General features: G+C 72.6%; 47 protein-coding genes and 1 pseudogene (2 of these 48 only partly in view). 19 read left to right on the forward strand and 29 right to left on the reverse strand.

Annotation, left to right across the window (positions count from 1 at the left end):
• A protein-coding gene (locus ABT026_RS15625) for a DUF6401 family natural product biosynthesis protein (RefSeq protein WP_351114941.1) crosses the window boundary here: on the forward strand, positions 1-243 show its 3' portion. The gene continues 72 nt to the left of window position 1, outside the view; the window shows 243 of its 315 coding nt (coding positions 73-315); its start codon lies beyond the left edge, outside the window; its stop codon occupies positions 241-243.
• A 315-nt stretch (positions 244-558) separates the two neighbouring features.
• On the opposite strand, the gene ABT026_RS15630 is transcribed toward ABT026_RS15625, so the two are convergent.
• Positions 559-1320 carry a mechanosensitive ion channel family protein gene (locus tag ABT026_RS15630; protein WP_351114943.1) on the reverse strand — a complete coding sequence of 254 codons (762 nt, stop codon included), beginning with the start codon at positions 1318-1320 and terminating at the stop codon, positions 559-561.
• Between the two features lie 77 nt (positions 1321-1397).
• A complete protein-coding gene (locus ABT026_RS15635) occupies positions 1398-2735 on the reverse strand; it encodes a PP2C family protein-serine/threonine phosphatase (protein WP_351114946.1) in 1338 nt (445 codons plus the stop codon).
• Between the two features lie 276 nt (positions 2736-3011).
• On the opposite strand from ABT026_RS15635, the gene ABT026_RS15640 reads away from it, so the two are divergent.
• From ABT026_RS15640 to ABT026_RS15655, 4 genes are all read left to right on the forward strand, one after another.
• A complete protein-coding gene (locus tag ABT026_RS15640; protein ID WP_351114947.1) occupies positions 3012-3758 on the forward strand; it encodes a hypothetical protein in 747 nt (248 codons plus the stop codon).
• A gap of 108 nt (positions 3759-3866) precedes the next feature.
• Positions 3867-4907, forward strand: coding sequence for a hypothetical protein (locus ABT026_RS15645; RefSeq protein WP_351114949.1), 1041 nt, complete (start codon positions 3867-3869; stop codon positions 4905-4907).
• A 10-nt stretch (positions 4908-4917) separates the two neighbouring features.
• Positions 4918-5418 (forward strand): SseB family protein, encoded by a 501-nt coding sequence (locus ABT026_RS15650; RefSeq protein WP_351115047.1) that lies wholly within the window; start codon positions 4918-4920, stop codon positions 5416-5418.
• 177 nt (positions 5419-5595) lie between these two features.
• Positions 5596-6573 (forward strand): pirin family protein, encoded by a 978-nt coding sequence (locus tag ABT026_RS15655; RefSeq protein WP_351114950.1) that lies wholly within the window; start codon positions 5596-5598, stop codon positions 6571-6573.
• An 8-nt stretch (positions 6574-6581) separates the two neighbouring features.
• Here the strand turns inward: ABT026_RS15655 and ABT026_RS15660 are convergent, their stop codons facing one another.
• Complete coding sequence (locus ABT026_RS15660; protein ID WP_351114951.1) at positions 6582-8759, reverse strand: SpoIIE family protein phosphatase; 2178 nt, start codon at positions 8757-8759, stop codon at positions 6582-6584.
• Positions 8760-8953: 194 nt separating this feature from the next.
• Here ABT026_RS15660 and aspS point away from each other — a divergent pair, with 194 nt between their 5' ends.
• A complete protein-coding gene (aspS, locus tag ABT026_RS15665; RefSeq protein ID WP_351114952.1) occupies positions 8954-10717 on the forward strand; it encodes an aspartate--tRNA ligase in 1764 nt (587 codons plus the stop codon).
• Between the two features lie 157 nt (positions 10718-10874).
• Here the strand turns inward: aspS and ABT026_RS15670 are convergent, their stop codons facing one another.
• The 5 genes from ABT026_RS15670 to ABT026_RS15690 form a co-directional block, all read right to left on the reverse strand.
• Entirely contained in the window at positions 10875-11759 is an 885-nt protein-coding gene (locus tag ABT026_RS15670) for a helix-turn-helix domain-containing protein (protein WP_351114954.1), read from the reverse strand.
• A gap of 444 nt (positions 11760-12203) precedes the next feature.
• On the reverse strand, positions 12204-12671 hold the full coding sequence (locus ABT026_RS15675; RefSeq protein ID WP_351114955.1) for a hypothetical protein: 468 nt from the start codon (positions 12669-12671) through the stop codon (positions 12204-12206).
• Between the two features lie 118 nt (positions 12672-12789).
• A complete protein-coding gene (locus tag ABT026_RS15680) occupies positions 12790-13155 on the reverse strand; it encodes a PH domain-containing protein (protein WP_108956571.1) in 366 nt (121 codons plus the stop codon).
• Positions 13156-13310: 155 nt separating this feature from the next.
• Complete coding sequence (metG, locus tag ABT026_RS15685; RefSeq protein WP_351114956.1) at positions 13311-15020, reverse strand: methionine--tRNA ligase; 1710 nt, start codon at positions 15018-15020, stop codon at positions 13311-13313.
• A 147-nt stretch (positions 15021-15167) separates the two neighbouring features.
• On the reverse strand, positions 15168-17081 hold the full coding sequence (locus tag ABT026_RS15690) for a VWA domain-containing protein (protein ID WP_351114957.1): 1914 nt from the start codon (positions 17079-17081) through the stop codon (positions 15168-15170).
• Positions 17082-17609: 528 nt separating this feature from the next.
• Between ABT026_RS15690 and ABT026_RS15695 the strand changes: the two genes are divergently transcribed.
• Positions 17610-19697 carry a PhoX family protein gene (locus ABT026_RS15695; protein WP_351114958.1) on the forward strand — a complete coding sequence of 696 codons (2088 nt, stop codon included), beginning with the start codon at positions 17610-17612 and terminating at the stop codon, positions 19695-19697.
• 15 nt (positions 19698-19712) lie between these two features.
• Here ABT026_RS15695 and ABT026_RS15700 read toward each other — a convergent pair whose 3' ends face one another.
• Complete coding sequence (locus ABT026_RS15700; RefSeq protein WP_351114960.1) at positions 19713-20762, reverse strand: endonuclease/exonuclease/phosphatase family protein; 1050 nt, start codon at positions 20760-20762, stop codon at positions 19713-19715.
• Positions 20763-20785: 23 nt separating this feature from the next.
• On the reverse strand, positions 20786-21154 hold the full coding sequence (locus tag ABT026_RS15705; protein ID WP_351114961.1) for an ADP-ribosylation/crystallin J1: 369 nt from the start codon (positions 21152-21154) through the stop codon (positions 20786-20788).
• 254 nt (positions 21155-21408) lie between these two features.
• Here ABT026_RS15705 and ABT026_RS15710 point away from each other — a divergent pair, with 254 nt between their 5' ends.
• The 4 genes from ABT026_RS15710 to ABT026_RS15725 all read left to right on the forward strand — a co-directional run bounded on the left by ABT026_RS15710 (position 21409) and on the right by ABT026_RS15725 (position 26107).
• Positions 21409-23229: an acyl-CoA dehydrogenase gene (locus tag ABT026_RS15710; RefSeq protein ID WP_351114962.1), complete on the forward strand. Its 1821-nt coding sequence runs from the start codon at positions 21409-21411 to the stop codon at positions 23227-23229.
• A 227-nt stretch (positions 23230-23456) separates the two neighbouring features.
• Positions 23457-24446: a hypothetical protein gene (locus ABT026_RS15715; RefSeq protein WP_351114963.1), complete on the forward strand. Its 990-nt coding sequence runs from the start codon at positions 23457-23459 to the stop codon at positions 24444-24446.
• 60 nt (positions 24447-24506) lie between these two features.
• The gene (locus ABT026_RS15720) at positions 24507-25802 is read left to right on the forward strand and encodes a M18 family aminopeptidase (RefSeq protein ID WP_351114964.1); all 1296 of its coding nucleotides are present in this window, start codon (positions 24507-24509) and stop codon (positions 25800-25802) included.
• A gap of 80 nt (positions 25803-25882) precedes the next feature.
• The gene (locus ABT026_RS15725) at positions 25883-26107 is read left to right on the forward strand and encodes a DUF6458 family protein (RefSeq protein WP_351114965.1); all 225 of its coding nucleotides are present in this window, start codon (positions 25883-25885) and stop codon (positions 26105-26107) included.
• A gap of 39 nt (positions 26108-26146) precedes the next feature.
• Here the strand turns inward: ABT026_RS15725 and ABT026_RS15730 are convergent, their stop codons facing one another.
• Both ABT026_RS15730 and ABT026_RS15735 read right to left on the reverse strand, forming a co-directional pair.
• The gene (locus ABT026_RS15730) at positions 26147-27970 is read right to left on the reverse strand and encodes an NHL domain-containing thioredoxin family protein (protein WP_351114967.1); all 1824 of its coding nucleotides are present in this window, start codon (positions 27968-27970) and stop codon (positions 26147-26149) included.
• A 48-nt stretch (positions 27971-28018) separates the two neighbouring features.
• Positions 28019-28219, reverse strand: a complete 201-nt coding sequence (locus ABT026_RS15735; RefSeq protein WP_351114969.1) for a GntR family transcriptional regulator — start codon at positions 28217-28219, stop codon at positions 28019-28021.
• 134 nt (positions 28220-28353) lie between these two features.
• Here ABT026_RS15735 and ABT026_RS15740 point away from each other — a divergent pair, with 134 nt between their 5' ends.
• The 3 genes from ABT026_RS15740 (at position 28354) to ABT026_RS15750 (ending at position 31580) form a co-directional block, all read left to right on the forward strand.
• Positions 28354-28629, forward strand: coding sequence for a hypothetical protein (locus ABT026_RS15740; protein WP_351114970.1), 276 nt, complete (start codon positions 28354-28356; stop codon positions 28627-28629).
• A 57-nt stretch (positions 28630-28686) separates the two neighbouring features.
• Positions 28687-29190, forward strand: coding sequence for an LURP-one-related/scramblase family protein (locus ABT026_RS15745; protein WP_351114971.1), 504 nt, complete (start codon positions 28687-28689; stop codon positions 29188-29190).
• A gap of 221 nt (positions 29191-29411) precedes the next feature.
• On the forward strand, positions 29412-31580 hold the full coding sequence (locus ABT026_RS15750) for a YncE family protein (RefSeq protein WP_351114972.1): 2169 nt from the start codon (positions 29412-29414) through the stop codon (positions 31578-31580).
• Positions 31581-31677: 97 nt separating this feature from the next.
• On the opposite strand, the gene ABT026_RS15755 is transcribed toward ABT026_RS15750, so the two are convergent.
• On the reverse strand, positions 31678-32481 hold the full coding sequence (locus ABT026_RS15755) for a carbon-nitrogen family hydrolase (protein WP_351114974.1): 804 nt from the start codon (positions 32479-32481) through the stop codon (positions 31678-31680).
• Positions 32482-32627: 146 nt separating this feature from the next.
• Between ABT026_RS15755 and ABT026_RS15760 the strand changes: the two genes are divergently transcribed.
• A complete protein-coding gene (locus tag ABT026_RS15760; RefSeq protein WP_351114975.1) occupies positions 32628-33452 on the forward strand; it encodes a maleylpyruvate isomerase family mycothiol-dependent enzyme in 825 nt (274 codons plus the stop codon).
• A 110-nt stretch (positions 33453-33562) separates the two neighbouring features.
• Here the strand turns inward: ABT026_RS15760 and ABT026_RS15765 are convergent, their stop codons facing one another.
• Entirely contained in the window at positions 33563-34897 is a 1335-nt protein-coding gene (locus ABT026_RS15765; RefSeq protein ID WP_351114976.1) for an MFS transporter, read from the reverse strand.
• Positions 34894-35544, reverse strand: coding sequence for a GntR family transcriptional regulator (locus tag ABT026_RS15770; RefSeq protein WP_351114977.1), 651 nt, complete (start codon positions 35542-35544; stop codon positions 34894-34896). The genes ABT026_RS15765 and ABT026_RS15770 overlap by 4 nt, the downstream gene beginning before the upstream one ends.
• Before the next feature lie 221 nt (positions 35545-35765).
• Between ABT026_RS15770 and ABT026_RS15775 the strand changes: the two genes are divergently transcribed.
• Complete coding sequence (locus tag ABT026_RS15775) at positions 35766-36692, forward strand: D-alanyl-D-alanine carboxypeptidase family protein (RefSeq protein ID WP_351114978.1); 927 nt, start codon at positions 35766-35768, stop codon at positions 36690-36692.
• 70 nt (positions 36693-36762) lie between these two features.
• Here ABT026_RS15775 and ABT026_RS15780 read toward each other — a convergent pair whose 3' ends face one another.
• The 4 genes from ABT026_RS15780 to ABT026_RS15795 all read right to left on the reverse strand — a co-directional run bounded on the left by ABT026_RS15780 (position 36763) and on the right by ABT026_RS15795 (position 42616).
• Positions 36763-38229: a dihydrolipoamide acetyltransferase family protein gene (locus tag ABT026_RS15780; protein ID WP_351114979.1), complete on the reverse strand. Its 1467-nt coding sequence runs from the start codon at positions 38227-38229 to the stop codon at positions 36763-36765.
• Between the two features lie 14 nt (positions 38230-38243).
• Positions 38244-39251, reverse strand: coding sequence for an alpha-ketoacid dehydrogenase subunit beta (locus tag ABT026_RS15785; protein WP_351114980.1), 1008 nt, complete (start codon positions 39249-39251; stop codon positions 38244-38246).
• A 2-nt stretch (positions 39252-39253) separates the two neighbouring features.
• A complete protein-coding gene (pdhA, locus tag ABT026_RS15790; protein ID WP_351114982.1) occupies positions 39254-40456 on the reverse strand; it encodes a pyruvate dehydrogenase (acetyl-transferring) E1 component subunit alpha in 1203 nt (400 codons plus the stop codon).
• A 489-nt stretch (positions 40457-40945) separates the two neighbouring features.
• Complete coding sequence (locus ABT026_RS15795) at positions 40946-42616, reverse strand: protein kinase domain-containing protein (protein WP_351114983.1); 1671 nt, start codon at positions 42614-42616, stop codon at positions 40946-40948.
• 387 nt (positions 42617-43003) lie between these two features.
• On the opposite strand from ABT026_RS15795, the gene ABT026_RS15800 reads away from it, so the two are divergent.
• Positions 43004-44626: a protein kinase domain-containing protein gene (locus tag ABT026_RS15800; RefSeq protein ID WP_351114984.1), complete on the forward strand. Its 1623-nt coding sequence runs from the start codon at positions 43004-43006 to the stop codon at positions 44624-44626.
• Positions 44627-44735: 109 nt separating this feature from the next.
• Here ABT026_RS15800 and ABT026_RS15805 read toward each other — a convergent pair whose 3' ends face one another.
• Positions 44736-45263: a bacterial proteasome activator family protein gene (locus ABT026_RS15805; protein ID WP_351114985.1), complete on the reverse strand. Its 528-nt coding sequence runs from the start codon at positions 45261-45263 to the stop codon at positions 44736-44738.
• Between the two features lie 234 nt (positions 45264-45497).
• Between ABT026_RS15805 and ABT026_RS15810 the strand changes: the two genes are divergently transcribed.
• A complete protein-coding gene (locus tag ABT026_RS15810; RefSeq protein WP_351114986.1) occupies positions 45498-46160 on the forward strand; it encodes a hypothetical protein in 663 nt (220 codons plus the stop codon).
• 95 nt (positions 46161-46255) lie between these two features.
• Here ABT026_RS15810 and ABT026_RS15815 read toward each other — a convergent pair whose 3' ends face one another.
• The 7 genes from ABT026_RS15815 to pdhA (ABT026_RS15845) form a co-directional block, all read right to left on the reverse strand.
• Positions 46256-47248 (reverse strand): NAD(P)H-quinone oxidoreductase, encoded by a 993-nt coding sequence (locus ABT026_RS15815; protein WP_351114987.1) that lies wholly within the window; start codon positions 47246-47248, stop codon positions 46256-46258.
• Between the two features lie 147 nt (positions 47249-47395).
• Positions 47396-48523 carry a potassium channel family protein gene (locus ABT026_RS15820; protein WP_351114989.1) on the reverse strand — a complete coding sequence of 376 codons (1128 nt, stop codon included), beginning with the start codon at positions 48521-48523 and terminating at the stop codon, positions 47396-47398.
• Positions 48520-49950: a molybdopterin molybdotransferase MoeA gene (locus ABT026_RS15825; protein ID WP_351114990.1), complete on the reverse strand. Its 1431-nt coding sequence runs from the start codon at positions 49948-49950 to the stop codon at positions 48520-48522. Before ABT026_RS15825 ends, ABT026_RS15820 begins: the two co-directional genes overlap by 4 nt.
• Positions 49947-51104 (reverse strand): DUF6457 domain-containing protein, encoded by a 1158-nt coding sequence (locus ABT026_RS15830; protein WP_502967988.1) that lies wholly within the window; start codon positions 51102-51104, stop codon positions 49947-49949. The genes ABT026_RS15825 and ABT026_RS15830 overlap by 4 nt, the downstream gene beginning before the upstream one ends.
• Before the next feature lie 25 nt (positions 51105-51129).
• Positions 51130-52641: a dihydrolipoamide acetyltransferase family protein gene (locus ABT026_RS15835; RefSeq protein WP_351114991.1), complete on the reverse strand. Its 1512-nt coding sequence runs from the start codon at positions 52639-52641 to the stop codon at positions 51130-51132.
• Positions 52641-53678, reverse strand: coding sequence for an alpha-ketoacid dehydrogenase subunit beta (locus ABT026_RS15840; protein WP_351114992.1), 1038 nt, complete (start codon positions 53676-53678; stop codon positions 52641-52643). The genes ABT026_RS15835 and ABT026_RS15840 overlap by 1 nt, the downstream gene beginning before the upstream one ends.
• Positions 53675-54832, reverse strand: a complete 1158-nt coding sequence (pdhA, locus tag ABT026_RS15845) for a pyruvate dehydrogenase (acetyl-transferring) E1 component subunit alpha (protein ID WP_351114993.1) — start codon at positions 54830-54832, stop codon at positions 53675-53677. The genes ABT026_RS15840 and pdhA (ABT026_RS15845) overlap by 4 nt, the downstream gene beginning before the upstream one ends.
• Before the next feature lie 172 nt (positions 54833-55004).
• Between pdhA (ABT026_RS15845) and ABT026_RS15850 the strand changes: the two are divergent.
• Positions 55005-55517: pseudogene (locus ABT026_RS15850) on the forward strand (Lrp/AsnC family transcriptional regulator); the annotation flags it as partial.
• A gap of 246 nt (positions 55518-55763) precedes the next feature.
• Here ABT026_RS15850 and ABT026_RS15855 read toward each other — a convergent pair.
• Together ABT026_RS15855 and ABT026_RS15860 are read right to left on the reverse strand one after the other, a co-directional pair.
• Positions 55764-56348, reverse strand: coding sequence for a TetR/AcrR family transcriptional regulator (locus tag ABT026_RS15855; protein WP_351114995.1), 585 nt, complete (start codon positions 56346-56348; stop codon positions 55764-55766).
• Positions 56349-56365: 17 nt separating this feature from the next.
• Positions 56366-57671 carry the 3' portion of a 3-hydroxyacyl-CoA dehydrogenase gene (locus ABT026_RS15860; RefSeq protein ID WP_351114996.1) on the reverse strand. The gene runs 221 nt beyond the window's last position, so 1306 of the gene's 1527 nt are visible here — the last part of the coding sequence; its start codon lies beyond the right edge, outside the window; its stop codon occupies positions 56366-56368.

Here is a 57671-nt window from a genome sequence, read left to right on the forward strand (position 1 = left end):
ACCGCAGCCGTGGACCAGCACGTGGCGGAGCTGCGCGACCGGCTCTCCGCCGCCGGCCCCGCCGCGACCCTCACCCCGGCCGCACCGGACCCCGCCGACCTCACGGACTACGCGCTCGGCTTCCTCGACGCGCTCGACGACCTCCACTGGCGTGAGCCCCCGGGCCACGACTACGCCGTCTGCCGCCTCACCGCCATCACCTGGCTCATCCACCACCACAACCTCCTCCCACCCCGCCCCTGAGCGACAGGGCTCCGGAGCACCGCGCCACGCCCCCACCCCCTGCGGGCGGCTGGGCCGCCCAGGGGGCGATGGGGGTACCCGCTCCGCTGCGGACGGCAGGGCCGCGCAAGGGGCGATGGGGTACCCGCTGCGGGCGGCTGGGCCGCCCAGAGGGCGGCACGGGCGGGCGCAGGGCGGCGCCTCCGCGGCGAGCGGCTCGCACAACCTCGCCCGAGCCGCGGCTCGCACACCCACCGAGCCCCAGCCTTCACGTACGCCCCCGCACCAGGTGCGGCACCCCGGCCCCACAGGGGCGGGCCCCCCGGCGGGAGGACGTCACCCGTCCCGAGGGCGGCGCCCACCCCCGCGGCCCGCCTCCCCCTCACGTTCCGCCCGATACGCCGCCACCCCACCCCGCGCCGCTGCGACCTCCTGCTCCGTCCGCGTCAGCCACCGCTCCCACCGCGACCGCATCGGCCCGATCAGTCCGCCCCCGACCCCCACCACCGCGATGCCGCCCGCGGTCGCGAGCCCCGTGTAGAGCACCGGAAGCACCACCCCCGTCGCGATCCCCGCCTGGCTCAGCGCCGCGACGGACCCGAGGACCAGGACGACCGCCCACAGCACGCGCGCCACCGCACCGCCGTACGCGGCGGACGCGAGCACCGAGCCCACCACCTTGCGCACCGCGTCCGCGACCGCCAGCGTGACCACCACCAGCACCACCGCCACGATGCCGCGCGGCAGCCACGCCACCACCCCGTCGATCATCGCGCCCAGCGGGTTCGGCCCGAACGCGCCCAGCGCCAGCCGCAGCACCGCCAGCATCAGCAGGTAGAACACCAGCCGGCTGACGATCCCGGTCAGGTCGTGCGGCGCCTCCCGCAGCAGGCGCCGCACCCCCGACCGCTCCGCCAGCCTCTCCGAGCCGGCCGTGCGGAGGACCCGGTCCAGCACCTTGGCAGCCGTCCTGGCGACGGCCCATCCGAGGACCAGCACCACCAGGAACGCCGCCAGCCGCGGCACGAACCCGACGACCCCCGACCAGGCGTCGTCCAGCCCTTCGGTGAGGTCCACGGCCACGCGTCGCGGAACCATCGGCGGAACCCCTTCCTCACGCACCCTCCGGTGCCCTCACCACGTCCTCCACGCCCGCCCGTCCGGCGCCCCCGCTCTCACCCTTCCTCGGTCACCCGCCTCCGGCGCCACGTCCGGACCCGCTGCGGCCCGGGACGGAACCGCCCGGGCGACCGCGCCTCCCCGACAGCGCCGACGCGCGCCGGGCCCACGCCTCCCGCGACCTCCGCCCCGCCCACGTCCTCTTCGTCGTCGTCGTCGTCGTCGGGATCGTCCAGCGACCTCGCCGACCGCCGCCACGGCGGGGGCTCGTCCGGCCCGGGGCGCCGGACGCAGAAGATCGTCGTGTCGTCCCCCAGGTGGTCGTCGGAGTGCAGCAGCACCCCGTCCCGCACGAACCGGGCCATCCCCCGCGGCCTGCGCAGCGTGGGGCTTCGCGCGGCCGCACGAGCGACCTCCTCACGGAGCGGGTAGAACTCCCCCGCCTCGTTCCGCGCCTCGGTCACCCCGTCGGTGGTGAGCAGGAGCGTGGATCCCACCGGCACGGTGGCGCGCACCACGGGCGGCCTGAGGTCGGCGACATCGCTCATCCCCAGCGGCAAACCGTGCGCGCCGCCCAGCGGACCGCACTCCCCCGAGGGGCTGATGAGCAGCGGTGGCTCGTGACCGAAGTTGACGATCTCCACGACGCCCGGCTCGTCGGCCGGGAAAGACAGCATCACCGCCGTGGCGAACCGGTCGCGGTCCTGCTCGGCCCCCAGGTCGAGGCGGTAGGCGACCTGCCGTTTCAGCCGGATCTCCAGCCGGCCGGCGACCACCGACAAGGACCGCTCGTGGAACCCGGCCTCGCGGAAGGTGCCGAGCAGGGCGGCCGCCGTCTCGACCACCTCCAGCCCCTTGCCCTGGACGTCTCCGATGAGCACCCGCGTGCCCCACGGGCTGGGCTGGATGTCGTAGAAGTCGCCTCCGACCCGCGCCTCGCTGTTGGCGGGCATGTAGAGCGCCGCGTGCTCGAGGCCGCCCAGCCCTGGCGGAAAGGGCCGCAGGACCGCGCGGCGCGTGGTGTCGGCGACCACCGACATCTGCATGAGTCTGCTCGCGTGGGTGACACGCACCACGCACGCGAAGACCGAGAGGATCCCTCCGACGATCAGCAGTACGAGAACCGGCCACACACTGACCATCGGCCGGGAGACCACGGTGACCACCCCGTAGGCGACCAGCGCAAGCACCGCAAGGGTCGCCGTCACCCGGACGCTGCACAGCGCCGAGGCCACGCCGGGGACCAGCACCAGCCAGGAGGCGGCCCGGAACCAGTCCGGCGTCGCCAACTCCGCCACGATGCCGACCACCCCGATCAGCACCGGGAGCACCCAGCTGACCGCGTGGCCGCGCCAGTAGAGGAAGCGTGTCGTCCGGACCCCCCGCACGAACACGGCACGCGGCGCAGCCGGATCGTAGACCGGACCTCCGGCGTCGCTTCTCCCTGCAGGGGGCGTGGACTGCATGTTTTCAGCGAAACACGGGCGTGGAGGGCCTGCATCCGGTCGTGGACAAGGGCGGGTTCCCGAGTTGCCCGTTCACTCGTACGGGTGTCCGCTGGATATCGGAGCCGGACTTTGTCCACAGGCCGCCGCACGTCCGCGGCATCCGTCCCATGCTCGGGGTCCGGTTCGACGACCGCCCGGTTTCCGGCGGAGAGGAGCGTTTCCATGACGTACGCGCCACACGCCCCCCGAGGCTCCCTGTCCCGGCCTCCCGGCACCTGGCACCCGGGGGCCGACTCGCGCCCGCAGGCCGACCTGCGGCTGCTGGGCGACCGCGGGACGAAGACCATGAAGATGGTCGCGACCGTGGGGTCCGGGCTGATCTACGGCTACTGGGCCGCGGCGAACACCCGGGACGGCGGACCGATCACCGGCTGGAACACGTTCTACGGCTTCATGGCGGCGCTGGCCTTCGTGCTGGCGCTGACGGCGATGCTGGCGCTCACCCCGCGGCTGTCCCGCGGCATACGCGCCGTGGCCTGGGCCGCCTTCGCCGGCATCGCGCTGGGCTTCCTGGTGAGCACCACCGACACCAGTGTCATCCGTTCCGTCGTCCTGGGGGCGGCCCTGGCGGTGGGCGTCTTCGTCTCCGCCCTCTACCGGATACAGACCCACCCGAGGCCGGGAAACGTCCGGACGGGCGACCTCGGGTATCCGCTCACCGAACGGCAGGACGCACGACGCGTCGAGGAGTACGGACAGGAGTCCTTCACGGGACGGACGGCGCCGGAAGCCGTCGGGCCCGCGGCGTCCACGTCACCCACCGCGCCGGAGTCCCCCGCCACCACCCCTGCCTCCTCCGTGCGGCCCGCGGGCTACGGCACGATCCGGCACCGCCGGCGGCGTCGCGGCGGAAAGGTGCGCCTGCTGATGCGGACGCTCAAGATGGCCCGCTCGATACGCCGTCACTGATCCGGACCCCGTGCGGCCGGGCCCTCGGCCCGGTCCCGGGGGCCGCCGCCTCACCCGGTCGGACGCGCGTCGCTCGCCCCGGCCGGGCGGGCGGCGTCTGCTGGGAGGGTGAGTCCCCGCACGCGCCGTCTCCGTGACGTGCTGTCGGCGGCCCTGACCGTCGCGGCGTGCCTCGTGCTGCCGTTCGGCGCGCTCGCCGCCTGGGCGGTGCACCAGGTCGCCGACACGAACCGGTACGTCGAGAGCATGGCACCCCTGTCCTCGGACCCCGCGGTGCGCGGGGTGATCGCGGACACGGTGGGCGCCGGGATCGTGCACGAGCTGACCGACCGGCGCGAGCTGCCCCCCTCGGCGGCGCCCTTCGTCCACAGCGCTGTGGACTCCTTCACCCGGACCGCGGCGTTCCGTGCCATCTGGGACGCCGGCAACCGGGCTTCCCACGAGGCGGTGCTGAAGGCCCTGCGTGAGCGGGGCGACGGCCCGGTCACGGTGGACCTGGCGCCGATCACCGAGCGGATCCGGCACGAGCTGGCCGACGAGAACGTGCCGCTGGCCGGCAGCATCCCGGTTCGGCACGCGCGGGTGGCGGTGCTGGAACCGCAGGAGCTGCGGCGGCTGCGGGAGGGGCTGCGCACCCTGGAGGTCGCCGGGGTGTGGCTGCCGGTGTCGGCGGGGGTGCTGGCGGTGGCCGGCATCGGGGTCGCGGTGCGGCGCCGCCGCGCCGTCACCGCCACGGCCCTCGGCACGGCGGTCGGCGGCGCGGTACTGGTGGTCGCGCTGCTGGTGGGGAGGGCCGCGATCCTCGCCGACCTGCCGCCCGGCGTCTCCCGCGCGGCGGCGGCCTCGGTGTACGACGCGCTGACGGCCACCCTGCGGCAGGTCGCCTGGTCGCTCCTCGCCCTCGGTCTCCTGGTGGCCGCCGGCACATGGCTGACCCGCCGCCGGTTCCTCCCCCGCCTGCCGCGCCGCTCGGCCGAGCGGGCCTCCGCCTCCGCCACCTCGGCCTCTTCTGCCACACCCACCACCTCTCCCACCTCCGCGACACCCACCACCTCGGCCACCGCTGTCACCCCCGTCACACCCGCCGCCCCGGGGACCGGAGAGGCCCGCTCCGCCAACCCGTCGCTTCAAGGACGCGTCGTTGACTAGTCTTTGCGGCATGTACGGCTACGACCCGAACGCCGGCGCCCAGCAGCAGTACGCCCCGCCGCCGCAGCAGCACCAGCAGCAGCCGATGGGCGGCATGAGCGGCGGTTACGGTCAGCCGCAGCAGCCGCTCTATCCCGAGCCCTCCACCGCCGCGCCCCCCTCCCTCGCGGAGGCGGTGCGCGCCTTCACCACCGGCACGATGACGGCGGAGGACTTCCACCAGGTCTTCGCCACGTCCAAGGTCTACTGCCCGCGCGGCGACAACCCGGGCTTCCTGGCGCTGCACAACACGCAGCAGCCGGTGATCCCGATGTTCACCTCGCTCAAGGAGCTGCGGCGGTACGCGGGCAAGGAGTCCAAGTACTTCGTCATCACCGGCTCCGAGGTGCTGGATCTGCTGCCCTCAGGGTACGGCTTCGTGCTGGACATGGAGGGCGAGCACCGCATGGTCTTCGACGCCCAGACCGTGGAGCAGATGGTCGACTACGCCATGCGGCGCATGTACACCTGAGCGCCGGCGCCCCGCCGCGCCCCGCCGTGGAGTCACAGGCCCGGAGGACCTCCCTCCGGGCCTTACGCGCACCCCGAGAAAGTTGAACTCTCAACTAGCGGAAAGTTCAACAATCAACTAATCTCTTCCTCGAGGATGCAGCCGCCCAGGTTGCCGCCGCACAGGAGGTACACCGCCATGCCCGCCGTGACCGTCGAGAACACCCTGGCCCTGCCCCGCGTCACCGCGCCCGCCGAGGCCACCGCCCGTCCCGTGCTGACCGTCACCACCGCGCCCAGCGGTTTCGAGGGTGAGGGCTTCCCGGTGCGCCGCGCGTTCGCGGGCATCGCCCACCGGCACCTGGACCCGTTCATCCTGATGGACCAGATGGGTGAGGTGGAGTACGCGCCGGGCGAGCCGAAGGGCACCCCCTGGCACCCGCACCGCGGCTTCGAGACCGTCACGTACATCATCGACGGCGCCTTCGACCACCAGGACAGCCACGGCGGCGGCGGCTCCATCACCAACGGCGACACCCAGTGGATGACGGCCGGCAGTGGCCTGCTGCACATCGAGGCGCCGCCGGAGCAGCTGGTGATGTCCGGCGGTCTCTTCCACGGCCTGCAGCTGTGGGTGAACCTGCCGGCCAAGGACAAGATGATGGCCCCGCGCTACCAGGACATCCGCGGCGGCACGGTCAAGCTGCTGACCTCCCCCGACGGCGGCGCGCTGATCCGCGTGATCGCGGGTGAGCTGGACGGCCACCAGGGCCCGGGCATCACCCACACGCCCATCACGATGATCCACGCGACCGTCGCCCCGGGCGCCGAGATCACGCTGCCCTGGCGGGAGGACTTCAACGCCCTCGCCTACGTGCTGGCCGGCCGAGGCTCGGTGGGCACGGAGCGGCGCCCGGTCCACACCGGCCAGGCGGCCGTCTACGGCAAGGGCACCTCGCTGACCTTCCGGGCGGACGAGCGGCAGGACGGGAACACCCCCGACCTCGAGATCGTCCTGCTCGGCGGACAGCCGATCCGCGAGCCGATGCAGCAGTACGGCCCGTTCGTCATGAACACCCGTGACGAGCTGACGCAGGCCTTCGAGGACTTCCAGAAGGGCCGCTTCGGGCGGATCCCGGCCGCCCACGGGATGACCCCGGCCGGCCCGCAGGGCTGACCCGGCCGTCAGCCGTCGCCGTCCCCCTCGCCCTCCCCTTCTTCCTCCTCCGGCTCCTCCAGCTCGAACCAGATGGTCTTGCCGTCCCCGCGCGGGTCGACGCCCCAGGCCTGGGCCAGCTGCTCGATGAGCACCAGGCCCCGGCCGGAGGAGGCCATCTCCCCCGGGTCGCGTTTGTGCGGCAGCGCGTCGTCGGAGTCGGTGACCTCGACGCGCAGCCGCCGGAGGGCGCCGGTGCCGGTGATCTCGGCGATCAGGGTGGCGTCGGCATCGGTGTGCATCAGGACGTTGGCCAGCATCTCGGAGGTGAGCAGCACCGCCGAGTCGACGTGGTCCTGCTCGGCCCAGTCGTGCATCAGCTGCCGCAGGTCGGCCCGCGCGTTGGCGATCCGCTCCGGCTGGTCCTGGGCCACCGTCGCCACCACCTTGCGCTTCGGCAGCGGTTCCTCGTCGCCGTGGCGCGCCAGGCGCTCCGGGGTGAGCCGGTGGAGCAGCAGCAGGGCGATGTCGTCCTCGCGCCGGTCGGGCAGCGGGCCGGCGGTCGAGTGCGACGACGGGCCCAGCACCGCGTCCACCAGGATGTCGGCGAGTTCCTCCATGTCACCGCCGTCGTCGGCGGCCTCCAGGATGTCGCGGACCCGCAGCCAGCCGGTGAGCAGGTCGTGGCCGCCGGTCTCGGCGAGCCCGTCGGTGCACAGCAGCAGCGTCTCGCCGGGCTCCAGGGTGAACTCGGTGATCGGGTAGTCCGGGTCGGGATGGACGCCCAGCGGGAGTCCGCCCGCCGTCGACCGCAGCAGCACGGTGCCGTCGGTGAGCCGGATCGCCGGGTCCAGGTGCCCGGCCCGGGCGATGGTGAGCGCGCCGCTGTCCGGGTCCACCTCCACGTACAGGCAGGTGGCGAACCGGGTGTCGTCGGGGTCCTCGGAGTCGTTGATGCCCTGGAGGAACCGGGAGGCGCGGGAGAGCACCGCGTCCGGCGGGTGCCCCTCGGAGGCGTAGGCGCGCAGCGCGATGCGGAGTTGGCCCATCAGGCCGGCCGCCCGCACGTCGTGGCCCTGTACGTCGCCGATGACCAGGGCGAACCGGCCGCCGGGGCCGGGGCCCGCGGTGCTGCCGGGCAGCGGGATCATGTCGAACCAGTCGCCGCCCACCTGGAGTCCGCCGCCGGTGGGCACGTACCGGCCGGCGATCTCCATGCCCGGGATCTTCGGGCCCAGGCGCGGCATCATCGAGGCCTGGAGCCCCTGGCTCAGTTCGCGTTCCGTCTCGGCCGTGCCCGCCCGGGAGAGCGCCTGGGCCAGCATCCGGGCCACCGTGGTGAGGACCGAGCGCTCGTCGGGCGTGAACTTCACCGGATGGGCGAAGCCCGCCATCCAGGCGCCCATGGTCCGGCCTCCCACCACCAGCGGCAGGAAGGCCCAGGACCTGCGCCCGAAGTGCGCGGCCAGCGGCCAGCCGCTGGGATAGCGGGAGCGGTACTCGTCGGGCGAGCGGAGGTAGACCGGCCGGCCGGTGCGGATGACCTCCGCGGCAGGGTAGTCGGTGTCCACCGACATCTGGGTGAACGGGAACGCGTCCTGCTGGGGCTGCCCGTGGTGCCCGACCACCGTCAGCCGGTTGCCCTCGACGCCGAAGACGGCCAGGCCGTCGGGGGAGAAACCCGGCATGGCCAGGCCCGCGGCGACCCGCAGCACCTCGTCGGTGGAGCCCGCCTCGGCCAGCGCCCGGCCCGCGTCCAGCAGGAACGCCTCCCGGTTGCGCCGCCAGTCGCCGATCACCGGGCCCTGCGAGACGGCGCCCTGTGCGGGGTCGCTGACCTCCTGGATGATGCCGACGACCTCGTAGGAGTCGCGCTGCGCGTTGTAGGTGGGGTGGCAGCGCGAGCGCAGGGTCCGCAGCACCCGGCTGTCGCCGTCCATCACCCGGATCCGCGCCTCGGCCAGCGTGTTCTCGGCGAGGGCCAGCTGGACGACGGCCAGCATCTCGTTCCAGTCCTCGGGGTGGACCCTGGCGCGGATCTGGGACTCGCGCAGCACCACCGGCTTGGCGGGCAGATCCAGCTGACGGGCCGCCTCGGCGTCGGCGGTGATCCGGTCGTCGGCCGTGTCCCACTGCCAGAGGCCGACCGAAAGGATCGACAGGACCTCCGGGACCTTCTCGGCCGACAGGGGATCGTGGTGGCGCATTGCACCACTGTAGGAAGACGGCGACCAAGCCTGCCATCCGAAGTGGACGCACATGTTCCGTATGCCCGGGCGCCCGGGACCCCCGCGAGGCGGGGAAACCAAGGGGAAGGGGCGACAGCACGACCGGTACCCTGGGAGGGCCCGGCCGAGTCATGCCGGGAGACCCCGCTTCCACGAAGACTGGATGAACGACGATGCATCGGTACAGGTCCCACACCTGCGGCGAGCTCCGCGCCTCTGACGTCGGCACCGACGTCCGGCTGAGCGGCTGGCTGCACAATCGGCGCGACCTGGGCGGCATCCTCTTCATCGATCTGCGCGACCACTACGGCATCACCCAGCTGGTCGCCCGTCCCGGCACCGCCGCGTACGAGGCCCTGGACAAGATGTCCAAGGAGTCGACCGTCCGGGTGGACGGCAAGGTCGTCTCCCGCGGCGCGGAGAACGTGAACAGCGACCTGCCGACCGGTGAGGTCGAGGTCGAGGTGGCCGAGGTCGAGCTGCTCGGCGCGGCCGCCCCGCTGCCGTTCACCATCAACGCCGAGGACGGGGTGAACGAGGAGCGCCGTCTGGAGTACCGCTTCCTCGACCTGCGCCGCGAGCGGATGCACCGCAACATCATGCTGCGCACCGCCGTCATCTCCGCCATCCGGCACAAGATGACCGCGCTCGGCTTCAACGAGATGGCGACGCCGATCCTCACCGCCACCTCGCCCGAGGGCGCCCGCGACTTCGTCGTGCCCTCCCGCCTGAACGCGGGCCGCTTCTACGCGCTGCCGCAGGCGCCCCAGCAGTTCAAGCAGCTGCTGATGATCTCCGGCTTCGACCGCTACTTCCAGATCGCGCCCTGCTTCCGCGACGAGGACGCCCGCGCCGACCGTTCGCCGGGCGAGTTCTACCAGCTCGACGTCGAGATGAGCTTCGTCGAGCAGGAGGACGTCTTCCAGCCGATCGAGAAGCTGATGACCGAGCTCTTCACCGAGTTCGGCAACGGCCGCGAGGTCACCTCGCCCTTCCCGCGGATCCCGTTCCGCGAGTCGATGCTGAAGTACGGCTCCGACAAGCCGGACCTGCGCGCCAAGCTCGAGCTGGTCGACATCACCGACGTCTTCGAGGGCTCCGACTTCAAGGCCTTCGCCGGCAAGCACGTCCGCGCCCTGCCGGTGCCGGACGTCGCCGCCCAGCCGCGCAAGTTCTTCGACCAGCTCGGCCAGTTCGCCGTCGACCTCGGCGCGCAGGGCCTCGCCTGGGTCCGCGTCGCCGAGGACGGTTCGCTGACCGGCCCGATCGCCAAGTTCCTCACCGAGGAGAACGTCGCCGAGCTGACCAAGCGCCTCGGCCTGGCCGCCGGCCACGCCGTCTTCTTCGGCGCCGGCGAGTTCGACGAGGTCTCCAAGATCATGGGCGCGGTCCGCGTCGAGGCCGCCAAGCGGGCCGGCCACTTCGAGGAGGGCGTCTTCCGGTTCTGCTGGATCGTCGACTTCCCGATGTACGAGAAGGACGAGGAGACCGGGAAGATCGACTTCTCGCACAACCCGTTCTCGATGCCGCAGGGCGGCATGGACGCGCTCGAGAAGCAGGACCCGCTGGACATCCTGGCCTGGCAGTACGACATCGTCTGCAACGGCGTGGAGCTGTCCTCCGGCGCGATCCGGAACCACGAGCCGGAGATCATGCTCAAGGCCTTCGAGATCGCCGGCTACGACGCCGAGACGGTCGAGCGCGAGTTCGCGGGCATGCTGCGCGCCCTGCGCTTCGGCGCCCCGCCGCACGGTGGCATCGCCCCGGGCGTGGACCGCATCGTGATGCTGCTGGCCGACGAGCCCAACATCCGCGAGACCATCGCCTTCCCGCTCAACGGCAACGCCCAGGACCTCATGATGGGCGCGCCGACCGAGCTGGACGAGGCCCGCCTGCGCGAGCTGCACATCTCCGTCCGCAAGCCGCAGCCGAAGTAGTCCCACGGGGCCCGCGCAGGGCCCCACGCGTCACCGCTGTCCCCGAGGGCCCCGTCCCGCCGCCTCCACGCGGCAGGACGGGGCCCTCCGGCGTGCGCGGGTGCGTGTAGCCCTCAGGTGAGCCCGGAATGTGGCGCTGGGGCAGCACATCCGGGGCTCACCCGCCGGACGCGACCAGTTCGCTGCGGCAGTCGCCGCAGTGGCCGGGCTCCGGGGCACGGAAGGCGCGGTCGCAGGTCTCGCAGGTGTGGAGCGGGTGCCGGAGGTCGGGTGGCGGGGCGTCCGCGGCCCTGGCGGACGGCAGGGGCGGCAGCGGCGGCAGCTGGGCGGTCAGGCGGTGGGCGAGGAGCGCGGCCGGGCGGACCAGGGGCACGTCGGGCAGGTTCTCGGTCAGCGCGCGGCGCACGACGCTGGGTGGGACGTCCCGCTCCAGCCACGCGGCGACACCCGGCGCGAGGTGTTCGGCGTCGGTGGCCGACAGGAACAGGCGCGGGTCCAGGCGGCGCAGGCCGACCAGGACCTCGACGGCCGCCTGGAGGAGCACGGGGGCGGGGAACGCGGGCTGGGGGACGGCGGGGAGGCGCTTGCGTGGCGAGGGCTCGTCCGCGGTGGCGGCGGCGCGCCGGGCGGGCCGGCGGGGGGCCGTCTCCCGGGCGGCGCTGTGACCGGGCCTGTTGCAGGAGACGGTGCGGGTGACGACCTGTCCGGTGGACGTCCGCTCGCGGGTGCGGCGCAGGTAGCCGTGGGCTTCGAGCTCGCGCAGGGCGGCGGAGATCCGGGTGGTGCCCTCGGGGAAACGGGCGGCGAGGGTCTTGATGTCGACCGCGGTGCCGGTGCGGACCGACTGGATGTAGCAGGCCAGCCCGATCGCCAGCAGCGAGAGTTGCTGGTGCTGGGCCAGGTCGTTGCCGATCACCGTGAAGTTCTCGGTGTGGCGGACGTTGTCGTGGACGACGCCCGCGAACGACCGCCCGGCGGGGTGGTTTGTGCCCCGGTTACGGGACCGGGCGCGCGAGGGCGCGCTAGGGTTTTCGGTGTCCATCGGGAAGCGGCTTTCTTCCTCGGTGGTCAGGCCCTCGCACTGGGATGCCAGTCCCGGCGGGGGCCGTCACATGTCTGCGGTTGTGTCGCTGAGCGTAAGGCAGGCAACCGGGCCCAAATCCAGCCCTCCCGGGCATATTCACTCGCGGGAGTGAGCCGGGCCCGACGGGAGGGAGGGGTGGGGCTTGGTGGGGTGTTTTCAGCACAGTGGGTAGTACAGAGGGACCGCCAAACGGACCGGGGCACGGCCCTTCAGGTTCCGGTGCGTCGCGCCCTCCGGGAGCGGGGCATCGGCTTCTCCACGGGGCCCGTCCCGTGACGAACTCCCGTCAGCCGGGTGCCTGGTGCCGCGAGGTGGACACGTGGGCCCGGGCGGCACGTCGGCCGCCCGGCGCATCACACGTTCAGGGCACCAGGGGGCGCGGAGGTGACGGCCGGCGAGGTGTCAGGCCTCGTACGTGCCGTTCCACGGGGGGCCGAAGCCGAGGCGGTCGGGGTGGAGTTCGGTCCACTCGTCGCCCTCGTCCTCGGACTCGACGAGGAGGCCGAAGAGGACGCCGTCGACGGTGCGGCGGAAGGGGCGGACGGCAATGTCGCCGTAGGAGCGGGCGGGCAGGGTCTCCAGCAGTTTGGTCAGGTGTGCCTCGGCCTGGCCGAGGACCGCCGGGTCGCGCCGCTGGTCGGCCCAGGTGCCGCCGAACCAGACGTCGGTGTCCCGGTGGACGCCGTCCGCGTCGAAGGTGTGCAGGACGGCGTAGAGCCGCCGCTGCCGCTCCCACTCGTCGTCGGGGCGGTACCCGACGGGGTACGCGTACGTCACCGATGCCAGGAACTGGCCGTCGGCGTAGCGGCCGATGGTGGCCGTACGGCCGTCCGGCTCATGGGCGATCGGGATGACCTGGGGAATTGCCATGAGCGGCAACCTAAGGCCCAACACCCCCCGTTGCGAAGCCGGGCGGCCGCAACGCCCCAGATGCGCGGATTCCGCACCCCGGCGCGCGCCTCCCGGCGGCGACCCGGCGCGCGGCGGCTCAGCCGGCGACGTACTGCGTGAGGATCGCCTGGACCTCGTAGATGTCGACGCCCTTGGTGAAGGTCTTCTGGATCGGCATCGAGGAGCCGGACACCCAGATCTTCAGCTCCGCGTCCAGGTCGAACGTGCCGGCCGTCTCCACCGCGAAGTGCGTGATGGAGCGGTACGGGATCGAGTGGTACTCGGTCTTCTTGCCGGTGATGCCCTGCTTGTCCACCAGGATCAGGCGGCGGTCCGTGAGCATGATGGTGTCGCGGATCAGCAGGTAGGCGGCCCGCACCTGCTCGCCCTGGCCCATCAGGCGGGCGTACTCCTGCTGCGCCTGGGCCGGGTCGATCGGGTGCGCGTTGCCGAACAGAGCCATGGTTCCCCCCACGGTCGGTGACGATCACTGCCGGTTGCGGTCGGTCGTCCGCTACCGACAGTGATCCTCGCACGCGGGTACGACAACGGGGCGGTCCGTGGAGGACCTGTGGGCGACCCGTGACGAGCCGGAGACCCGTCACGGACGCCCACGGCTCACTCGCCGCCGAAGCGCTCCTTGTAGGCCTCGAGGTCGTCCTCGGTCAGCTTGGCGAAGAGCACCGGCGGGACGGTGAACGGCGTGCCCACCGGCAGGAACGCCAGCGCGCGCGCCTCCTCGGCCGACACCCACGTGGCGGTGTCACCGTCGAGCTGGAACGCCTGACGCATCGCCGCCGAGCTGGCCGGGATGAACGGCTCGGAGACGATCGCGTACAGGTGGATCAGGTTCATCGCCGTGCGCAGGGTCAGCGCGGCGCCGTCCTTGTCCGTCTTGATCTCCAGCCAGGGGGCCTTCTCCTCCAGGTAGGAGTTGCCCGCCGACCACAGCGCGCGCAGCGCGGCCGCGGCCTTGCGGAACTGAAGGGCCTCCATCTGGGTCTCGTACTCGGCCAGCAGCGCGGCGATCTGCTCGCCCAGCTTCGCCTCGGCCTCGCCCGCCTCGGAGCCCGCCGGGACCTCCTCGCCGAAGCGCTTCTTCGAGAAGGACAGCACCCGGTTGACGAAGTTGCCGAGGGTGTCGGCCAGGTCCTTGTTCACCGTCGCCGTGAAGTGCTCCCAGGTGAACGACGAGTCGTCGGACTCCGGGGCGTTGGCGATCAGGAAGTAGCGCCAGTAGTCGGCCGGCAGGATCTCCAGCGCCTGGTCGGTGAAGACGCCGCGCTTCTGCGAGGTGGAGAACTTGCCGCCGTAGTACGTCAGCCAGTTGAACGCCTTGACGACGTCGACCTTCTTCCACGGCTCCCGCACGCCCAGCTGGGTGGCCGGGAACATCACCGTGTGGAAGGGGACGTTGTCCTTCGCCATGAACTGCGTGTAGCGGACGCTCTCGTCGGCCTCGTACCACCAGGACTTCCAGTCCCGGGCGGCCGGGTCCACGTCCGCCCACTCCTTGGTGGAGCCCAGGTACTCGATCGGGGCGTCGAACCAGACGTAGAAGACCTTGCCCTCGGCGGCCAGCTCCGGCCAGGTGTCGGCCGGCACCGGGACGCCCCAGTCGAGGTCACGGGTGATCGCGCGGTCGTGCAGGCCCTCGGTCAGCCACTTGCGGGCGATGGAGGAGGACAGGTGCGGCCACTGCTCCTCGTGGGCCGACACCCACTGCTCGACCTCGTGCTGGAGCTTGGACTGGAGCAGGAACAGGTGCTTGGTCTCGCGGACCTCCAGCTCGGTGGAGCCGGAGATCGCCGAACGCGGGTTGATCAGGTCCGTCGGGTCGAGGACGCGGGTGCAGTTCTCGCACTGGTCGCCGCGGGCCTTGTCGTAGCCGCAGTGCGGGCAGGTGCCCTCGACGTAGCGGTCCGGGAGGAACCGGCCGTCCGCCGGGGAGTAGACCTGGCGGATCGCCCGCTCCTCGATGAAGCCGTTCTCGTTCAGCTTCCGGGCGAAGTGCTGGGTGATCTCGACGTTCTCCCGCGAGGAGCTGCGGCCGAAGTGGTCGAAGGCGAGGGCGAAGCCGTCGTAGACCGCCTTCTGCGCGTCGTGCGCCTGCGCGCAGAACTCGGCGACCGGCAGGTTCCGCTCCTTCGCGGCGAGCTCGGCGGGCGTGCCGTGCTCGTCGGTGGCGCAGATGTACAGGACCTCGTGACCGCGCTGGCGCAGGTACCGGGAGTACACGTCGGCCGGGAGCATGGACCCCACCATGTTGCCCAGGTGCTTGATCCCGTTGATGTACGGAAGGGCGCTGGTGATGAGGTGTCGAGCCACGGGGCTGCTCCCAGGTCGCAATGTCTTCGAACCTTGGAATCGTAGCCGACGCGGGAGTGCCGCCCGCCTCCCGTTTTGCCCAGTGGGAGGGGGCGGCACCGTTGATCTTGCGGGCCGGGCGCCCGAGGTGGCGAGCCCGGCGGCGGCCTACTTGGAGGCGGGCTCCCAGTCGGCGAGGACGCCGTCGTAGAGCTCGCGGTCGGTGAGCTCCAGCGGGGTCGGGCCGGCGTGGAAGAACGCGGTGTTGCCGGTCTTCAGCTTCCGCGCGTAGTCGAACGCCTTGTTGTCGTGCTCGCCGAACGCGACGAGGGAGAAGAACACGGCCGGGTGCGAGGCGGCGGCGTCGGTGAACGCCTGGGTGGCCGGGGTCTTCGCGTCGGGCGCGCCGTCCGTCTGGAAGACGACCAGAGCGGGGGCCTTCGGGTCCGCCGAGGCGTCGTGGAGGCGGAGGACCTCTTCGACGGCGACGTGGTAGCTGGTGCGGCCCATCCGGCCGAGGCCGGCGTGCAGGTCGTCGACCTTGTTCTCGAACTCGGCGAGGGTGAGTTCGCCGGTGCCGTCGATCTCGGTGGAGAAGAAGACGACGGGGAGGGCGGCCTTCTCCGCGCCCTCGGGGGCGAGGTGGGCGGCCAGCGCGAGGGCCTGCTCGCCGAGCGCCTGGGCGGAGCCGTCCTTGTAGAACGGGCGCATCGACGCGGACCGGTCGAGCACCAGGTACACGCGTGCCTGCGCCGTCGCGAGACCACGCGCCTCCAGGGCGGCGGACGCGGCGGAGTACGCGGGGGCGAGCGCGGCGGGCACGGCGTCAGCCGCCTTGCCCTTCGCGGGGGCCTTCGCCTTGGCGGGAGCCTCCTCCTTGGCAGGGGCCTTGCTCTTCGCGGCGGGCTCGTCCTTCGCGGGGGCCTCGTCCTTGGCGGCGGGCTCGTCCTTCGCGGGGGCCTCCTCCTTGGCGGCGGGCTCCACCTTCGCGGGGGCCTCGTCCTTCGCGGCAGCCTCGTTCTTGGCGGCGGCCTTGTCCTTGGCCGGGGCCTTCTCCTTGGCGGGAGCCTTGCTCTTCGCGGCGGGCTCGGCCTTGGCGGGAGCCTCCTCCTTCGCGGCAGGCTCGTCCTTGGCGGGAGCCTCGTCCTTAGCGGGGGCCTTCTCCTTCGCGGCAGGCTCCGCCTTCGCGGCGGCCTTGTCCTTCGCGGCAGGCTCGTCCTTGGCGGGGGCCTCGTCCTTCGCGGGGGCCTCGTCCTTCGCGGGGGCCTTCTCCTTCGCGGGGGCCTTCTCCTTCGCGGGGGCCTTCTCCTTCGCGGCAGGCTCCGCCCTCGCGGCGGCCTTGTCCTTCGCGGCAGGCTCGTCCTCAACGACGGGCTCAGCCTTCGCGGCGGGCTTCTCGTCCTCGGCGGGCTTCGCGGCAGCCTTGTCCTTGGCGGACGCCTTGTCCTCGGCGGGCTCGGCCTTCGCGGGCGCCTTGTCCTCGGCGGCCTTCGCGGCAGCCTTCGCCTTGGCGGGGGTCTTGTCCTCCGCGTCCGCGTCTTCGGCGTCCTTCGCAACCTCGGCCTGCGCGGCGGGTTCGGCCTCGTCCTCCGCGGACTGCGCAGCAGGCTTGTCGTCCTCGGCGGGGGTCTCCGCAGCCGCCTCGACGTCCTTGCTCGCACCCTCGGCATCGTCCTGCGCGGCGGGCTCGTCCTCGGCAGGGGTCTCCGCAGCGGCCTCGGCCTTGGCGTCAGCGGCGGCCTCGCCCTCGGCGGCGTCAGAAGCAGGGGCGGCATCGGCATCGGCGCCCTCGCCGGTCCCCTCCTCCTTCACTTCCTCGATACGGGCCTCGATCTTGGCCTCCGCCTCGGCGAGGTCCTCCGGCTCGGCCACGGCCTGCGGCACCGGGGTGCCGTCGACGGCCTTCTCGTCGGCCTTCTCGTCGGCGGCCTCCCCCTCGGCGGCGGACTCTCTGGCCACCGGGACGGCGTCGTCACCCGGCGCGGCCGGCGACGGGATGGCGACGCCGTCGAACGCGGCGGCCACCAGCTCGTGCTCCGTGTCCCCGGTCGGCTGCTCGGGCGAGGAAGCCGGCGCCGGCACCTTCGCCGAGGCGTCGGACCCGGCGGCCGAGGAGGAGTCCGAAGCGGAGGCGGACGAAGAAGAGGCCTCGGAAGAAGAGGCTGCGGAGGAAGAGGAAGAGGAGGAGGACGCCTCGTCCGGGGCGCCCCCCTGCGCCGGGACCGTGGGCTCCGAATCGGCAGCGCGTTCCTTCCGCGTCTTTCCGAACTTGTTCCGCAGGAGAGAGAAGATGCCCATGTGTCGCTACCCTTCGGAGGAGCTGAAGCCCGTCGAACCCTGGCCAGGACGGACACGTAAGGTTAGCGGCCCCCTTGGGGCCGCTCGGTAAGGGGCGCACGCCCCGGGCCCCCGGCCGCACCCGACCGGACGCGTCCCATCGGGTGCACCCATGCCCCGAAGGGGTTTGAGGACGCCTACGAAGACCGGTCCCGCACCGCAGGACCCGTATCGCTGCCCTCGGTTCAGCCTCCGTTCACCCGCACGATCCGTTCCCGCACGTCTTCCTCCCTAGCGTCACGCCCACACCTAGGGCACAAGGGGAGAAACGAAGTGCGCAAACCGCTGCCGCTCATCGGAACGCCGTCCGCCGCTCACCCCGGCGGCCGGTCCGCCCTGACCTGTCGCTTCCGGTGCGGTGACGCCTGTTTCCACGCGGTCCCGAACACCAGCGACAACGAGTACATCGGCGACATCGTGGCCGGCGCCGTCAGCCGCCGCTCGGTGATGCGCGCCGCCGCCGTGGTGACGGTCGCCGCCGCGGCCGGCGCCACCACGGTCCTGGGCGCCGATCCCGCGCAGGCCACGCCCGCCACCGGGGCCGGTCAGGACCACCGCCCCGGGAGGCCCGGGAAGGCGGAGGGCGCCCGCGGCCTGCGCTTCACGCCGGTCGCGCCGAACACCGCGGACCAGGTCACCGTCCCCGACGGCTACGGCCAGAACGTGGTGATCCGCTGGGGCGAACCGATCCTGCGCGGCGCCCCGGAGTTCGACCCGGAGAACCAGAGCGCCGCCGCCCAGGCGGGGCAGTTCGGCTACAACAACGACTTCCTGGCGCTGCTCCCGCTGCGGGGCGAGCCGCACCGTCAGATCCTCGTCGCCAACCACGAGTACACCGACGAGATCCTGATGTTCCGCGACTACGACGCCGCGAACCCGACCCCCGACCAGGTGGAGATCGCCTGGGCGGCGCACGGCCTGTCCGCCGTGGTCGTCGAGGAGGACCGCCGTACCGGGGCGCTGCGCCCGGTCCGCCGGCACCACCTCAACCGCCGCGTCACCGCCACCACCGAGTTCCGCCTCACCGGTCCCGCGGCCGGCTCGGACCTGCTGAAGACCTCCGCCGACCCGACCGGCCGCAAGGTTCTCGGCACCCTCAACAACTGCGCGGGCGGCGTCACCCCGTGGGGCACCACGCTGCACGGCGAGGAGAACTTCAACCAGTACTTCGCCAACTCCTCGCGCCCCACCGACGCGCGGTACGGCATCGGCACCGGCGCCACCGAGCGCAAGTGGGAGCGTTTCGACAAGCGGTTCGACGTCGCCCAGGAGCCCAACGAGGTCCACCGCTTCGGCTGGGTCGTCGAGTTCGACCCCACCGACCCGGACTCGACCCCGCGCAAGCACACCGCGCTGGGCCGCTTCAAGCACGAGGCCGCGACCGTGCGCCTCACCGACGACGGCCGCCCGGTGATCTACTCCGGCGACGACGAGCGCTTCGACTACGTCTACAAGTTCGTCGGCTCGAAGCGGATGGCGAAGGGCACCTCCCGCGCCGCCCGCGAGCACAACCTGACGCTGCTGGACGAGGGCACGCTGTACGTCGCCCGGTTCACCGGCGACTCCCCGGCCGCCGAGTTCGACGGCACCGGCAAGCTGCCCTCCGACGGCGAGTTCGACGGCGGCGGCACGTGGATCCCGCTGGCCACCGCCACCGCCAGGGGCGCCGTCTCGCACGTCGACGGCATGACCGCCGAGGAGGTGTTCGTCTTCACGCGCCTGGCCGGCGACAAGGTGGGCGCCACCAAGATGGACCGCCCCGAGGACGTCGAGCCGAACCCGCGCACCGGCAAGGTGTACGTCGCGCTCACCAACAACACCGACCGCGGCAAGACCGGCAAGCCCGGTGTGGACGAGGCCAACCCGCGCAACCTCAACAAGCACGGCCAGGTCCTGGAACTCACCGAGTCCCGCAACCGCGCCGACGCCCGCACGTTCGCCTGGCGGCTGTTCCTGGTCGCGGGCGACCCGGCGGACCCGGCGACCTACTTCGCGGGCTTCCCCAAGGAGAAGGTCAGCCCCATCTCCTGCCCGGACAACGTGGCGTTCGACCCGCACGGCAACCTGTGGATCTCCACCGACGGCAACGCGCTCGGCAACCACGACGGCCTGTTCGGCGTGGCCACCACGGGCGAGCGGCGCGGTGAGCTCAAGCAGTTCCTGACCATGCCGAAGGGCGCGGAGACCTGCGGTCCGGTCGTCCAGGACCGGCGGGTCCTGGTGTCGGTGCAGCACCCGGGCGAGATCGCCGGGGCCGACGTGGCCCACCCGGCCTCGCAGTGGCCCGACGGTCCGGGCACCTACGTCCGGCCCTCCGTGGTCACCGTGTGGCGCGAGGACGGCCAGGACATCGGCGTCTGACGCCGGTCCGGCCTCCTAGGGACGGAGGGCGAGGGTCACCAGCAGGGCCCGGTGGTCCGAGCCCTCCATCTCCAGGAAGCGCGCGTCGCGGGCGGTGAACCCGGCGGAGACCAGCACGTGGTCGATCTGCACACCCGGCGACGGTCCGCCGGTCACCGGCCAGCTGGACGCGCGGGCCTCGCCGGCCAGGGCGGCCGCGTCCGCGAGGCCGCCGTCACGCAGCAGACGGCGGAAGGCGGCGTGGTCGCGGGAGGCGTTGAAGTCGCCGGCGAGGATCACGGGGGTGTCCTCGCCGCCGGCTCCACCGTCCTTGGCCGCCCGCTCACCGACCGCCCGCTCCCGGGCCCAGCGGCGCAGGCCGTCCAGCTCGGCGCGCCAGGCGGCGAGCCGCCCCGGGGTCGGGGGAGAGGGATGGGCCAGCTGGAGCCGCACCCGGTGGCCGCCCGCCTCGACGAAGGCGCCCGGCTGCCCCATCTCCGCCGGGACGCCCGCGGCCGGTGTCAGGGGCCGCCGCGAGAGGATCACCGACCCGGCCGGGCCCGGTGCCTCCACCGCGTGACGGTGCGGATGGGTGGCGGCGAGGGCGCCGGCCAGCTCCCGCACGCAGGCGGGGTCGCACTCCTGCACGAAGACCAGGTCCGGCTCGTCACGCCGGACGAGGTCCACCAACGCCTCGGCGGCCTGCCCGAACTGCAGGTTGGCGGTCAGCACCCACAGCTCGGCCGAGGGAGCCCCCTCGGCCGCCGGAGCCCTCTCGGCGGCGCGGACCGCGCCGGGCGCGGCCGTGTACCAGGCGAGGAGCGCGGTCAGCCCCGCTCCCCATACCGCCAGGCCCGGACGCCGGGCGGGCAGCGCGCACAGCAGTCCCAGGCCGGCCGGGACCAGCAACCAGGGCAGAAACGCGAGCAGTTGCGGCACCGGGGTGGGGCCGTCGGCGTCGGCGACCCGGAACGCCGTCACGGCGGAGGTCCCCGCCAGAAGCGCCGCGCTTCCCCAGGCGGCGACGGTACGGCCGGCGCCCCGGCGTCCCCCGCCGGGCGCCTGCTGCTGGTTCACGGCGGCCACGCCCCCATCGTGCCGCACCCGGCTCACCCCGGGGCGTGGAACTCCCGCACCACCTCGATGAGCCCGACGATGTGCCGGTTGAACTCGTCCAGCTCCTCCGCCGGCACCCAGAGCTCCAGGATGGTCTCGCCGCCGGCCTGACGGACCGGGTAGCGGGCCAGGAAGTCGCTCTCCACCTCGAAGCGGGTCACGTAGCCCGAGCCGGAGGCCGGCACGTTCCAGTCCCGGGCGATGCGGACGGCGTAGTCCTCGTTGAGCACCGGGTAGAAGATCGGCTGCTCCGGCAGCCGCGGCGGCCAGGCACGGTGACCGGACGCCGCGACCAGCGCCAGCTCCTCCGGGCCCACGGGGCGCCAGAGGGTCGTGGTCGTCGTCGTCCTCGTCGCGGTCATGCGGTGACGATAGGCGGGAGCGGGACCTGCGGGCCACGCGGTTTCCCGGCCGACGGAGGGCCCTCTTTGAGCTACCGCCGGTAACGCCACCATGGTCCGGCAACCCTTCCACCAGGCACGACGTCGCCGCGGCGGGAGTATTCGGTCACAGATGGCCCATGCGGGGTTGCGGCTTATTACCGACGGGTAGCATCATCGTTGTTACCTGCCGGTAGACCGCCGGAACCGCCACCTGATCCCTTACGGAGCCGTCGATGGGGCACTACAAGTCGAACCTCCGCGACATCGAGTTCAACCTCTTCGAGGTCCTCGGGCGCGACAAGCTGTACGGCACCGGCCCGTTCGCGGAGATGGACGTCGACACCGCTCGCAGCATCCTCGAAGAGGTAGCCCGCCTCTCGGAGAACGAGCTGGCCGAGTCCTTCGCCGACGCGGACCGCAACCCCCCGGTGTTCGACCCCACCACCAACACCGCGCCCGTCCCGGCGTCCTTCCGGAAGAGCTACCAGGCCTTCATGGACTCCGAGTACTGGCGCCTCGGCCTGCCCGAGGCGATCGGCGGCACCCCGGCGCCGCGCTCCCTCATCTGGTCGTACGCGGAGCTGCTGCTCGGCTCGAACCCGGCGATCTGGATGTACGCCTCCGGCCCGGCCTTCGCCGGTGTCCTGTACGACGAGGGCAACGACGTCCAGAAGAAGATCGCGGAGATCGCCGTCGAGCGTCAGTGGGGCGCCACCATGGTGCTCACCGAGCCCGACGCGGGCTCCGACGTCGGCGCCGGCCGCACCAAGGCGGTCCAGCAGGAGGACGGCTCCTGGCACATCGAGGGCGTCAAGCGCTTCATCACGTCCGGTGAGCACGACATGTCGGAGAACATCCTCCACTACGTGCTCGCCCGCCCCGAGGGCGCCGGCCCCGGCACCAAGGGCCTGTCCCTCTTCCTCGTCCCGAAGTACGAGTTCGACTTCGAGACCGGCGAGCTGGGCGAGCGCAACGGCGTCTACGCCACCAACGTCGAGCACAAGATGGGCCTCAAGGCCTCGAACACCTGCGAGATGACCTTCGGCGACCAGCACCCCGCCAAGGGCTGGCTGGTCGGCGACAAGCACGACGGCATCCGCCAGATGTTCCTCATCATCGAGTTCGCCCGCATGATGGTCGGCACGAAGGCGATCTCCACCCTCTCCACCGGCTACCTCAACGCGCTGGAGTACGCCAAGGAGCGCGTCCAGGGCAACGACCTGGCCGGCGGCAAGGGCTCCCCGAAGGTCACCATCACCCACCACCCCGACGTCCGCCGCTCCCTGCTCACGCAGAAGGCGTACGCCGAGGGCATGCGCGCCCTGGTGATGTACACCGCCTCCGTCCAGGACGCCATCCAGGTCAAGGAGGCGAACGGCGAGGACGCCTCCGCCGAGCAGGCCCTCAACGACCTGCTGCTCCCGATCGTCAAGGGCTACGGCTCCGAGAAGGGCTACGAGCAGCTGGCGCAGTCCCTGCAGACCTTCGGCGGCTCCGGCTTCCTCCAGGAGTACCCGATCGAGCAGTACATCCGGGACTCCAAGATCGACACCCTCTACGAGGGCACCACGGCGATCCAGGGCCAGGACTTCTTCTTCCGGAAGATCGTCCGCACCGGCGGCGCCCCGCTCACCGCGATCGCCGAGGAGATCAAGTCCTTCATCGGCCAGAACATCGGCGGCGAGGACCTGGCCGCCTCCCGCGAGCAGCTCGGCCGCGCGGCCGGTGAGCTCGAGGCGATCGTCGGCCAGCTGCTGAACGACCTGATGGCCTCCCAGGAGGACGTCAAGAACATCTACAAGGTCGGCCTCAACACCACCGGCCTGCTGATGGCCGCCGGTGACGTGATCGTCGGCTACCTGCTGCTCAAGGGCGCGGCCGTGGCCGTCGAGAAGCTGCAGACCGCCACCGGCAAGGACGTCGCGTTCTACACCGGCAAGATCGCGGCCGCGAAGTTCTTCGCGAAGACCGTGCTGCCGGGCGTCACGCTCGCCCGCAAGGTCGCCCAGAGCGTCGACCTGGACATCATGGAGCTGCCCGAAGAGGCGTTCTGAGCCACCCGGCCCCCGTCGGCCCGCCTTCCTCCGCCCCGCGCGGCAGGGAGGCGGGCCGCCGCCGTTCCGGATCCGGTTCCGGCCCTCCTACCAGGGCCGACCCCTCGCCAGGGGAAGCGCGGACGGGCAGAATGCAGCAGGCTCCGGCGTGTACCCGTCAAGGGCCTCCCACCGCGACGGCCGCCGAGGACACCGGACGGCCTCGCCCACCGCTCCGGAGCCGCCCCGTGACCCCACCCGCCCCGCCCCGCCGGCCGCCCACCCCGTCCGGTCGCCGGCCCGCCCGCACCGGTCCCCGCACCCGCACCCGCACCCGCACCCGCACCACGGTGGCCGCAGCCCTGCCGGCGAGCTTCCTGCTGGCAGGCGCCCTGTTCCTCACCGGATGCCAGGCCCCGCCGCCCGGCACGCACACACTTCCGGCCGTCACGCGCACTCCCGAGGCCGGGGCGGAACTCCCCCTGACCGCCTACTCCCGCAACTCCTGGGACGCCCTCGACACGGGCCAGAAGGCACTGGTCCACCTGGCGCGACAGTGCCTGGAGGAGTTCGGCTTCGAGGACCCCGACCCCGGGCCGCCCATCGCGATCGGCGAGCCCTGGCGGGACTCCCCCTACCGCGCCGTCCCCCCGGCGCAGGCCACCGCGCGCGGGTACCAGCAGCCCCCGTCGAAGCGTCCTCTCCGGTCGGTCACCGTCGGGACGCGGCCCTCCGCCGAGGACCAGGTCCTGCTGGGCACGGGTCCCGCCACCTACCGGGGCCGGAAGGTGCCCGAGGGCGGATGCCAGGGCGAGGCGTCGCGGACGCTCCGCACGGGGCTCGGGGCGTTCCCCGACCCGGAACCCTCGGCCCAGGCCGCCGAACGGGCGCTGAGGAAGGCGGACAAGGACGCCCGGGTGGCCGACGCCGTCGCCGGCTGGAGCACCTGCATGAGCGAGCACGGCTTCCACTACGACCACCCGCGTGACCCGGTCAAGGCCTTCGAGGAGCCGCACAGCAGCCCCACAGGCGCGGACGAGGTGACGCGGAAGCAGAAGGACACCGCCGCCGCGGACGGGGACTGCAACCGCCGGACCGGACTGGAGCGGACCTGGCTCTCGGTCGTCGTGCCCCTCCAGAAAGTGGAGCTCGCGAAGCACCACGAGCAGATCGAGCGCGCCGCCGAGTGGTTCGACGGCTACCGGCGCAACGCGCGGCGCGCCCTCGCGGAGGGCTGAGGCAACCGGTCGCCGAAGCGGGTCGGTGGCCGCGGACCACCGCACTCTAGGCTGGCTCCCATGAGCGCACCCATCCGCTTCGACCGCGGCCACACCAACGACCTGATGACCTACCTGGCGGCCTCCCCGTCGCCGTACCACGCCGTGGCCAACGCCGCCGCGAAGCTCCGGGAGGCCGGGTTCCGCGAGCTGTCGGAGACGGACGCCTGGGACGCCTCGGCCGGCGGCCGTTACGTGATCCGCGGCGGCGCGCTGATCGCCTGGTTCGTGCCCGAGGGCGCGGCCCCGCACACCCCGTTCCGCATCGTCGGCGCCCACACCGACTCCCCCAACCTCCGCGTCAAGCCGCTGCCCGACACCGGTTCCCAGGGCTGGCGGCAGGTCGCCGTCGAGATCTACGGCGGCCCGCTGCTCAACTCCTGGCTCGACCGCGACCTGGGCCTGGCCGGCCGGCTGACCCTGCGCGACGGCAGCACCCGCCTGGTGAACGTCGACCGCCCGCTGCTGCGCGTCCCGCAGCTCGCCATCCACATGGACCGCTCCGTGCACACCGACGGACTCAAGCTGGACCAGCAGCGCCACATGCAGCCCGTCTGGGGCCTGGGCGACGACGTCGCCGAGGGCGACCTGATCGCCTTCGTGGAGGACGAGGCCGGCCTGGAGCGCGGCTCGGTCGCCGGCTGGGACCTGATGACGCACTCCGTGGAGGCCCCCGCCTACCTGGGCCGCGACCGCGAACTGCTGGCCGGTCCGCGGATGGACAACCTGCTCTCGGTGCACGCCGGCACCGCCGCGCTGGCCGCCGTGGCCGCCGTCGACGACCTGCCGTACATCCCGGTGCTGGCCGCCTTCGACCACGAGGAGACCGGCTCGCAGTCCGACACCGGCGCCGACGGCCCGCTGCTCGGCACCGTGCTGGAGCGCTCCGTGCTGGCCCGCGGCGGCTCCCTGGAGGACCGGGCCCGCGCCCTCGCCGGCACCGTCTGCCTCTCCTCCGACACCGGCCACTCCGTGCACCCCAACTACGCGGAGCGGCACGACCCGACGCACCACCCGCGCGCCGGCGGCGGCCCCATCCTCAAGGTGAACGTCAACAACCGCTACGCGACCGACGGTTCGGGCCGCGCGGTGTTCGTCGACGCCTGCGAGCGGGCCGGAGTGCCGTTCCAGTCCTTCGTGTCCAACAACTCGATGCCCTGCGGCACCACCATCGGCCCGATCACCGCGGCCCGCCACGGCATCCGCACCGTCGACATCGGCGTGGCCATCCTGTCCATGCACAGCGCCCGCGAACTGTGCGCCGCCGACGACCCGTTCCTCCTCGCGGGCGCGCTCGCGGCGTTCCTGCGGGGATAGCGGAACCCTTGTGACACATGGGCGGCAGCCGCCCGGGTATCCGGGGTTGACGAAGAATCCTCACGAAGGAGACACAACTCATGGGACTGGGTGGCTGCATCGTCCTGATAGCGGTGGGAGCGATTCTCACCTTCGCCACCGACTGGGAGATGAGCGGCGTCAACGTCGACCTGGTCGGCATCATCCTCATGCTCGTCGGCCTGATCGGCGTGGCGACCTTCACCAGCATCGCGCGGCGCCGTCGCGTGGTCATGCCGCCGGCGACGACCACGGTCGTCGAGGAGGAGCCCCACCGCCACTACTGACAGGCGGCGGAACTCCTCCTCTCGTGAAGCGGCGCGTCGTTACGCGTCCAGCCCGGCGAGCACCAGCGGCAGGCGGGTCGCCCCGTCGGCCGTGAGGCGGACCGGGACGCCCCAGTCCTGCTGGTGCACGTGGCAGGCGGGGTACTCGTTCGCCGGATCGTCGTCGCACGAGGCGGCCATCGCGGAGACGTGGAGCACGCCCTCCGCCACAGCGGGGTTCAGCTCCAGCGCACGGCTCAGATCGGTGTCCGCGCCCTCGCCCGCGAGCAACAGCTCCGGCGGGGTCGAGGAGACCAGCAGCCGGGTCGACGGCCCGTACCGGGTGTCCAGCTTCTGACCTGCGGGAGCCTGGAAGATCACGTCGAGCTCCAGCCTGCCCGGGGCCACCTCGGTCGCCGCACGCCGCGTGCGGTGCGCGACCGACTCCACCCGTACCGCCTCCTCCGGCAGCCGCAGCCGGGTCAGCCGGTGCCGGGCCGACTCGACGACCACGATGTCCCCGCCGACCAGCACCGCGTCGCTGGGCTCGCGCAGATCCGTGGCGAGCGTGGTGACCTCGCCGGTGGCGGGGTCGAAGCGGCGCAGCGCGTGGTTGTACGTGTCGCTGACCGCGACCGAGCCGTCGGGCAGCGGGGTGACGCCCAGCGGGTGCTGAAGCAGCGCCTGCCCCGCCTCGCCGTCACGGTGGCCGAAGTCGAAGAGCCCGGTGCCGACCGCGGTGTGCACCGCGCCGTCCCCGTCCACCCAGCGCAGCGCGCTGGTCTCGGAATCCGCGAGCCACAGCCGCTCGCCGTCCGTGGACACCGCGAGCCCCGAGGGCTGCGCGAACCACGCCTCCCGGCCCGGGCCGTCGACCAGGCCCTCGTTGGTCGTGCCGGCGGTCACCCCGACCGTGCCGGCCGCCGGGTCCCACGCCCACAGCTGGTGGACGCCGGCCATCGCGATCCACACCTTGCCCCGCCAGTGGGCGACGTCCCACGGTGAGGAGAGGCTGACCTCGCGGGCCGCGCCCGAGGTGGGCTCCCCCTGCATCCACTGCCGGCCGGTGCCGGCCACGGTGGTGACCTCGCCGGTGGCCAGGTCCAGACGGCGCAGCGCGTGGTTCACGGTGTCCGCGACCACCACGGTCGTGTCGTCCAGCAGCGCGAGACCCTGCGGCTCGCTGAACAGGGCGGTGGCGGCGTCGCCGTCGGCCAGACCCCGGCTGCCGCCGCCGATCCGCCGCACGACGCTCTCGCCGTCCGCGTCGAGCTCCACCAGCTGGTGCCGGGTGGTGTCGCTGACCAGGAAGTTCCCGCTCGGCAGCAGCAGCGCCTTGCCGGGGAAGCGGAGGGTGGTCGGCTCCGGCTCCGGCGGCACGTACGGGCCGTCACCGCGGCGCAGGGTGCCCTTGGCCTCGTGCTCGGCCTCCAGCTCCTCCACCAACTTCTCGATGGCGTGCGCGTGGCCCTCGCCGGCGTGCTGGGCGACGACGTAGCCCTCGGGGTCGATCACGACCAGCGTCGGCCACGCCCGGACGGCGTACTGCTTCCAGGTCGCCAGCTCCGGGTCGTCCAGCACGGGGTGCTCCACGCCGTACCGCTCCACCGCGTCGACCACGGCCTGGTGCTCCGCCTCGTGGACGAACTTCGGCGAGTGCACGCCGATGATCACCAGGGTGTCCCGGTGCTTCTCCTCCAGCTCCCGCAGCTCGTCCAGGACGTGCAGGCAGTTCACACAGCAGAAGGTCCAAAAATCGAGAACGACAACGCGTCCTCGCAGGTCGGAAAGGGTGTACTGCTTACCGCCCGTGTTCAGCCAGCCGCCCTTGCCGATCAGCTCGGGGGCGCGAACGCGGGCGCGACGGGGCGCGGAGTCGTTCATCCCTCAAGGGTGCCACGGGGGTGAACGGTGCCTGTGGGCACCGTCCCCTCACTTCCCCGGGGGCAACGGGTCCGCGACGAAGCTTCCCTTCGCGGGCAGCGTCTCGACCACGCCGCGTTCCCTCAGCTCCCTCACCGCACGGCGCACCGTCCCCGCGCTCACCGAGTACTCGTCGGCCAGCACCCGTTCGTTGGGGATCCGCCTGCCGAACTCGGCGGCACGGATGCGCCGCTCCAAGTCGTCGGCCACTCGCTGCCATTCATAAACGACCACGCACCCATGTTCGGTGCACACTGCGCACGGTGCACTTCAGCTAGCACAGGGTGCACACTGTGCACAGTGTGCGTACTCTGATCACCACCTCACGAGGAAGGGGTCCGGCCGTGAACGAACCCACACCCCTGCGGCGGCTGCCGTGGACGGAGGACGGGAGGCCGGCGTTCCTGTCGGGGGACGACGGGCCCGTCTCGCGGCTCGCGGACGAGCTGGAGGAGCAACAGCTGGAGACCGCCGCCGTCGTGCTGGCCCTCGCCCGCGAGACGCTCGCCTCCGGCCGGACGACGCTGCTGGAGGCCACCTGGGTGAACCGCCGCCTCACCGAGTGCCTGCGCGACGCCCTGCACGTGGCCGAATCCCGCGGCGCGCGGCTGGGACTGTGACCGCCGTTCGGTCTACCCACCGCGTCCGGAGCCCTCCGGTGGGGAACTCCATCACCCATGAGACTCGTGGTGCGCGAACGCTTGGTCGCCGTGGGCGACGACTACTGGATCGAGGACGAGAACGGCAACAAGGTCTACCTGGTCGACGGCAAGGCCATGCGGCTACGGCAGACCTTCGAGCTGAAGCACGGCCGGACGGACGCGGTGCTGCTCGGCATCCACCAGAAGATGGTGGCCCTCCGCGGCACGATGGTGATCGACCGGGACGGCGAGACGCTGGCCACCGTGCGCCGCAAGCGGCTCTCGCTGCTGCGGAACCACTACACGGTCACCATGGCGGACGGCACGGAGCTGAACGTCAGCGGCCGGATCGCGGACCGCGAGTTCGCCGTGGAGCACGAGGGCGAGCTCCTCGCGGTGATCTCCCGCCGCTGGCTGACCCTGCGCGACACCTACGGCATCGACATCGTGCGCGAGGACGCCGACGCCCCACTCCTGGTCGCGGTGGCCATCAGCGTGATCCGGCTGGCGGAGAAGGACCACGGGGGCGGTGACGACTAGGCCCCCGGCGGTGGACTCCGCCTCCGAGGAGGAGATGTGACGAAGGCGAGGGGATTCCCAGGGGAAACCCTGTTCTCCGTTGTCGCAGGCACGTCATATGCTGCCCTCGGCAGTCGCGCCCCGCGTGCAAGGCGCCCCGCTCGAAGGGCGGCCTCACGCGTGTGTTCTCGCGCGACCCTCGCGCCCGGCGATCACCGGGTTCCCTGGGGGGTACACCACCTGTGCGCAGGCGCAGCATCTCCACCGCGACGGCTCTGGCCGTCCTCTTCAGCTCGGCGGCACTGACCGTCACCGCGGCCGGCACCGCCTCGGCCGCCGCCTCCGTCGCCGCTCCCGGCGGCATGGTGGCCCACGCGGGCCTCCAGCGTGTCTTCGTCGCCGACCGCAGCGGCGGCAGCATCACCGCCGCCGACTGGTCCGGCGGTCTGATCAAGAAGGTCTCCGGCCTTCCCGGGGTCACCGGTCTGGTGCTCTCCGACGACGGCTCCACCCTGTACGCCGCGGCCGAGGACAGTCACGAGATCGTGGCCCTCGACGCGGGCACGCTCGCTGTCACCGACCGCTGGACCATCGACACCACCGAGGGTCCGCGGGGCATCGCCTTCACCTCCGGCAAGGTCTGGTTCAGCTACGGCGACCAGTGGTCCGGCAACCTCGGGTCGATCGACCCCGACTGGACGGCGCCCGAGCCGCCGGTCGAGCCGACCGAGCCTCCCGCGGAGCCGACCGAGCCGCCCGTGGAGCCGCCGGTCGAGCCCACCGAGCCTCCGGCCGAGCCGACGACGGAGCCCACCACCGAGCCCTCGGGCGAGCCCGGCACCGAGCCGACCGAGCCCGTCGTGGAACCCACGACCGAGGCGCCGGCCGAGCCGGTCACCGAGCCCGCCGCGGGCGGGTTCTCCACGGCCGGCGAGGAGGACGGCCAGGTCAGGATGGGGCTCTCCCCGCGCGGCGGCATGTGGTACGACCCGGCCGACCTGGACACCGATCCCTCCTCCCCCGGCCTGCTGGCCATGGGCGAGATGGGCATCAGCACCGGTTCCCTCGCGGTCCTGGACGTCTCCTCGGGCGATGCCGAGGAGGTCGCCTACCACCACGGCGACTACTCGCTGAACTCCGGCGTCGGCGACATCGACCTGGTGCCGGGCGGCTCGCAGGTCCTCGTCAACGGCACCCAGCGGCTGTCCTACGCGAACGGCAGGTTCGCGACCGCCGGCACGTACTCGGCCGGCGGCTACGACGCCGAGGTGAACAAGGACGGCACCGTCGCCGCCTTCGGTGGCGAGACCATCTCCGTCTTCGCGCCCAACGGCGCCAAGCCGCTGCGCACCCTCTCGGCCGGCGGCGCCACCGCCGACGTCGCGTGGGCGCCGGACGGCTCCCGGCTGTTCGCCCTGGTCGGCGCGTCGAACGGGTCGTACACCCTGAAGGCCTTCACCGGCCCGAAGCTCAACGTCCCGACCCTGACCGTCAGCGCTCCCTCCAAGGGCACGCGGGGCACGAAGCTCACCGTCACCGGCAAGATCACGGCGACGGTCCCGCTGCCGACCGGGGTGAAGCTGTCGGTCGCCCGTATCGACGTGTCCAGCCCCAGCGGCAAGGCGCTCGCCTCGGTGACGGCCAAGGCGGACGGCACGTTCAGCTTCACGGACACGCCGCCGGCCGGCGGTGACGTGGTCTACCGGGTCACCTACGCGGGCGACGCCACGCACACCTCGGTGGTCAAGTCGGACACCGTGGTCATCCCGCGCTCCTCGACCTCGCTGACCCTGAACAACAACGGCAAGGTCTACTCGTACGGCAAGGACGTCACGTTCACCGCCCACCTGGGCACGACGTACTCCAACCGCACGGTGGAGATCTGGGCCAACCCCTACGGCTCGGACAAGCCCAACACGCTGCTGAAGTCCGCCAAGGTCAACTCCAGCGGCAACATCTCCGCGGTCGTCGACATGAAGCGCGACACCACGGTGACCGCCGTGTTCAAGGGCGACGCCAAGTACGCGTCCAAGACGGTGACGTCGGTCGGCTACGCCAAGGTCAGCATCTCCAACAGCGTCTCCGGCCACTACAAGACCGGCTACGTCGGCTCGCACAACTACTACTGGTTCCGCAAGACCAAGGACCCGCTCGTCAGCACCACGATGAGCTACTACACGGGCCGCAAGGTCCGTTACGACATCGAGGTCTACTACGACGGCAAGTGGTACTCCGGCGCCTCGCAGTACTTCAAGCTGAGCAGCACCGGGAAGATCACGGTCAACCTGGGCGCCTCCGGTGAGGCCGGCATCAAGGCCCGCGTCCGGACGAACTACATCAACAACTCCTCCGGCGACAACGTCAACTCCACGACGTACGGCTCCTGGAAGTACCTGTACTTCACCAACTGACGCCCCTCACGCCACGACGCCGCGTCCCGGATCCCCGGTGCGCGGCGTCGTGCTGTCGGAGGTGCGCTGTCGAAGGCGTGCTGTCGAAGGCGTGCTGTCAGAGGGAGGGGCGGGGCGGCGTGGGGAGGCCCAGGCGGCGGTCCTTGAGGGCGGGGAACTGCTCGCGCGTCGCGGCGACCCGCGCGGGGTCGAACTCCACGGTGAGGACCTCCTCGTCGGGGCCCGCCTCGGCGAGGACCTCGCCCCACGGATCCACCACGATCGAGTGACCCGCCTGCGGAACTCCGGCGTGCGTGCCCGCCGTTCCACAGGCGAGGACGAAGCACTGGTTCTCCACCGCCCGCGCGCGGGCGAGGAGCGTCCAGTGCCCGCGCCGCCGCTCCGGCCACCCGGCCGGCACCACCAGCGTCTGCGCACCGGCGTCCACCAGCGCGCGGAAGAGTTCCGGGAAACGGAGGTCGTAACAGGTGGCCAGCCCCAGGGTGGTCCACGGGAGTTCGACGGTGACCAGGTCGCCCCCCGCGCCCATCAGCACGGCCTCGCCCTTGTCGAAGCCGAAGCGGTGGATCTTGCGGTAGGCGGCGGCGAGGTCGCCGGAGGGCGCGTAGACCAGCGAGGTGTTGTAGAGCGTGCCGTCGTCGGCGCGTTCGGGGACCGACCCTGCGTGCAGCCAGACGCCGGCGTCGCGCGCGGCCTCGGACATGGCCTCGTGGGTGGGGCCCTTCAGCGGCTCGGCCCAGGTGTCGAAGTCGTCGAAGGCGAAGGCCCCGGTGGTCCACAGCTCCGGCAGGACGACCAGGTCCGCCCCGGCCTGCTCGCGCACCAGTGCGGAAGCCCGCTCGCGGCGCCCCTGGACCGATTCGCTCCCGTCGACACGCATCTGGAGAAGAGAGGCGCGCACCGTACCACCGCCTTGGCCGTCGTGATGTCCACCCGGCTCTACGATCGTCACACGAAAGCTCTGCCGGGGTACCTCCCCGCAGCGTAACTTAGCTTTCCAAGACGCTGGCACTGCCCGAGTTCCAACCGCCCGAGGGGTCCCGTTCCGTGAGTCTGCATCCTGCCCTTCAGCCCTACGCCGACGCCTGGACTCACTCGATCGAGGCGATATCCGAGCTGGTGCTGCCCCTCGTGGAGGGCGAGTGGAACCGGCGGACGCCCTGCCCGGGATGGTCCGTCCGCGACCTCGTCTCCCATGTCATCGGGCTGGACTGCGAGATGCTCGGCGACCCCCGGCCGATCCACTCCCTGCCGCGCGACCTCTACCACGTGACGACCGAGCACCAGCGGTACATGGAGATGCAGGTCGACGTCCGGCGTCACCACACGGCGCCGGAGATGACCTCCGAGCTGGAGTACACGGTGATCCGCCGCAACCGGCAGCTGCGCAACGAGAGCCGGCAGCCGGACGCGGTGGTGCGCGGTCCCCTCGGGCGGGAGATCACGCTGGAGGAGTCGATGCGCTACCGCGCCTTCGACGTCTGGGTGCACGAGCAGGACCTGCGGGCCGCGCTCGGCGTGCCGGGGAACCTGGACTCGCCCGGCGCCCAGGTGGCGCGCGACTACCTGCTGGACGCGCTGCCGGAGGTGGTCGCCGAGCGGGCGGGCGCACCGCGCAGCTCGGCCGTGGTGGTGGACGTGCACGGTCCGGTGGAGTTCCTGCGCACGGTGCGGGTCGACATCCGCGGCCGCGGCACGGTGGAGACGGCGCCGGCGCTGGGCCCGGCGGCGACGCTGACGCTCGACTGGGAGACGTACGTGCTGCTCGCCTGCGGCCGGGTGAAGCCGGCCACGGTGATCGACCGCGTCAAGCAGGAGGGCGACCTCGACCTGACCGCCGCGATCCTGAACAACTTCACCGTCACCCAGTAGCCGGCGAGGGAGGGGCGGGCGGCGGACCGGAGCGGGCCGAGCCCCTCCGGGCGACCGCTGCCGCCCCTCGCACCGGACCGGGCCGGTCCACGGCACCGGACCGGGCCGGTCTACGGCTTGTGGACCGCCGCGACCCGCCCCGGGACCACGGCCCGCTCGCGCTCGCGGCGTGCCGTCGGCCGCCACAGCCGCACCATCTGCGAGGCGCCGAGCAGCTGCACCGCGAACACCACGCAGAACGCGACGCGGTAGTCGTCGCCGGTGGCGTCGAGCAGGACGCCGATCCCCAGCAGGGTCGTCATCGACGCGGTGAACCCGCCGATGTTGGTGATCCCGGACGCGGTGCCCGCGCGTTCCGCCGGGTTCGCCGGGCGGGAGAGGTCGAAGCCGATCATCGACGCCGGTCCGCACGCCCCGAGCACCAGGCACAGCAGCGCGAAGACGGCCAGTGGCGCCCTGCCCGGCCAGGCCAGCAGCACCGCCCACACCACCGCGGTGGCTCCCACCGTGCCGAGCGCGAGCGGCATCCGCGCCCCGTGACGGCGGCCGATGATCTGCCCGTACACCACGCCGATCATCATGTGGGCCAGCACGATCACGGTGAGCAGCGAACCCGCCTTGGCCCGCTCCATCCCCTGGTCCTCGACCAGGAACGGCATGCCCCACAGCAGCAGGAAGACCATGCCGGGGAACTGCGTGGTGAAGTGCGTCCACATGCCGAGCCGGGTCCCCGGCTCCCGCCAGGACTCGGTGATCTGCCGCCGGACGTAGGCCACGCCCCGGTGCGGGGCCGGCGGGGTGTCGTGCCCGTCCGGGTGGTCCTTGAGGAAGAGCAGGGTCAGCACCAGCACCACCACGCCGCACAGCGCGCTGCCGACGAACGACGCCGTCCACCCGAACTGGGTGAGCGCCCGGGAGAGCACCAGCGTGGAGACGACGTTGCCGCCCTGCCCGATGAGACCGGCGAGCTGCCCGACCAGCGGCCCGCGCCGCGCCGGGAACCAGCGGGCGCCCAGCCGCAGCACGCTGAGGAAGGTGAGCGCGTCGCCGCAGCCGAGGAGCGCGCGGGAGACCAGCGCCATGCCGTACGAGGGCGCCAGGGCGAACCCGAGCTGGCCCAGCGTGAACAGCACGCAGCCGGCGACCAGGACCTTCTTGGTGCCGAACCGGTCGACCAGCAGGCCCACCGGTATCTGCATCGCGGCGTAGACCAGCAGTTGCAGCATGGAGAACGTCGAGAGCGCGGAGGCACTGACGTGGAAGCGCTCCACCGCGTCCAGGCCGGCCACGCCCAGCGAGGTGCGGAAGAGGACGGCCACGAAGTAGACGGACAGGCCCACCGCCCAGACGGCGACGGCCCGCGTCCCGCCCGGCGGGTCCAGCGGCGGCAGGGCGTCCCCGGTCCGCGCGGCGTCGGCCTCACGGGCGGCCGGCTGCTCGCTCATCGGGCCTCTCCGCGCGCCAGGTGGGAGAACCAGCTGACGTGTCCGTGCACGACCGCGACCGCGCGGTCCGCGTCGCCGGCGCGCAGCGCCTCCAGGATCTCCCCGTGCTCGACCAGCGTCTTGGCGGCCCGGTCGGGATGCGAGTGCATCACCGCGACGCCCATCCGCAACTGCCGGTCGCGCAGCTGGTCGTAGAGGTGGGAGAGGATCACGTTCCCGCCGCTGCGGACGATCTCGGCGTGGAAGCAGCGGTCGGTGACCGCCGCGGCGGCGTAGTCGCCGGCCGCCGCCTGCTCCCGCTGCCGTTCCAGCAGCTCCTCCAGGCGGGCGATCAGCTGCGGGGAGGCGGGAACCGCCTTGCGGGCCGCGTGCTCCTCCACCAGCAGCCGGGTCTCCACCACGTCCGCGATCTCCTGGGCGGTGACCGGCAGGACCAGCGCGCCCTTCTTCGGGTAGAGCTTGATCAGCCCCTCCACCTCGAGCCGCAGCAGCGCCTCCCGCACCGGGGTGCGCGACACCCCCACCGCCTCGGCGAGTTCGCCCTCGGTGAGGAGGCTTCCCCCCTCGTACCGCCGGTCGAGAACCGCCTGCTTGACGTGGATGTAGACCCGCTCGGCGGCGGGCGGCTGCTTCAACGGCACGGTCATGCGAACAGCATAGATACAAGAAGGGCGCATCCCTGGTCCGCATCCGGCATGCGGACGGACGGCTATCCACCCCCAGTCACCGCAAAATCCAGAAATTACCCCCGTCTCCCGCGCAACCCTTGGCCCTCGCCGGTCGTCGGACATCACGCACCGCCGTATCCCGCGGCGGCGCCCTGCCCCGGGGACAGTTCAGGGGCACATCACATCCGGGGGTTCCCTACGTGAAGACCGGCATCAGGAGCCGTCGCCCGCGCAGAGTCGCGGTCTCGCTCGTCACCGGGGGCGCGATGCTCCTCGGCGGGACGCTCGCCTCGGCGCCCGCGCATGCCGCCGCCGCGCCGCCGCTGAAGAACGTGGCCTCGCCGTCCATCGCCGCCAAGGGCGGCTTCGTGATGGAGACCCAGTTCGGGCGGACCACCTACAGCAAGAGCGCCGACACCAAGCGGCCCACCGGCTCCACCACCAAGATCATGACCGCCAAGGTGGTGCTCAGCCAGTCGAACCTGAACCTCGACTCCAAGGTGACCATCGCCCAGGACTACCGGGACTACATCGTCAGGAAGGGCGCCTCCTCGGCGAACCTGGTGGTCGGCGACAAGGTGACCGTGCGTCAGCTGCTCTACGGGTTGATGCTGCCGTCGGGTTGTGACGCGGCGTACGCGCTGGCGGACAAGTACGGCACCGGCACGACGCGGTCGGCGCGGGTGAAGTCGTTCCTGGGCAAGATGAACTCCACCGCCAAGAGCCTCGGCATGACCAACACGCACTTCGACTCGTTCGACGGCATCAGCAACGGCTCGAACTACTCGACGCCGCGGGACCTGACCAAGCTGGCCCGCAGCGCGATGAACAACACGACCTTCCGCACCGTGGTGAAGACGAAGTCGTACACCGCGAAGACGGTCACCAAGAGCGGCTCCACCCGCACCATGGGCACCTGGAAGAACACCAACCCGCTGCTCAGCAGCTACAGCGGGGCCATCGGCGTGAAGACGGGCTCGGGCCAGGTCGCCGGCTACTGCCTGGTATTCGCGGCCACCCGCAACGGCAAGACCGTGATCGGCACGGTGCTGGGCTCGACGTCCTCGTCCCAGCGCACCACCGACGCGACCCGCCTGCTCAACCACGGCTTCGCCCGCGTGGGCTGAGCCACCCGGACAAAAAAGGAGCCCGCCGCGCTGTCGCGCGGCGGGCTCCTTCGTCCTGCTCGGGGAACCGTCAGGCCCAGGTGACCAGACGCCTCGGCTGCTCCAGGACCGCGGCGATGTCCGCGAGGACCTTGGAGCCGAGCTCCCCGTCGACCAGCCGGTGGTCGAAGGAGAGCGCCAGGGTGGTGACCTGACGCGGCTTGACCTTGCCCTTGTGCACCCAGGGCTGCAGCTTGACCGCGCCGAAGGCCAGGATGGCGGCCTCGCCCGGGTTCAGGATCGGCGTGCCCGTGTCGACGCCGAAGACGCCGACGTTGGTGATGGTGACCGTGCCGCCCTGCATGTCCGCGGGGGACGTCCGGCCCTCGCGGGCCGTGGCGACCAGGTCGCCCAGCGCCCCGGCGAGCTCCGGCAGGGTCTTGGCGTGCGCGTCCTTGATGTTCGGCACGATCAGACCCCGCGGCGTGGCGGCCGCGATGCCCAGGTTCACGTAGTGCTTCTCGACGATCTCCTGGTTGGCCTCGTCCCAGGACGCGTTGATCCCCGGGTTGCGCCGGATCGCGACCAGCAGCGCCTTGGCGACCAGCAGCAGCGGATTGATCCGCAGCCCCGCCATGTCCGGGTCCTGCTTGAGCTCCTGGACCAGCTTCATCGTGCGCGTCACGTCGACCGTGACGAACTCGGTGACGTGCGGGGCGGTGAAGGCGGAGCCGACCATCGCGGCAGCGGTGGCCTTGCGGACGCCCTTGACCGGGATGCGCGTCTCCCGCGCACCGCCGGACACCACGGCAGGCGCCGCGCCCGCCGTGGCAGGAAGGGGAGCGGCCGGAGCCGCCTGCGGGGCCGGAGCCGCCGGGGCCGGGGCCTGCACCTCGGGAACGGCGGCGGCCGCAGCGGCCTGCACGTCCGCCCGGGTGATGATCCCGTCGGGACCGCTCGGGCGGACCGACCACAGGTCGACCCCGAGGTCCTTCGCCAGCTTGCGCACCGGCGGCTTGGCCAGCGGGCGGTCCGGCCCGCCGGGCACGGCCGGGGCCGCGCCGTTGCCGTTGACCGGCGCGGGGGCGGGGACCGCGGCCGGGGCGGTGGCCACCTCGGCGACGGCCACGGCGGGGGCCGTGCCGTTCTTGCGCGGGCGGCGGCGCGTGGAGGACTCCACCACGCCGTACCCGACCAGCACCGGCTGGCGGCCCTGCGGCTTGGCCTCCTCGGCCGCGGCCGGAGCCGGGGCCGCCGGGGCGACGGGCTGCTCGGCGGCCGGGGCCGCCTCGGGCTCGGCGGGCGCGCCGCCGGCCACGTCCACGGCGATGATCGAGGTGCCGACGTCGACCGTGACGCCCTCCTCGAAGTGCAGCGCGCGCACCACCCCGTCATACGGGATGGGCAGCTCCACGGCCGCCTTGGCGGTCTCGACCTCGCAGACGACCTGGCCGTCGGTGACGGTGTCACCCGGCTGGACGTACCACTTGAGGATCTCGGCCTCGGTGAGGCCCTCGCCCACGTCGGGCATCTTGAACTCGCGCACAGAGGTGCTCATGTTCCGGCCTCCTCTCAGTACGCGAGCGCGCGGTCGACGGCGTCGAGCACGCGGTCCAGGCTGGGCAGGTACTCCTCCTCCAGGCGGGCCGGCGGGTACGGGGCGTGGTAGCCGCCGACCCGCAGCACGGGCGCCTCGAGGTGGTAGAAGCAGCGCTCGGTGATCCGGGCGGCGATCTCCGCGCCGGAACCGAAGAAGACCGGCGCCTCGTGCACCACGACCAGCCGGCCGGTGCGCTCCACCGACGCCTGGATCGCGTCGAAGTCGAGCGGGGAGACCGACCGCAGGTCCAGGACCTCCAGCGAGCGCCCCTCCTCGGCGGCCACGTCGGCGACCTCCTGGCACAGCTTCACCATCGGGCCGTACGCCACCAGGGTGAGGTCGCTGCCCTGGCGGACGACCTGGGCCTTGTGCAGCGGGCCGGGGATGGCCTCGGTGTCGACCTGGCCCTTGTCCCAGTAGCGGCGCTTGGGCTCGAAGAAGATGACCGGGTCGTCGCTCTCGATCGCCTGCTGCATCATCCAGTAGGCGTCCGCGGCGTTCGACGGCGTGACGATCTTCAGGCCGGCGACGTGCGCGAACAGCGACTCCGGCGACTCGCTGTGGTGCTCGACCGCGCCGATGCCGCCGCCGTACGGGATGCGGACGACGACCGGCAGCTTGACCTTGCCCAGCGACCGGGCGTGCATCTTGGCGAGCTGGGTGACGATCTGGTCGTACGCGGGGAAGACGAAGCCGTCGAACTGGATCTCCACGACGGGCCGGTACCCGCGCAGCGCCAGACCGATGGCGGTGCCCACGATGCCGGACTCGGCGAGCGGGGTGTCGATGACCCGCTCCTCGCCGAAGTCCTTCTGCAGGCCGTCGGTGACGCGGAAGACGCCGCCGAGCTTGCCGACGTCCTCACCCATGATCAGGACCTTGGGGTCGGTCTCCAGGGCCTTGCGCAGCGACTCGTTGATCGCCTTGGCGATCGCCAGGTTCTTCAAGGACTCACGCGCCTTCACGGACTCGACTGCCATGGTCAGACCCCCTCACCGTCGGAGAACGACGCCTGGTAGGCGGCGAACTGGGCGCGCTCCTCGTCGACGAGCGCGTGACCGTCTGCGTAGGCGTTCTCGAAGATCGCGAACCTGTCCGGCTCGGGCATGTTCCGGACCGCTTCGCGCACCCGCTTGCCCAACGCCTCGCTCTCGGTCTCCAGTTCCTCGAAGAACCCCTCGTTCGTGTCGGTTTCGGCGAGGAGGTACGCGCGCAGGCGGGCGATCGGGTCCTTGGCCTCCCAGGCCGCCCGCTCGTCGTCACCGCGGTAACGGGTCGGGTCGTCGGAGGTGGTGTGCGCGCCCATACGGTAGGTGAAGGCCTCGACCAGGGTCGGGCCCTCGCCGCGGCGGGCCCGCTCCAGGGCCTGCTTGGTCACCGCGAGGCAGGCCAGCACGTCGTTGCCGTCGACGCGGACGCCCGGGAAGCCGTAGCCCTGGGCGCGCTGGTACAGCGGCACGCGGGTCTGGCGGTGGGTGGGCTCGGAGATCGCCCACTGGTTGTTCTGGCAGAAGAACACCACCGGCGCGTTGTAGACGGCCGAGAAGGTGAAGGCCTCCGCCACGTCGCCCTGGCTGGAGGCGCCGTCGCCGAAGTAGGCGATGACCGCGCTCTCGGCCCCGTCCTTGGCGACGCCCATGGCGTAGCCGGTGGCGTGCAGGGCCTGCGAGCCGATGACGATCGTGTACAGGTGGAAGTTGTTGCTGTTGGGGTCCCAGCCGCCGTGGTTCACGCCGCGGAACATGCCCAGCAGGTTGGCCGGGTCGACCCCGCGGCACCAGGCGACGCCGTGCTCGCGGTAGGTCGGGAAGACGTAGTCCTCGTCGTTCAGCGCGCGCCCGGAGCCGATCTGGGCGGCCTCCTGGCCGAGCAGCGAGGCCCACAGGCCCAGCTCGCCCTGGCGCTGCAGGGCGGTGGCCTCGGCGTCGAAACGCCGGGTCAGCACCATGTCCCGGTACAGCCCGCGCAGCTCGTCGGGGGTGATGGAGTCGACGTAGCCGTCGTACTCCGGGTTGCTCACCCGCTGCCCCTCGGGAGTCAGCAGCTGTACGAGCTGGGGCTCCGCCGGAGCGGAGTCGGCCGCCTGGGCGGTCTTCTTCGCCGCCGTCCGGCCACGGGACGTCCCGGCCTTGCCTGAGGCGGCGCTGCGTCGCTGGGTGCGCGCGGCGGTGCTCTCCACGGTCACGTTGCTCCTCCGTCGTCCGGTCCCCGGGGTTGCCGGGTGACCTGGGGTGCCCCCCTCGCCCTTTGGGACGCGGGGTAACAGTTCCGCCTGGCCCCGACAGCGCGCACGGGGTGGGTGCCCTCGGCCGGTAGCAGGCGTGACAGTGCCCCGGCGAGCGCCCTACGAGAAATCACGTTACCCGCGGCTCCTCATTTCTGGGAAACCGCGCCTGACCTGGGATTTTGATTGGATTTCCAAGTAAAAGAACTCGGAAGTCCGACCATCTCCCAGAAGTCGGGAAGAACCGCTGGTGGCAGCCTTGGAACGGCCCGCAGGTGGCCGGAACATCGCGCACCGTATAACGGACACGGTCCTCATGGAAGACTCCGTACGGCTCTTTTTCTCCTCATTCGTGCCAGCCTTTCCCGGATCGCACGAAGTTCCCTAGGGAAAAGATCGAGGGGCGGAGGAGCGCATACGCTCCTCCGCCCCTCTTTCTGTACTGGTCGGTCAGCCCTCGGTGCCGGCCACGTTCCCCACGATGGTGCCCTCGGCGCTTCCCTCGGCGGCGCCGGTGTCGCCGGTGCTGCTGCCGGTGGAGCCGTCCACGGTGCCGGTGTCGCCGGTGTCGCCGCTGGTGGAGCCGTCCGCAGTGCCGGTGTCGCCGGTGTCGCCGCTGGTGGAGCCGTCCACGGTGCCGGTGCTGTTGGTGTTGCCGCCCTTACCGGAGTTCCCGCCGCTGCCGCTGTTCCCCGGCTTCGGGGACTCGGGCTGCTGGGAGGGCGTCGACGACTCCTGCTCGCGCGGGGTGTCGCCCCAGCCGCCGCCGGTGCTGGTGTCCGTGTTCTCCTCCTCCTGGCCGGAGGTGTCGTCCGGAGCCTCGGACTCCTCCTCGGGTGCGGAGGTCTGCGAGGTGGCCGTAGGCGTCGGCTTGTTCTTGCCGGTCGGGGTGTCGTTGAGATTGTTCATGGCCAGCGCGACGCCCGCCACCACGGCGATCACCGCCAGCGCGGCGAGCAGCAGCAGCTTGCCCTTGCCGCCGCCCGACCCCCCGGGGCCTCCGGTGTAGCCGCCGTCGTCCCCCGGGTTGTACGAGGGGATCATCGGCTGCGGGATCTGCGTCGTCGACGAGCCGGCGCCCGGACCGCCGCCGTGCGGGAGCATCGCCGTCGCCGCGGTCGCGCCGGCGCCACCGCGCGGGCCTCCGTTGGCGAGGACCGGTCCGGTGTTCCAGGTGCCGGTGTAGCCGCCCTGCTCGTAGAGCATCTCCAGGGCGTACTGGACCAGCCCGCGCATCTCCTCCGCGGTCTGGAACCGGTCGTCCGGGTCCTTGGCGAGGGAGCGCATCACCAGACCGTCGAGCTCCGGCGGCACCTGGTTGCTCACGCCGGACGGAGGCAGCGGGATGTCCTGGACGTGCTGGTAGACCACCGACAGCGGCGTCTCGCCGGTGAAGGGCGGCCGCAGGGCCAGCAGCTCGTAGAGCAGGCATCCCGTGGCGTACAGGTCGGAGCGGTGGTCCACGGCCTTGCCGAGGGCCTGCTCCGGCGACAGGTACTGCGGGGTGCCCATCACCATGCCGGTCTGCGTCATGGTCGACTGCGCGCCGTGCAGGGCGCGCGCGATGCCGAAGTCCATGACCTTGACCGCGCCGTTGTGCGTGATGATCACGTTGGCCGGCTTGATGTCGCGGTGCACGATGCCGTGCTGGTGCGAGTACGCCAGCGCCTCGAGGACACCCGAGACGATGATCAGGGCCTGCTCGGGCCCCGGCGCCTCGGACTCGATGAGGAGCTCGCGGATGGTGCGGCCCTCGACCAGCTCCATCACGATGTACGGGACCGAGGACCCGTCCGTCCTGTCCTCGCCCGAGTCGTACACGGCGACGATGGCGTGATGGTTGAGCCCGGCCACCGACTGGGCCTCGCGGGTGAAGCGCGCCTTGGACACCGGGTCCTCGGCGAGGTCGGCGCGGAGCAGCTTCACCGCCACGGTCCGGCCGAGACGCACGTCCTCGGCGGCGAACACCTCGGCCATACCGCCGCGCCCGAGTCTGCGGGTCAGCCGATACCGGCCGTCGCCCACCAGTCCGCCGTTGCCCCAATTATCCGGCGCGTCAGACATGCCGCCGCCGGCCGCCTCGGGATCGGACGGGCCCTGAGCGGGATGCTGCTGTGCCATCAGTCCTCGCCGTCTTTCTGCCCGCGATGCGTGCAGGGTTGTCGCGGTCTCCGTCAGCCACGCTACAGCCTTCCCGCACCCCTCCGTCCGGGGTCGGACCCAGGTTCCGGTCGAGGAGTGACCCCGCCGGCTCCAGCCGGGGACGGACCGGTCATCAAACCCCGTGGGCGGCCTGGCGTGCAAATTCCCGGTTACCGGCCCGGAGATCGAGTAACGCTTCCGCGACGCTTCCTTCGCGTACGGTCACGGAACGGGCACCACGCTTGACGTGTCTGTGCCCTACGGCAGACTTGGCCGGTAAAGACACGGTCGATCACGGTCGACACCCACTAGCGGGAGGGCCCCGGCCGCTGCCGCCGTGCCGGATCCGATGGGGGACGCACACAGATGAGCCAGGACGGCGCACAAGGACAGGGCCGGTTCACGGGTCAGTCGCTCGCGGGCGGCCGCTACCAGCTCCGCGACCTCCTCGGCCAGGGTGGCATGGCCTCGGTGCACCTCGCCTACGACTCGGTGCTGGACCGGCAGGTGGCCGTCAAGACGCTGCACACCGAGCTGGGCCGCGAGCAGGCCTTCCGCGAGCGCTTCCGCCGCGAGGCGCAGTCCGTCGCCAAGCTGGCCCACACCAACATCGTCTCGGTGTTCGACACCGGCGAGGACGTCCTCGGCGAGCTGACCACGCCCTACATCGTCATGGAGTACGTCGAGGGCCGTCCGCTCGGCTCCGTGCTCCAGGCCGACATCGACCAGCAGGGCGCCATGCCCGCCGACAAGGCGCTGAAGATCACCGCCGACGTCCTGGCGGCCCTGGAGATCAGCCACGAGGAAGGGCTGGTCCACCGCGACATCAAGCCCGGCAACGTGATGATCACCAAGCGCGGCGTGGTCAAGGTCATGGACTTCGGCATCGCCCGCGCCATGCAGTCCGGCGTCACCTCCATGACGCAGACCGGCATGGTGGTCGGCACTCCGCAGTACCTGTCGCCCGAGCAGGCGCTGGGCCGCGGCGTGGACGCCCGCTCGGACCTCTACTCGGTCGGCATCATGCTCTTCCAGCTGGTGACCGGCCGGCTGCCGTTCGACGCGGACTCCCCCCTGGCCATCGCGTACGCGCACGTCCAGGAGGAGCCGGTCGCCCCGTCGTCGATCAACCGCTCGCTGCCCCCGGCGGTGGACGCGCTGGTCGCCCGGGCCCTGCGGAAGAATCCGAACGAGCGCTTCCCCAGCGCCGTCGCCATGCGCGACGAGTGCCTGCGGGTGATGCAGTCGCTTCAGCAGGTCGCCCCCAGCATCGTCCCCGGCACCCAGAGCCAGAGCGGCTCGGGAGTCGGCTCGGCGGTCTTCCCGCCGGTGGGCCAGCAGACGCCGCCCCCGGCGGACGTGCACATGCCCTACCAGCCGCAGACGCCCACGCCCGGCCCGTACGCGACCCCGCAGGCGGGCTACGGCTACCCGCACTCCGGCGGCTACCAGCAGCCCCACCCGGGCTACCAGACCCCGATGCCCTCCGGCCCGGGCTACTCCACCGGCCCCACGGCCGCGCCGACCCCGGCGCCCGCGAGCGGGGGCGGGAAGAACCGGGGCGTGCTGATCGGCGCCGTGGCCGCCGTCCTGGTGGCCGGCGGCGTGGTCGCCGCGCTGTGGCTCCCGGGGAACGACGAGAAGACGACCACCGGCGGCGGGGGCCCGTCGGCCTCCGCGTCCGCCGATCCGGCCGACGACTACAAGGGGCCGGAGAAGGAGAAGACGATCGACCCCGCGGAGTGCAGCGAGCCGGACGAGGCCTACGACGACGAGACCAAGATCGTCATGCCGGACTTCCGGTACAAGTACTGGCCCTCCGTGCAGAAGTGCCTTCAGGACGGCGGCTGGCACTACGACCCCAAGGACGTCTCCGACGCCACGTGGGGTGAGGACATGGTCGTCCGCCAGTTCCCCGCGCCGGGCACCAACGTCGACGAGGACGACGTCAACGTCGAGCTGGAGATCTCGACCGGTCGCTCCCAGTAAGGGCGTGCCGGCCGCCCCGAAGTGACACGGGAACGGGCCCGGAGCGGCGCACAAGGCGCTGCTCCGGGCCCGTTCGTCGGGGCGGTCGGTCGGACGTGGCCGACCGGGGTCACAGGTAAGGACCGCCGGAGCGGACGCCCGGGTGCTGCTCGCCGTCCGAACCCGGCGGCAGCGCACGGCGCATCTGCTCCAGCTGGGCCCGCGCGGCCATCTGCTGCGCGAAGAGCGTGGTCTGGATCCCGTGGAAGAGCCCTTCCAGCCAGCCCACCAGCTGGGCCTGGGCGATCCGCAGTTCCGCGTCGCTCGGCGTGCCCTCGTCGGTGAACGGCAGCGAGAGCCGCTCCAGCTCGTTGACCAGCTCCGGGGCCAGCCCGTCCTCCAGCTCCTTCACCGAGCTGGCGTGGATCTCCTTCAGGCGCACCCGGCTCGCCTCGTCGAGGGGAGCGGCGCGCACCTCCTCCAGCAGCTGCTTGATCATGCTGCCGATCCGCATGACCTTCGCAGGCTGCTCCACCTGCTCCGTCACGGGGGTCTCACGGGACTCGTCGTCCCCGCCGCCGCCGAGTGCCATGCCGTCCTGGCCCACGACCAGGATCTGCGGGTTCTCGGGCGAGCTCTCGTTTCTCGGCATCTCCATACCGCCATTGTCTCGCACCTGTTGTCCCCACACGATCAATACCGTCCTTGCCTGAAGAGTCTGCTGATCCACCGTCCGGATGTCCCGGGGTGCCGCGGTCAGGGCCGCGTGTGAGGCTGGGACCGTCGCTTCCGGGCTCCGACCCAGCAGGGGGGCATCGGTATGGCCACCCAAGGCCGACGGGCACTCGCGTCCGCACTGCTCCTGCCCGGGCTCCTCACTCCCATGCCCGCCGTGGCCGCCGTCGTGACGGCCGCGTCGCCGGGCGCTCCGGCGCCGAGCGCCACCTCGCCCTCGCGGGCGGGCAGCGTGGTGGGCGACGGGCAGGAGCGACCGGGCCGCAGCACGTCCCCGACACCGTCCGCCGCCCCGACCTCGCTCCCGCCGGGACCCACCCGTTCGGCCTCCCCGTCGGGGGCGGTCCCGGGACCGTCCGTCTCCGCGGGGGTGCCGCTCCCGCCCGGCGTCACCGCGTCGCCGGGGGCCACCGCGTCGCACGACCGCCCGAGCGGGGCGGCCACCCGACGCGGCCGTCCGCCGCATCCGCCCGGACCGGCCACCCGCCCGGGGGACCGGGCGGAGCCGCCCGACGCTCCCGAGGAGCCGGCGCCGGAGGAGTCCGCTTCCCTCGGCCCCGTCCCCGCACCCTCCTGGTGGGTCCCCGGGCCGTCCGCCTCCCTCGGCGCCGTGGTTCCCGGCGTCACGCCACCGGGCCCGGGTCCCACGCCGCCCGCCCTGGTCCCGCCGGACGCCGCCGACTCCGGTCCCTCCGGCGACCAGGCCGGAGCCCGCACCGGATCCGGCACGCGCAGCACGGCCCCGCTCGGCGTCGGCCTCATCCTCACCGGCCTCGCCCTGGCCCTGACCTTCCAGGCCCTCCGCCTGCGCCAGTCATGAGCCGTGGACGCGTGGACCGCCGGCCCGCGGACCGGTGGCCTGCGGACCGGTGATCCTCGGACCGGTGATTCGTGGACCGGTGATTCGTGGACCGGTCACGCGGTCGCGGCGGGGGCGAGGAGGAGGACCTTGCCGATGTGGTCGCTGGACTCCAGGACCCGGTGGCCGTCCCCCGCCTCGGCGAGCGGGACGGCCCGGTCGACCACCGGCCGCACGTGCCCGTCGGCCACCAGCGGCCACACGTGCTCCCGCACCGCCGCCACGATCGCCGCCTTCTCGCTCAGCGGCCGCGCCCGCAACGAGGTCGCACTGACCGCCGCGCGCTTGTTGAGCAGCGTCGCGATGTTCAGCTCGCCCTTGATCCCGCCCTGCATCCCGATGATCGCCAGGCGCCCGTTGACCGCCAGCGCCCGCACGTTGCGGTCGAGGTACTTGGCCCCCATGTTGTCGAGGATGACGTCCGCCCCGGCGCCGTCCGTGGCCTTGGCGATCTCCTCGACGAAGTCCTGCTCGCGGTAGTTGATCAGGATGTCCGCGCCGAGCTCCGCGCAGCGGTCCAGCTTCTCCCGGGTGCCCGCGGTCACCGCCACCTTCGCGCCGACCGCCTTGGCCAGCTGGATCGCCATCGTGCCGATGCCGCTGGACCCGCCGTGCACCAGCAGGGTCTCGCCCGGACGCAGACCGGCGACCATGAAGACGTTCGACCAGACCGTGCACGTCACCTCGGGGAGCGCCGCCGCGTCCCGCAGCGACAGCCCCTCCGGCACCGGCAGCAGCTGCCCGGCCGGGACGGCCACCTTCTCGGCGTAACCGCCGCCGGACAGCAGCGCGCACACCTCGTCACCGACGCTCCACCCGGTCACTCCCGGGCCGAGGGCGGCGATCCGGCCGGAGCACTCCAGCCCGGGGTAGGGGGACGCCCCCGGCGGCGGGTCGTAGAACCCCTGCCGCTGGAGCAGGTCGGCGCGGTTGACCGCCGCCGCCACCACCTCGACCAGGACCTCGCCCTCTCCGGGCACCGGGTCCGGCACCTCGGCCCACACCAGCGCCTCGGGTCCGCCCGCCTCGGGAATCGTGATCGCATACATGCGAACGACGCTACTCCCTCACCGGACGAAGCCCCAGGCATGCCACCGGCCGCACGGCCTCCGGGGTGAGGGCGGGGGCGAGGACGGGGCCGACGGAGCCAATGGAGCTGGCGGAGCCGACGGGGCCGGCGGAGCCTCGGGCGACCGTCACGGGCGGTCGATGGTCCCCGCCTGCCGGTCCGGGTGCGGCAACGGCCGCATGTCCGGCGCGACCTGACGTGCCTGCGAGGACCGCACGATGCAGATCACCCGGTCCGCCATCTGCAGCGTGCCGAGCGTGGCGTCGTCGAACCCGAGGACCCGGTGACCGCGCACCACGCTGATCACCATGTCGTCCAGCTCGCGCGGCTTCTTGCCCACCTCGGCCTTTATGACCGGTCGTTCGGCGATGTCGAGTCCGCTGCCCTGCTGGATGAGGTCCTCCATCACCATGCCGGCGGCCGGGCTCAGCACCGACAGGCCCAGCAGACGACCCGCGGCGCTCGCACTGGTGATGACCGCGTCCGCGCCCGACTGCCTCAGCAGTGGCGCGTTCTCCTCCTCGCGGACCGCCGCCACGATCTTTGCGCCCCGGTTCAGCTGACGGGCCGTCAGCGTGACCAGCACCGCGGTGTCGTCGCGCTGGGTGGCGATGATGATCTGGCGCGCACGCTGCGCCTCGGCGCGCAGCAGCACGTCGCTACGGGTGGCGTCGCCCACCACGCCCGCGTACCCCTCGGCGGCGGCGGAGTCGATCGCCTTGGCACTGGGGTCGACCACCACGATCTGCTCCGCGGGGACACCCGAGGCGCAGACCGTCTGCAGGGCCGAGCGGCCCTTGGTGCCGAAGCCGACAACGACGGTGTGGTCCCGCAAGGTGTGCCTCCAGCGGTTCAGGCGCAGTTCTTCCCGCGTGCGCTCGGTGAGCGCCTCGAGGGTGGTGCCGACGAGGATGATCAGGAACACCACGCGCAGGGGCGTGATGACGAGGATGTTGGTCAACCGGGCGCTGTCGCTGGCCGGGGTGACGTCGCCGTAGCCCGTGGTGGAGAGGGTCACGGTCGCGTAGTAGAAGCTGTCGAGCAGGTCGAGTCCGCCGCCGGCGTTGTCGTTGTAGCCGTCGCGGTCCAGGTAGACCACGAAGGCGGTCGCCACCAGCACGGCCAGGGCCATCAGCAGACGCTTGCCGACCTGGCGGAGGGGGTGCGGCACCTCCTTCTGCGGCAGCTTCACCCGGTAGGTGACCAGACGTTCGCCCGCCTGTCGGGCGATGGCGTCCTGTCCCGGCAGTTTCACGTGAAACACACTCCAGTTCCGGCGAGCGTCCAGGGGAGGTCCAGGAGCTCGCTTTCGTCTCCCGGCCGCAATCCGCCAGGCGGGATCACGGCGAGGGCGTCGGCCGCCGCCATGCCGCGGAGCATGGCGGGGCCGTTGTAGTGCAGCGGATGGGCCCGGTCCGCGCGCAGCACCACCGGCACCAGCCGGGTGTCGTGCGGATGCCCCTGGACTCCTTCGGCCAGCGGCAGGGCGTAGGGCTCCGGCGCCGGATGCTCACCCAGGGCACGCAGCAACGGCTGGGCGAGCGTCAGCAGGCCGGAGACGGCGGCCAGCGGATTGCCCGGCAGACCGACGAGGTGGCGCCCGTCCTGCAACCGGGCCAGCAGCATGGGGTGACCCGGGCGGACCTGAACGCCGTCGACCAGGAGGTCGGCGCCGGTCGCGTGCAGGATCGGGTGGACGTGGTCGACCGGGCCGGCCGCGGTGCCGCCGGTGGTGACGATCAGGTCCGCCTCGCTGTCGACGACCGCGCGGCGCAGCGCCTCGGCGTCGTCACCCAGCCGGCGGACGGCGGTGACCTCGGCGCCGAGGACCCGCAGCCACGGCGGAAGCATGGGGCCGAGGGCGTCCCGGATCAGCCCGTCACGCGGCCGCCCCTCGGTGAGGAGTTCGTCGCCCAGGACCAGGATCTCGACGCACGGCCGGGAGGCGACGGTGAGCGTGTCGTACCCCGCCGCGGCAGCCAGGCCGAGGACCGGCGGGGTGACGGGCGTCCCGGCGGGCAGCAACTGGTCCCCCGAGCGGCACTCCTGGCCGCGGAGGCGGATGTCCTGGCCGTGCCCCGTCTCGCGCTGGGCGTGCAGGCGGCCGGCCTGGTCGAGACGGCCGTGCTCGCTCCGCAGCACCGCCGTGGTGTCGCGGGGCACCCGGGCGCCGGTGGCGATGGGGGCGGCCTCGCCGTCGGGCAACGGCGCGGGCTCGGTGTCACCGGCCAGGACGTGGGTCTCCCGCACCTGCCAGGGGCCGGGGCCGGCCACGGCCCAGCCGTCCATCGCGGAGGTGTCGAACGGCGGCAGGTCGGTCAGCGCGGTGAGCGGAACGGCCAGCACCAGGCCCAGTGCGGCGTCGAGCGGCACCTGCACGGGCATGCGGGAGCGGCGGCGCGCGGCACGGGCGGCGTGACCCGCCCGGTCGGCGACCGCACGCGCCTGCCGCCAGGGCAGGCCGATGTGCCGGTGACCGGTCCCGGCCTCCGACGGCTTCGAGGCCTCCGCCGGGGGACGGCCCGGGGCGGGCACGCCGGAGGTCCTGCCCTCGTTGACGAGGGTCAGTGCGTCGTGGACGCCGAGGTCGTCGAAGCCGCCCGGGCCGCCGAGACCGTCACGACCGTCGGCGGAACCGCCGTCGACGGGCAGGCGGCCCACCGGGTCTCCTGGATCGGTCATCCGGCGTCCGCGGGCGTCGCGTCGTCCGCAGCGGTGCCGGGCGCGGTGCCGGACGTGCTGCCCGGCGCGGTGCCGGACGTGCTGCCGGGCGCGGTGCCGGAAGGGGCGTCCGAGGCGGTTCCCTTCGCGGCGGCGGCCTCGTCGGCCCAGCGCAGGGCCAGGGCGACGGCCTTGCGGGTGGCCTCGGCGACCGCTTCGGGACCGCCGCCCGCACGACCGGCCGCATAACCCACCAGGAACGTGGTCAGCGGCGCCGCGGGGCGGGCGACACCGTGCGCCGCGTCACGGGCGAGGTCGAGGAGCAGAGTCTTGTCGACGTCCAGGTCGATGCCCAGCTCGTCCTTGGCTGCGGTGATCCATTCATCCAACACGTGCTCATGCTCCCTGATACGTGCGCGGGCGGCGTCGATGTCGTCCCAGGTGTCGCAGTCGAAGGACGCGGCGGGGTCGCTGATGAGTGTGACCCGAAGCGCTCCGGTCAGTCGTCGCAGGGGCAGCCCGGAGAGGCCGCCGTTCTCCTCGGCGACCGCGGCGAGCACGCTCCGCAGCGGCTCGGCACGGTAGGCGGCCACCAACGGCTGCCGCCGCCCCTCCCCGTCCACCACCAGCACGGCATCACACCCGGCCTCACCGTCGGCCGGCTCGGCAGAGTGGGCAGGTCCAGCGGCCGTGGCCCCGGTGTACGCGGCGGCAGCGTGGGCGGCGACAGCCTCCACGGCGTCGGCGGCGGTACCCGTGGCGGAAACGGCCCCGCCGGTACGGGCGGCGGCGGACGCGGGGGCGGTCAGCGTGTGCACGAGGCGGTGGACGGTGGCGGCGTCGAGGAAGGGAAGGTCGGCGCTGAGGACCACCACGACGTCGGCGGTGGTGAGCTCCAGGCCCGCCGCCAGCGCGGCCACCGGCCCGCCGCCGGGCGGAGACTCCCGCGCCCACCGCACCGGCCGCGCCGTGGACCGGGGGTCGGCCACGACGACGGTGCGCCCGGCGTCGGCACAGGCGGCCAGGACCCGGTCGAGCAGGGCCCTGCCACCCACCCGCACACCCGGCTTGTCGGCGCCGCCCAGCCGGCGGGCGGCACCGCCGGCGAGCACCACGGCGTCGAAGCCGTGGTGTCCGTCGCCCCGCGCGGCGGGGGAGCTGCTGTGGTCGATCACCCCCCGAGTATGGAGGGCGCCGCGATCACAGGGAACGCAGGAGCACCGCCGGCTGCTCGACGCAGTCGGCCACGTACCGCAGGAAACCGCCCGCGGTCCCGCCGTCGCAGACCCGGTGGTCGAAGGTCAGCGACAGCTGCGTCACCTGACGCACCGCCAACTCGCCCTGGTGCACCCAGGGCTTCGGGGTGATGCGCCCCACACCGAGCATGGCCGCCTCGGGGTGGTTGAGGATCGGGGTCGAACCGTCGACGCCGAACACCCCGTAGTTGTTCAGGGTGAAGGTCGAGCCGGAGAGCTCGGCGGGCCGCAGCCCGCCGGACCGCGCCGACTCGGTGAGCCGCGAGAACTCCCCGGCCAGCGACTCCGCGTCCCGCCGGTGGGCGTCGCGCACCACGGGCACCACCAGCCCCCGTGGGGTCTGCGCGGCGAAGCCGATGTGCACCTCCCCGAACCGCACGATCTCCCGCGCCGCGGTGTCGACCGTGGCGTTGAGCTCCGGGAAGCGGTCGAGGGCGGCGACGCAGATCCTCGCCAGCAGGGCGATCAGCGAGATCTTCGGCCCCGGCCCGGCGTTCATCGCCGCTCGGGCGTTCAGCAGCTCCGTCGCGTCGGCGTCCACCCAGCAGGTGGCGTCCGGTATCTCGCTCCGGCTCCGGGTGAACTTGTCGGCCGCCGCGCCGAGCAGCCCCCGCAGCGGGATCCGCGTCACACCGGCGTCGGCCGCCACGGGTGCGTCGACCGGGCGCAGCGGAGACACGGTGGCCTGGTGGTCCTGGGTCTGCTCGCGGGACGCCGCGGCGCGCAGCGCGTACTCGACGTCGGCGCGCAGGATCAGGCCCTCCGGGCCGGAACCGGTGATGTCCCGCAGATCCAGGCCGTTGTCCCGGGCGAGGCGGCGCACCAGCGGGGAGATGACCGGGACCGGACCGTCCTGCGCGGACGCGGCGCCCACGCCGCCCGGGGACCGCCCCGCCCGGGCGGGAGCGGCCGTGCCGTTCACGGAGACCGGCGCGGAAGCCGCAGCGGCCTCCGCCGGGGCGGACGGCGCCTCGGCCGCCCGCGCACCGGCCGGCTGCGCCGGTGCGGACTCCGACGGCTGCCGCGGCCTGCCGCGGACCGGGGTCGGCGGGGGGACCCGGCGACGACGGGCCGGCGGCGCCGAGGTGCCGTAGCCGACCAGCACGTTCCCGGAGCCCTCCGCGCCCTCGACGGCCGTGCCGTTCACCGTGCCGGCCGCCGTGCCGGAGACGGCGGCGCCGGCCTCGCCCAGGGACAGGTCGCCCGGGACCGCGCCCACCGCGACCGTGATCAGCGGGGCGCCCACCGGAAGGGACCCCCCTTCCTCGCCGTACCGCGCGGTGACGACCCCGCCGTACGGGCAGGGCACCTCCACCATCGCCTTGGCCGTCTCGACCTCGACGACGGGCTGGTCGACGGCGACCACGTCGCCGACCTCGACCATCCACTGCACGATCTGGGCCTCGGTCAGCCCTTCGCCCAGGTCCGGCAGCTTGAACTCGAATACCTCGGCCATCAGTCGCCCGCCTCCCACTGCAGCCGTCCCACCGCGTCCAGGATCCTGTCCACGCCGGGCAGGTGATGCCGCTCCGCCATCGGCGGAGGATACGGGATGTCGAATCCGGCGACCCGGAGAACGGGTGCCTCCAGATGGTGGAAGCACCGCTCGGTGATCCGGGCGGCGATCTCCCCGCCGGGTCCGCCGAAGCCGCCCGACTCGTGCACCACGACCGCGCGGCCGGTGCGCCGCACCTCGGCGCAGACCGTCTCGTCGTCGAACGGCACCAGCGACCGCAGGTCGACCACGCCCAGGTCCCAGCCCTCCGCCCTGGCCGCCTCCGCCGCCTCCAGGCAGACCGGCAGCGACGGGCCGTAGGTGATCAGCGTGGCGCTGCGCCCGCTCCGGCGGACCACCGCCCGGCCTATCGGCTCGACCGGGGCCGGGTCCTGAGGGTCCCAGGCGTCCTTGCCCCAGTAGAGCCGCTTGGGCTCGAGGAAGACCACCGGGTCGTCGGAGGCGATGGCCTGCCGCAGCATGCCGTAGGCGTCGGCCACCGTGGCCGGCGTGACCACGTGCAGACCGGGCGTCGCCATGTAGTACGCCTCGGAGGAGTCGCTGTGGTGCTCCACACCGCCGATGCCGCCGCCGTACGGGACGCGCACGGTGATCGGCAGGGGCATCGCGCCCCGGGTGCGGTTGCGCATCTTCGCGACGTGCGAGATCAGCTGCTCGAAGGCCGGATAGGCGAAGGCGTCGAACTGCATCTCTACCACCGGCCGCAGCCCGTACATGGCCATGCCGACGGCGGTGCCGAGGATGCCCGCCTCGGCGAGCGGGGTGTCGGTGCACCGGTGGTCGCCGAACTCGGCCGCGAGGCCGTCGGTTATCCGGAAGACGCCGCCCAGGGTGCCCACGTCCTCGCCGAGGACGTGGACGGACGGGTCCTCGGCCATGGAGTCCCGCAGGGCCCGGTTGATCGCCTGCGCCATGGTGGTCTGCTTGACCGCCACGGCGCTGTCGACGGCGGTACCAAGGGAGGTGCCGGTGGTCATCGGGCCGTGCCTTCCTGCTTCGGGTGCGCCTCGGCCTCCAGCTCGGCCCGCAGCATCTCCTGCTGCTCCCGCAGCTGGGGCGTGGGCTCGGCGTAGACGTGCGCGAAGAGTTCCATGGGGTCGATCTCGGGGTCCTGGTTCATCCGGGCCCGCAGGTCGGCGGCCATCGCCTCGGCGTCCTCACGGACGGCGCCGATCGCGTCCTCGTCCAGCACGCCGCGCGCGGTCAGTTCCCGCTCGAGGAGCAGCACCGGGTCGTGGTCGCGCCACGCGTCCACCTCGGCGGACTCGCGGTAGCGGGTGGCGTCGTCGGCGTTGGTGTGGGCGTCCAGGCGGTAGGTGATCGCCTCCACCAGCACCGGGCCGTTGCCCTCCCGGGCGTGCCGGACGGCCTCGCTCAGGACCTGGTGCACGGCGACGGCGTCGTTCCCGTCCACCAGCCGGCCCGGTATGCCGTACCCGACGGCCTTGTGGGCCAGGGAGGGGGCGGCCGACTGCTTGGCCAGCGGGACGGAGATGGCGAAGCCGTTGTTCTGCACCAGGAAGACGACGGGGGCCTGCCAGACGGCGGCGAAGTTGAGCGCCTCGTGGAAGTCGCCCTCGCTGGTGCCGCCGTCGCCGATCATGGCGAGGGCCACCACGTCGTCTCCCTTGAGACGGGCGGCGTGGGCCAGCCCGACCGCGTGCGGCAGCTGGGTGGCCAGCGGGGTGCTCAGCGGGGCGACCCGGTGGGCGTAGGGGTCGTAGCCGGTGTGCCGGTCGCCGCGCAGCAGGGTCAGCGCCTCCACCGGGTCGACGCCCCGGCCGACCACGGCGAGGGTGTCCCGGTAGCTGGGGAAGAGCCAGTCCTGGTCGGCGAGGACCATGGCGGCGGCCACCTCGCAGGCCTCCTGGCCGGTGCTGGACGGGTAGACGGCGAGGCGGCCCTGCTTGGTCAGCGCGGTGGCCTGGGCGTTGTAGCGGCGTCCGCGCACCACCTCGGCGTACAGGCGGCGCAGCAGGCCGGGATCGGCCGCGGCGGCCTCGTCGGCGGCAGGCGTCCCCAGGACGCGGTAGGGCTCGGCGTCGGGCAGCAGGGGCGCGGGGTCCGTGCGCGGCTGCCAGGCGGGCGGCGGGGCGGGGCGGTAGGTGTCCCGCTGCTCCATCACCGTCATGACGGCACCTCCTCGTGGGAGTGGCTACGAGGACGCCGGGTGTGACGCACCTCACCTACCGATTGTTCGGTCGTTGGCGAATTTTGGCTACAGGCGGCGTCAGCCTGTGGACAAACGGTTCTCCACAGCCTGAGATGGAGGCACGGTGTCCAGGGGAGGGAGGCGGGGAAGCATGCGACCTGAACAAATGGCCGACGGCCCGGAGAAGGGTGCCGTGCCGACGCCCGCCGGCGCCCGTCCGCTGCCGCCTCCCAGGGTGCTGGACGCCATCGACCAGGACATCCTCGGAATGCTCCAGAAGGACGGCCGCGCGTCCATCCGGTCGGTGGCCGAGCGGGTGCACGTCTCCCGGGCCAACGCCTACGCGCGGATCAACCGGCTGATCGAGGACGGGGTGATCCGCGGCTTCGGCGCCCGGATCGACCACGAGCGGGCGGGCCAGGGCACCTCCGCCTACATCACCCTGAAGATCGTCCAGAATTCCTGGCGCACGGTGCGCGAACGGCTGAGAGCGCTGCCGGGGGCCTCGCACCTGGCACTGGTCGGAGGCGACTTCGACGTGCTGATGCTGGTGCACGCACCCGACAACCGGGCGCTGCGCGAACTGGTGCTGACCCGGCTGCACTCCATGCCGGAGGTGCTCTCCACCCGGACCCTGCTGGTCTTCGAGGTCGAGGACATCGAATCCCCCGACGGCACGGCCGGCACGGACGGCCCGAGGCGCGCGGAGGCCCCGGACATCCCCAAGAGCCGGGGCGTCCCGGGCAACTCCGGCGCCACGGGCAGCCCGGTCTGAGCCACGTCCGCCACCGGGCTCCCGGTCTGAGCCGCGTCCGCCACCGGGGCTCCCGGTCTGAGCCGCGTCCGCCACCGGGGCTCCCCGAGCCGGTCCGCCGGCCGCCGAGCGGCGGTGGGGCCCGGGGGCCCGCCGTCAGCCCCGCAGGCCCGTGAGGACCAGCTGGACCACCGCGTCGGCGATCTCGCGGCGCGCGCCCGTGCCGCCGTCGGGGCGGTACCACTCGACGATCGAGTTGATCATGCCGAAGACCAGGCGGGTGGCCAGCCGCACCTCGATGTCGCCCCGCACCTCACCCTCCGCCACGGCGTTCTTCAGCAGGTCGGCGACCCGGTGGTCGAACTCGCGGCGCCGCTCCAGCGCCCACCGCTCGGTGCCGGTGTTGCCGCGCACCCGCAGCAGCAGCGTCACGTAGGGCAGCTCCGCGATCAGCACCTCGACCATCCGCCGCACCACGTACTCCAGGCGGCCGGCCGCGCCGCCCTCCTTGGCCTGCGGCTCGTCGAGGATGCCGAAGAGACCCTCGAGCGCCCGGCTCACCGCACGCCGGAGCAGCTCCTCCTTGCCGGAGACGTGGTGGTAGATGGACGACTTGGAGATCCCGGCCGCCTTGGCCAGGTGCTCCATCGACGTGCCGTCGTACCCGCGCTCGTTGAAGACCTGGACGGCCACCTGCAGCAGCGAGTCCGGCGTGTAGGTGTCACGCTTGGGCGTGGTCATGGCGGTGGCTCCCCCCGTCACTTGGCCGCGGCGAAGGCGTGCCGCAGCAACGCCAGGGACGGGGCGCAGCGGCCGGACGGTTCCCGCTCGTGCACCGCGTCGAGGACGCCGTAGGCCCAGTCGTCGCCGAGCCGGCGGCTCCACTCGAAGGGGCCCAGGGGGTAGTTGACGCCCAGCCGCATGGCGGTGTCGACGTCCTCCTCACCGGCCACCCCGCGTGCCACCGCGTCGAAGGCGAGGTCGATGATCCGGGCGACCGTGCGCGCGACGATCATGCCGGGGACGTCACCGACGACGCTGACCTTCTTGCCCAGCGCCTGGAACAGACCCACCGCCTCGGCCAGGGTCTCCGGCGAGGTGGCCGGGGAGGCCGCCAGCGCGATCCGGGTGGCCGCCCGGTAGTCCAGGGCCAGGTCGAAGGAGACCAGGTCGGGCCCGTACTCGCCGACCGTCTCGCCGTCCGCGAGGACCAGCGTGCCGCCGCCGGGCAGCACCAGACGGCCCTTCTCCTCGCCCTCCTCGGCGAAGCCCTCGTCCTCGACCCGCAGGTCGATGCCGGACTCCCGGATCAGCTCGACGAGACCGGACGCCGGACCGAGCGCACCCAGAAGGGTGACGTGGCCGGGCGCCTGCTCCGGGCCGGCTGTCCGCGGCTCAGGCCGCCCGGCGCCCTCTTCACCCCCATGGGGGAACCAGCCGTGGCCGGACTTGCGCCCGAGCCGCCCCGACTCGACCAGACGGCGCTGGGCGAGCGAGGGCCGGAAGCGCACGTCCTGGAAGAAGGACTCCCACACCGAGCGGGTGACGGCCTCGTTGACGTCCTGGCCGATCAGGTCGGTGAGCTCGAAGGCCCCCATCCGGAAGCCGCCGCTCTCGCGCAGCACCGCGTCGATGGTGGCCGGGTCCGCGGCGCCGAGCTCGTACAGCTCGAAGGCCTCCGCGTAGAACGGCCGGGCGATCCGGTTGACGACGAAGCCGGGCTGGTCGGCGCAGGCCACCGGGGTCCTGCCCCAGGCACGCACCGTCTCCAGCGCCCGCCCCGCGGCCCCGGGGTCGGTGGCGAAGCCGGAGACGACCTCGACCAGCGGCATCAGCGGCGCCGGGTTGAAGAAGTGCAGTCCGACGAACCGGCCGGGCAGGCGCAACGCGCCGCCGATGGCCGTGACGGAGAGCGAGGAGGTGTTGGTGGCCAGCAGGCACTCCTCGCCGACCACCTCCTCGAGCTCCCGGAACAGCTGCTGCTTGACGTCGAGGCGCTCCAGGACCGCCTCCACCACCAGACCGCATCCGGCCAGGTCGGAGAGGGCTCCGGCGGGCGTCAGC

The organism is Streptomyces sp. NPDC002734 (genome assembly GCF_040295685.1).
Classification (GTDB): Bacteria; Actinomycetota; Actinomycetes; order Streptomycetales; family Streptomycetaceae; genus Streptomyces.

Excerpts from the sequence above, each read along its gene's own strand:
- ABT026_RS15630 (WP_351114943.1), bottom strand. The coding sequence starts at position 1,320 with ATGGTTCCGCGACGCGTGGCCGTGGACCTCACCGAAGGGCTGGACGAC.
- ABT026_RS15640 (WP_351114947.1), top strand. The coding sequence starts at position 3,012 with ATGACGTACGCGCCACACGCCCCCCGAGGCTCCCTGTCCCGGCCTCCC.
- ABT026_RS15650 (WP_351115047.1), top strand. The coding sequence starts at position 4,918 with ATGTACGGCTACGACCCGAACGCCGGCGCCCAGCAGCAGTACGCCCCG.
- ABT026_RS15655 (WP_351114950.1), top strand. The coding sequence starts at position 5,596 with ATGCCCGCCGTGACCGTCGAGAACACCCTGGCCCTGCCCCGCGTCACC.
- ABT026_RS15660 (WP_351114951.1), bottom strand. The coding sequence starts at position 8,759 with ATGCGCCACCACGATCCCCTGTCGGCCGAGAAGGTCCCGGAGGTCCTG.
- aspS (WP_351114952.1), top strand. The coding sequence starts at position 8,954 with ATGCATCGGTACAGGTCCCACACCTGCGGCGAGCTCCGCGCCTCTGAC.
- ABT026_RS15670 (WP_351114954.1), bottom strand. The coding sequence starts at position 11,759 with ATGGACACCGAAAACCCTAGCGCGCCCTCGCGCGCCCGGTCCCGTAAC.
- ABT026_RS15675 (WP_351114955.1), bottom strand. The coding sequence starts at position 12,671 with ATGGCAATTCCCCAGGTCATCCCGATCGCCCATGAGCCGGACGGCCGT.
- ABT026_RS15680 (WP_108956571.1), bottom strand. The coding sequence starts at position 13,155 with ATGGCTCTGTTCGGCAACGCGCACCCGATCGACCCGGCCCAGGCGCAG.
- ABT026_RS15705 (WP_351114961.1), bottom strand. The coding sequence starts at position 21,154 with ATGACCGCGACGAGGACGACGACGACCACGACCCTCTGGCGCCCCGTG.
- ABT026_RS15710 (WP_351114962.1), top strand. The coding sequence starts at position 21,409 with ATGGGGCACTACAAGTCGAACCTCCGCGACATCGAGTTCAACCTCTTC.
- ABT026_RS15720 (WP_351114964.1), top strand. The coding sequence starts at position 24,507 with ATGAGCGCACCCATCCGCTTCGACCGCGGCCACACCAACGACCTGATG.
- ABT026_RS15725 (WP_351114965.1), top strand. The coding sequence starts at position 25,883 with ATGGGACTGGGTGGCTGCATCGTCCTGATAGCGGTGGGAGCGATTCTC.
- ABT026_RS15730 (WP_351114967.1), bottom strand. The coding sequence starts at position 27,970 with ATGAACGACTCCGCGCCCCGTCGCGCCCGCGTTCGCGCCCCCGAGCTG.
- ABT026_RS15745 (WP_351114971.1), top strand. The coding sequence starts at position 28,687 with ATGAGACTCGTGGTGCGCGAACGCTTGGTCGCCGTGGGCGACGACTAC.
- ABT026_RS15765 (WP_351114976.1), bottom strand. The coding sequence starts at position 34,897 with ATGAGCGAGCAGCCGGCCGCCCGTGAGGCCGACGCCGCGCGGACCGGG.
- ABT026_RS15770 (WP_351114977.1), bottom strand. The coding sequence starts at position 35,544 with ATGACCGTGCCGTTGAAGCAGCCGCCCGCCGCCGAGCGGGTCTACATC.
- ABT026_RS15780 (WP_351114979.1), bottom strand. The coding sequence starts at position 38,229 with ATGAGCACCTCTGTGCGCGAGTTCAAGATGCCCGACGTGGGCGAGGGC.
- ABT026_RS15785 (WP_351114980.1), bottom strand. The coding sequence starts at position 39,251 with ATGGCAGTCGAGTCCGTGAAGGCGCGTGAGTCCTTGAAGAACCTGGCG.
- ABT026_RS15795 (WP_351114983.1), bottom strand. The coding sequence starts at position 42,616 with ATGGCACAGCAGCATCCCGCTCAGGGCCCGTCCGATCCCGAGGCGGCC.
- ABT026_RS15800 (WP_351114984.1), top strand. The coding sequence starts at position 43,004 with ATGAGCCAGGACGGCGCACAAGGACAGGGCCGGTTCACGGGTCAGTCG.
- ABT026_RS15805 (WP_351114985.1), bottom strand. The coding sequence starts at position 45,263 with ATGGAGATGCCGAGAAACGAGAGCTCGCCCGAGAACCCGCAGATCCTG.
- ABT026_RS15815 (WP_351114987.1), bottom strand. The coding sequence starts at position 47,248 with ATGTATGCGATCACGATTCCCGAGGCGGGCGGACCCGAGGCGCTGGTG.
- ABT026_RS15825 (WP_351114990.1), bottom strand. The coding sequence starts at position 49,950 with ATGACCGATCCAGGAGACCCGGTGGGCCGCCTGCCCGTCGACGGCGGT.
- ABT026_RS15835 (WP_351114991.1), bottom strand. The coding sequence starts at position 52,641 with ATGGCCGAGGTATTCGAGTTCAAGCTGCCGGACCTGGGCGAAGGGCTG.
- ABT026_RS15840 (WP_351114992.1), bottom strand. The coding sequence starts at position 53,678 with ATGACCACCGGCACCTCCCTTGGTACCGCCGTCGACAGCGCCGTGGCG.
- pdhA (WP_351114993.1), bottom strand. The coding sequence starts at position 54,832 with ATGACGGTGATGGAGCAGCGGGACACCTACCGCCCCGCCCCGCCGCCC.
- ABT026_RS15855 (WP_351114995.1), bottom strand. The coding sequence starts at position 56,348 with ATGACCACGCCCAAGCGTGACACCTACACGCCGGACTCGCTGCTGCAG.